This is a genomic window from Winogradskyella haliclonae (assembly GCF_014635865.1).
Classification (GTDB): domain Bacteria; phylum Bacteroidota; class Bacteroidia; order Flavobacteriales; family Flavobacteriaceae; genus Winogradskyella; species Winogradskyella haliclonae.
In genome coordinates, this window is sequence record NZ_BMDQ01000006.1 from 1 (window position 1) to 42,461 (window position 42,461).

The following is a 42,461-nucleotide window of genomic DNA, read 5'->3' on the forward strand; positions in this document are numbered from 1 at the left end:
TTAATGATGGTGCTAACTTAACTACAGAATACACCTATGATGCCAATGGTAATATGTTAACTGATGCCAATAAAGGCATTTCATCGAATATTCAATACAACCACCTGAACCTGCCGACCAGCGTTTCGATAAACGGTAATGGTAATAGCGGAACTATTTCTTACATTTACGATGCAACTGGTGTTAAATTAGAGAAAAAGGTGACTGAGGGCATTAGTAATACATATACTTACTACGCAGGGAATTATATTTATGACAATAATGGTCTTAAATTTTTCTCGCACCCAGAAGGTTACATAGAACCTGATGGGACCGGCTTTAATTACGTATACCAATACAAAGATCATTTAGGAAACATACGTTTAGCTTATAGTGATAGTGACCATAATGGAACTATAAACGCCAGCACGGAAATAATAGAAGAAAACAACTACTATCCTTTTGGCTTAAAACATAAAGGGTATAATAACGTAGTGAATGGTGCATCATATAAATACAAGACATATCAAGGTCAAGAGTTCCATGATGAGTTAGGATTAAATATCCATGAGTGGAAATATAGAATTAGTGACCCATCGATTGGAAGATTTTGGCAAATAGACCCATTAGCAGAAGATTATGTTTATAATGGAACTTATAACTTTGCTGAGAATCGAGTTATAGATGGTAATGAACTTGAAGGTTTAGAATGGGTTGATGCAAAAGGTAATAAAGTATATGACCCAAGCGTTGTTAATGAAGATGGGACAAGAGGAGCTTATACAGAACATGCTGGTAATAGCCATAGAAATTTAGGTAGATTTTTGTCGCAAACTAAAACTGGAAAATCTCAATTTAGTAAATTAGTTAATTCAGAAAAACCAATTCAAACTATTATGAATAATGGAAAAGATGTTGTCTTGGATAGTGACGGAGCTTTAGTATTAGGAAAAACGACTAATACATTTGATGAAAAAACAGAATACGATTTTGGAACTGGTAAATCAACTGTAACTGGGGCTGACGTTAAAAGCTCTATAATAACTTTCAATATGGCTTCTATTGATGAGGCTATTGAATTACTTAAATCTGACACTAATTCTGAGCATGCTTATTTTGGGTTGTCAGTATCAGAAATGTTAGGAGCCATCTTTGGACATGAGCTGGTTCATACAACTAGTGAAAATCAGACATTAAAAGTATTAGGTGAAGACCATGAAACCCCAGCTTATGAAGTAGGAGACCAAATAGCTAAAGAAGTAAAAGAAGAAAATAAAAAAGATGATGACTAATAATAAAATTATTTTATGTTTTTTAATTACATTAATTTTTTCTTGTACTCCTAAACAGGAGAAATTAAATATTAATAGTATCAAAAAACAATCTGCCGCTTTTTTAAAAGAAAAAGGACATCTTGATAATGTTAACATTGAAAATCATGATAGATTTTCACTAATAGAAATTAAGAACAACGGTACTTTAACCGAAAACGAAAAAGGTATTTATAGATTAGTGACTCATACAAGTCATGTCCCTATATATGCTGTTACTCTTAGTGAAAACGAAATAAAGTTTTACAACATCAATAATCTATCAAAGTCATTATCGGAAATTGTAGCGTTTTTAGATAAAATGGAGATTAGTGATGAGGATTATATAATCTACCTGGAAAAATTAATTAAAATGTACAAAAATAATAATGTTCTGAGGGCTAATTCTATTAAAGGTTAATACCATTTATACTGTATTCACTTCAGTGCTCTACTATGTGTCCAAAGCACTGTTAAAATAACGTGTCCCTTAAATGGGAATTGATATAGAAAACGCCTGTTGAATCAGGCGTTTTTTAATTACAACAGTTATGATTATCTTAGAAAGGTGCAGTGCAACGTCCAAAACACTTTTAAAATAACCTATCCCATAAATGGGAAAAGTCTGAAAAGCACCTTTAGATATAGGCATTGTTAAAATCAAAAGGTCTAGAATAGTATTCATTTTATATAAAAAAGCTGTAAAGAAATGATATTCTTCACAGCTAATAACTATCCTTTTCTGAGCCAAGTAAAAAATACTAGAAAAAAAAGAATCATACAAATTAATATCACTATGAAAACAATGCCAGTAGCATAATTAGGATATTCTCCAAGTTTTTCCAGTACTGAATCACTCACACATATTGAACTAAAAAGGTATAAGAAAAATAGGGTCATAGGATAGCGGAAATACCAAATAGCTTCTTTAACACATAGCATAGTCTCTTTTAGAGATAATAATGATTTTTTCATAGATAAAGTTTTTAGGAGTTGTCTAATTACCATAGTACAGTGATAAATTTATTTGTCAAGTCATCATCTTATAATTAATATTCAAACTTAAAAGCTTAGACCTTTCGTTAAATCAAATATTATTAGTTACAAATAGGTATAAGTAGATAAAATTTAAAGTAATAGAAAGTATAATTGCTAGTGCTATGGATTTAAATCAGTAGCCTTATTGAATAAGTAGAGTATAAAAAACACCTTTTAGAATAAGTGTTTTCATTTTTACTTAATTTAGTGATATGAAGAAATCTCTTTTTATATTGTTAATCATTTTTTTAGCTTATATAAGCTAAAAAAAAGAATATTTTAAATATATATGCTGAGAATAATAAAGGTGGGCATCTCCTAATTAAGACTAATAAAGAGGGGAAGGCATATTTTAAAATGCGAGGAGCCAACTATTCAAATCACTATTTTGGTAATTTAAATAATGATAATGGAGTAATTACTTTTATCGCAGAAAAAGCAATAAGGGTTAATAGTTGTAAAAGTGGGAAATACGGGAAAAGTATAATAGGAATTGATTTTGGTAAAGATGAAAAAGCTTTCAATGATTTAAAAACTTTTAATGTTACTTATAAAGACATTACAGGTGAAGTAAAAAGAGTTGAAGTTGATAGCTTAAGAAATTATATTAATATCCCAAACCAAGAAAGTGTTACTATACACTTAGATTCAAGCGAAGGAGAATTTTTTAAGTCTGAAAAGATTACACTTGACCCTAACACTACGATGTTATGTGTTAGTTCAAGAATTAGACTTGATGAATATAAATTTGAAATTAAAGATGATAAGAGTTTAGTGGCAATTAATTATTTTGGTACATCTCAGACTTATACTATTAAGTAATATAAATAAAGTACTGTAAAAAACGCTCATTCGAAAATGAGCGTTTTTTATTTTAATTCGCCTACACCAGACATTTTAAAGTAAGGGCAAGCTAAAGTAGACAAATCGAAATCGTCAAATCCAATTATCCACTTTCGCATATTCTCATTATGTATTGATAAAGTTCCATCTGGATTTATTTTTCCAATTTGGTTGGATTCGTGATTTAAACCAACTGTACACTTTATCAAACTACCATCACTACGAATTCCAATTGAATTTGGTTTTGAAGCGTAACATACGTACGGGAGTTTTTCTGACAACTCAAATAATCGCTCTTTAGCTTTTGTATTATGTCTTAAAATATCTTTGTAAGTATCTTTTTTATTAAAAGGGATAGTTTGAAGTTTATCATCATTTTCTCCTCCTAATTTGTCAATAGTTTTAAAATAAAAATTAAAACGGTCATCTTCTCCAAATTCTACATCCAATTGATCTATCAATTCTTCCAAATAATTAAAATTGGACATATCAAAATGTATCCTCAAAATTATATTAGCCTTCTTCGATGAATTTCTTATATCCAACAAATTTTTCCATATTGAATCAAAAGTTCCTTTCCCATTTATCATAACCCTAGATAAGTCATGAATCCTTTTGGGGCCATCTAAGGATATTTGAAAATCTACAATTCCATTTACTACCAAACTCTCGAAGAGTTCTCTGTTTAAATAGTATGCATTGGTAGTCATATTAGAACGATAGTCGAGGTCAGGATTGTACTTTTTTGCATTTTCTACAATGAATCTACTAATATCCAAAACAATATTCTTTGCTATCAGAGGTTCGCCTCCAAACCAACTTATTTCTAATCGTGTTAAATCATTTATACGATTAGAAATTAATTCTTTGATTGCATTTATAACCCAAGGCTTCATCTTACCTAATTTAAAATCCTCATAGCAATAAGTGCATCGGAAATTACACTTTTCCGTAGGGAACAATATCAGGTTAAGAAACCTTGGATTAAATGCCTGAGCTGTTAAGATATCTCTATCAGTCATCCTTAACAACCTAATCCACAAGTTCCATTACCCATAGCTCCAACTTCTTCAAATTTAAGTTTCATTTTTTCAAGGAAATCAGAATCTGAAATATTGATTCTACCAAAGGCATCTAAAGTGATTTTTGAAATATCAATATCACCAACTTCTTGTTTAAGAAACTCTAAAGCTTGATTTTGATTTTGAAGGATTTCATTTGCTAAATTATTATCATTGATAACAACTTTTCCATTTTGAGAAAAATCTACATTCTCGTTTGTTAAATTGACTGTTCTTGCCATTTTATATTGTGTTTTTGTCCTACTCATTTGGCTTTTCGGTTACGCCCCGTTTATGATTTGGTATCTGGTCTCCAATTTTGATGTAAAAATTAGGAGACTATTTTTCATAGGACAATACCCATTAAAGGGTATTTTTTATAAAAAAACACTCTAATAAACAGAGTGTTAGATTTATTTAATTTTTATTTCAACCATATCCTTTTGGCTTTATCAAAGCCAACCCATTGGGATTGGTTATCATACCCACGAGAGGCAAGGCTATAACGTATTAACTTTTCAAAAGGAATATTATACTCAAGAATAAAACGCAACAATTCGCCATTAGCCGTTTGAAACATTCCTTTCAGTTCTTCCCAAAACCATAATGGATTACAATCTGCAAAGATTTCAGCAATCCGATCATAGGAAAGGGAAGTGTAGCTTTCGGGAAGTATTTCAAATACTTCATTAACTATCGACGGATGACATTTAGGAACGACTAAATAATCGTGTTCTATACTTTGAACGACACCGAATTGTTTATCACAAGTGCGATGCTCAAAATTGAGCCACAAAGCATTATCAAGTGCTTTACTTTTGTTTTGGTGTCTTGTCATTCTTAGTAGTTTTTGTCGTTTCTTTTTTAGGAGCTTCTTTTTCTTTTTGCTCCTCCTCTTTCTGTATAGGTCTTCCGTTTAAGGAAATGATATCTTCACGAGAAGACTTAGGGTCGCCAACTTTAGTGCGGATTAACCGTTGCGTATTAAAAAGTGTTCTGCACTTAATATTAAAGAAGGTATAGCTTAAAGGTTCTTCTTTTTTATCAGTACAAATCTTTTTATAAGCCTCATACCATTCGCCATTTTCGATTTTGTAATCTTTGGCTTTTACAACAATATCAAAAGCTATAGAAGCAACCGTATTTATCGTATTATTATTATCGGAAGAATCAAAACCGAGGGCTTCAATTTTTTCTTTTTGATCATCAGTTGCGTATTTAGCAATGACAGCAATTTCTTTACGATAGTCTTTGAGACGATCTACGACTTCAGCTTTTTCTTCTTTAGCTTCTGTAATTTTTGCTTCGGCATCTTTTAACAATGCTTGGTCGGTAGTGATGTTCTCGATAAGAACATCGACAATACTTGGTGTTTGCATAATATTCAATTTTAAGCACCGAATCGGTGCGGATTAATATTTAGTTTTAGTTATTTGATTTTGTATAAGGAATAAACTGTGAGGTCACCTTCATTAAAAATTTTGTTTTGGACAAGACGAGCTATTTCAGTTTCAGCTTCTTCTTTAGTGTCATAAAACTTTTTGGGTAGGGAATCCATGATATATTTATCAGATTCCTTTACTTCAGAAGAATAGACGCCATAAGCCTTTATGGTAAATCCTGCTTTATTCAGTAACGAGATATAGTTACTTCTATCATAGCTGTCCCATAATTTGGTAGGCTTACTATAGAGATAGTGCATCTGATTATTCGTTCGAGTAAACAGAGCATCTATTTCCTCATCTGAAAAAGAGATGGATTCTGATAATCGTAATTGCCATTTATTAATGATATACAGCAGAACATTATAATCAGTAACCAATGCTTTGTGTAATTTGGCATCATCAAAGGTCTCCAGTTGATTTTTATGATATCGCTCTGGCGAAAGCCAAAGGGCTATATCAATACAATCATCTCTTGTAAGACAATCTTTTACAGACTGAGAAATAGGATGAGCGTCAGCATCACGGATGTTGGTTTCCAATACTTCAAAGAAGTATAGCAATAAGCGTTGTTGTTTTAGTGTCATATTCAATTGTTTGTTTGCATCAATTGATGCGGGTTACTATTCAGTTATTATTCAATAGGGTAATTGGCGGTAAGCACTTCAATTTTACGATCTCGCGGTTTTCCTGCTTTGGCTTTTTGAGCCGACAGGGGTTTTTCAAAACGAATGCTGTACCATCCATTTTTTTGGATGTACGCATCTAAGATTTCAGACGGATAGGATGACAAGAGAAACTTTCCTTTAGCCTCAGAGAGGCAGTCAAGTAATTTTTTATAATCTTCTTGGGTGTAGCCGTCATAGTGTCCTTGATTGGAATCGATATATGGCGGATCAACATAATGGAAGGCATCTTCAGCATCACGAGACGTAATGACTTTAAGAGCATCGTTATTTTCAATCTGCGTATGTTCTAATCGTTTGGCTAATGAAAGATCAAAACGTAGTTTCTTATTCTGAAAGGCTTTGACTCGTTTGGAATACTTGTCATAGCCCCAAGATTTAGCACTACAGGCAAAGCCCATATTGGTGGCGATATAGAATGCCCACGCTTGTTGTAGTTTATTAAACAAGTGGGGCATTCGGTAAATGGTTAAGGCTACGGTATAGGTAGCACGTGAGAATAAGGTGGCTTCTACTTTCGCTTTCAGCGAATCAAAATCGGTTTTAAGGACTTCGTAAAAGGTAATTGCTAAACTATTGGTATCATTTATGGTTTCAGATTCAACAGGGGACTTTGCAAAGAATACTGCACCGCCTCCAAAGAAACTTTCCGTATAGATACGATGTTCTGGTATACGAGGCAGGATTTCTTTTAGCATGTTTAATTTCCCACCATAGTAAGTAATACAAGTTTTGAGTTTGGACATATACAGGAATAGCATTAAATGGATAAACTTCTGTATAGGTCTTTATGGTTTTTTAGAGTAGCGTTATAAAATAGTGTCGGCACTAAATGGCTTTGACGGTTTACCGTCAATCATCAATCGTAAGTAAATAGAATAGTTGGCAAGTGATACAAAATCAATCGCTTTAAAGACAGGATAGAATTCCTTTTCCATAAGTTTGGCATCGGTAATTCCAAGTCGGAAACAGATAATGGTTCCAACGTTCCCAAGTACGGATGCCCGAACTTCGGGTTCTAACTGCGATAGGAACTGATTGGCTAAAATGAGGCCGACTTTAAACTTTCGGATTTGTGCCAAAAGCTCTGCAATGAGTTCGCTTCCCGATAAGGTCTGGAACTCATCGATATATAGGAAATAAGGTGTCCGCTGAGCTTCTGGAACATCAATTCGTGAGAAGGAAGCTGATGCCAAAGAGGTAAGTAAGAACCCACCTAAAATATTGGCAACATCTGCTCCGACTTGCCCTTTAGCCAAATTAAGCATCAAGATAGTGCCATCATCAATAATTGATCTTAAGGACAATTGCTTGGTGTTTTCAATTAGAATTTTCCGTACCATACGATGTGAGAGAAACGCTCCCACTTTATTCATAATCGGCAATATGTCATTAGGTTTGTATTTCGGAAATTCTTTAATCCAAAAGAGGCGAATGGCTTCGGAGGTAATGTGAGGAAGGCATTCTTCTCGATATGATTTCTCATGTAATAGTTTGAGGATGTCCGCAAGCTGTGCTTTTGGCTGATCCAGTAAGGTTAGCAAGATCATTCGTAGAATATGTTCCATTTTCATACCCCAAGCCGATTTCCAATTTCGCTGGAAAATTTCCAAAAGATTAGAAGCTACGAGTGAGCGTTTATGAATAGATACTTTTCGAAGAGGATTGTAGCCAATATCAAGATTGGGATTAGTGACATCAAAATAGATGACCTCTCTGTGAGGAAATCGATCTTTGAGAAACTGCATCATTTCTCGTGAAGCATCTCCGTGTACGTCGAGAAAACAGAATCCTCTGCGAGCTTCTGCATCTTGTTTCATTAAGGTCTTGAGAAGCGTTGTTTTACCACTTCCACTTTTGCCAAAAGCATAGAGATGAAACATCCTATCTGCTTGACGAATACCAAAGGTCAGATTCGAATTTCGGTGGTTTGTTGAACCAAAATAACAAATATCATAGAGGTGGCTAAAAGGGTACATTTATAAGGGTAAGAATAGGGTGTATAAAGTTGTTTTGTCGATTTTAAATGACAAGTGAAAGAACATTTGACATTTCTTAGAAATATGATACTTTTTGAAACCATTGAGTGAAAACTTTTTACGTTCAACTTACTACCATTATATCATATATGGGTAGAGGGAAGTAACACTCGGTACTTTAGGTAGGGAACGGGAGACTATTTCTTGCCATTATTTTGAAAATGAACTACACTATTATCAGCAACTTAAAATGTAAAACAACCCCGTTGGGCGAAAGCCTCGTCGGTATTTTATATACTGGCTAAAACGACAACGGCGGTGATCTTCATTTTTTCTAATACTATTTTTTGGTATTGGGAATATGAAAGACCCGCTAGATCGTTTTTGGCGGGTCTTTTATGTATAATGACTATTCAAGAATCAATACAGATTTATTTAAAATGGAAAGAATCAACCCGAATTATTGCTCATAAGCGTTACAAAATTCGTTTAGACCAATTTGCGAATTTTATAACTTCTCAAGGGAAGAGACAATTAGAAGAAATTAATGGCGATGACGTTATCGCATACCATACCGAAATGAAAAAAAGCTACAGTCTTACAACAGTGGCTTATTCGGCAAGTATATTAAAAAATTTCTTTTGGTTTTGGCATGGAAGAAACAAGATATCTTTTAGTCCAAAAGAGATTGAGGTTACTAAATTTAAAAGTCCCATTAAAGAATTGGTATCAAAAAAAGGCTTTGACGCCATTAATAAACTACTAAAAAATGATAATCGTTCTGATCTGCAACGTAAACTGGCAATCAACTTATTATGGGATACAGGAATGCGTGTTAGTGAACTAACTTCGTTAAAGCTTGCAGATATTAAAGAACCTTCGGCTAATGGATTGCGTACAGCAATAATAGGAACAAGAAAAACTCTTGATAACGATCAAGTGGTTTGGGGAGAGGAAACTAATGAAATACTGAATTGTTATTTGGGCATTCGCTTATGTATAGATACAGCTCATGATGAACTATTGATTAACCCTAAGACTGGAAAACCTTTTACGGATAGAAGCATACAACGGTGGGTCAAGGAACTAAAAAATAAGGTAGGCATTGAAAAAAATATCACACCTCACTCGTTCCGTCATTCAAAAGCACATAAAATACTTGATCACGGTGGCGATGTGACACACGTTGCCGCAATATTACGACATAGTTCTCCTGAGTCTTCGTTCAAATACTTACGATTAAATGAATCGAAGCACTTAAAAACAGCAGGTAAATATTTAGGAGAAGCCTTATTAGGTAATGAAAATGCTATAAATTCTGATAAACGTCTATTGGAACAAAACACCTTATTACTTCAACTACTTAAAATTCAGCAACTGAACAATAGTATCGTCTTAAATTAAAAAGCAATCCTATGATTGTTTTTTATTTTGAATCAGGTTATACTACCGATAGTACTTTTAACTATGAATACAGAATCGTATCGATATGCCTTTTAAAAATGTAATGTTTACATTTTAAGTTGCTATCGTTTTAGGATTCTATGGATCGATACAATGCCTCGAAAGGGGTATAAAAATATACTAGCTTAATGTCGTAAAATACCACTTGTACGACAGATGTCAACAGTTGTACGACATAGGATTTCAAAACAAGGTGTTTCGCCACGATTATGTATTGGGCAATTGCCCTAAGGTTAAAAGTACATAAACAACAATTTAAATGACTAAATTTTATAACGTCGTATCGTGCAAAACCATTACTAATAATGCCAATAAAAAAATCTACCATAAAGTAGGTGTTGTGAAAGTGACCGAAAACGGTGCTTGGTATTTACAACTGTATCATCAACCTAATACAGACTTTCAGATTTTCCCGACACATAATGATGCATTACCAGTAATTGATTTTGGAACCGATGCGATTGCATAATACAACACCCGTTCCCAATATGCTGTTTGATCAGCAGATAGGGAATTTGAGTGGTTCGGCGTTGCGAGTGTATCTTAAGATCATTCGTAATGTTTTGGGATGGCGTGATGAGCAAGGAAAGGTTAAAAATAGAGATTGGATTAGTCACAGCCAGTTCGAGAAAACGGGATTGTCCAACCGAAGTGTGACCAATGGTATCCAGGAACTACTGGATAAGAACTTAATCCAAGTTACAGACCACACAGGAAATAGTTTACAAGACCCTGTCAGGCGTAAAACAGCTAAAAGAGTCTACTATAGCCCAGTTCTGGAAAACGCTGAAAAAACTGCGTTCTACAACGCAAAAACAAAAGAAAACGACTGTAATAGTTACGGACTACAAAAGAAATTTAATACAAAAGCGTATACCGCAACATACGAACAAAAGGGAAAACTCACAGATAGGCAACGGTATGAGCAGATTAAACTGCAACAACAACGAAAGCAGTTACAAAGAGATAGCTGGAATTACTAACTGTGTTTTCAGCAAATACTAAAAGCTAACGCTTTTATAAACGACTATACGTCTACTAAATCAACTACAAATACTTCTTTCAAACACGTCCCCTTGTCTGAAGCTGGAGAAATACCGATTTTAGATACTACTGAATTTGAATGTTCAATTCGCATTTCATTAATCCTAACTTCTATTTCACCAGTAATCGTATCGATATATCCTAAAGTGATATGCGGAGATACTTTTGGCATACCATAGTAATCAAATCGCATATACTTTTTAATCTTATTAAAAAAAGCATATTTGATAGTTTTGATTCTATTTTTTGGTGCAACGTCCATAAATAGGAAGTTTCGTTTAGGAGTTACTATGTAAGGATTTGTAACTGTTATTTTTTGCCTTTTAGTTTCCGAAGCCACTTCGGAAACTCCTTTAAGAATCTGTGTATAGTTTTCTAATGAAGGGATGTTACCCATAAGCACCGTAAGATGTGGAATATGTTCTTTTGAAAAATCAATATCGGACCCTTGAGTTACGAGTACCTTATTTAATGCCTTTATTTCAGTAGATAGACATTCCTCCAAGCAAAAGTGAATATTGATTCGCATCGGGAAATCATCTTGGGTAAATACTTTATTCATTTTCAAAACTAAATGGTTCTAATCTAAAAGTTTAGACACCGTTTTTTGTATATGGATATTCACTTTTGAGGTTTTTTTATGATGAGCATTACGAATTTCAAGAGCAGTTGCCTTGGCTAAATCTTTAAGATTAGGATGCTCCAAAGCGACTTTAATATGATCACCATAATGAATAGGCTCATCTTTTCGAACGGGTTCTATCGGTATTTTAATTTCTGTCTTCCAATTATGTAATACTTTTTTACTTGCTTCTGTAGACTCGTTTGGAAATTCTCTATAACTCAAAAGGACATTGAGAATAAAACTCCTGTCTTTATTGTTCTGCCAGTTATTTAGTACATCTAAAGTTGCTTCTTTCCAAGCAGGAATATCATGAAAAGGAATACGCGTTATACGCTTAAAATCATACGAAAAACTATCTTTTGATTTTCCATAATGTTTATTTGTAACGATGCCTTCTATGTGTGATTTTATAAATTCTGGTGTTTTAGGTTCTTTGCTATAGCAACTAAATGCATGGAAACTTAGACTTGGGTGAAAATCGGTTCGGTTGTCCAAAATCCGTTTTGCCATACCAAGCTTGATTTCTGTGTCAGGACAGTCTTGCATAGCTCGTGAGGTAATTTTGTAATGAAGTTGATTCACATGAGGATCGTTAAGGATAGTTTTGCTGGCCGATAATTTATCAGTATCATTTTTGGACTTCCTAAAGGCCTCCATAACTAATCTAAAATGAAGTCTTGTAATCTCACTATGGTTCAAAATTCTACTAATGGCAGATTTGATATCATTATAATCATTAGCATACTTTAATATCGTATGTAAAAGTATTCTATCGATATCTAAAGGATCTTTATAAGCTTTGAGAATATTTTGAATAGCACATTTCTTTGCATGAGCATCATTAGATACTTTAAACGCTCTTCCTAATACAAGATTGCTATAATCCAATAGCTTTGAACTCTTTAAAATAGAGTTGACTGCTTTCTGGGTTTGTCTATAAGAACTTGAATTGTTAGTTGCTGTAAAAAAGATATTGGAGTGCTTAGGGTTAAAGCTTTCAATATTGTCGAGAACATAGTTGCAAATACCCTTATATTTCTTTATTTGCTTTTGTAAATACACATGAGGATAAATCTGATTTAACATCAGATTTTTAATCAATTCTAAGTGTTGTTCCTCTTCAATTTCAAGATCATCAAGATTGTTTAAAAAGACCAATTCTTTATTACCAGTCGCTATTAATCTTTTTACATAAGACAATTTATCTACATCATCTTCAAATAAATGGTGTTCGTTTTTTAAAAAATAAAACACCAAATTCGCGATGGATTTTTGGTGGGAGGTAAAATTAAAAAGTGCTTCTAACACCATAGATTTTACAATGTCATCAAATGGGATGACGTCTTTTATTAAATGTTCTATTTGAGACAGTCCTTCATCAGCAAAAATATCATGGTTGAAACGCAAATAGTCGGTATCTGAGGACGTCTTAATCGTTATATAATTTCGAAGTATATCATGATATTTGGAGCTATGATTCATCAAGTCTTTGAATAATAAACGTACCTGTTTTTTATCATCAAAATGTTCAGCTATTTCTAAAAATGTTTGGTAGCTAATATGGAATTTACTTTTCGAATATATATGTGCCCAGCATAATAACGCTTTAGCAAGACCAGAGTACTCTGATGCAAGTGTGCCAATATCAGAAGCTATAATATCTTGAAATGCTAATTCGGGATTCACAAGTGACGTATTAGAAACTGTGGCACCTGTTTCTGCACTTCGAATTAATGTATACAACATTAAAAACAAGGAAGTGTTATTAATGTTATTTTGATATTTAATCAATATATGATTATCAATATTCCACTCAGGATTTTTTGCTACAATGCCTTGAATGATATCCCAATTTTCAGAATTTTTTAGCTCAAAAATTGCATTATGGTCAATCAGATGTCTTCTGTAATGTGCTTTTGGAATTCTATCGCCAATTAAAACACGCACATGATTTGTATGGGTGCTTTGATTAAGAAATTTAATGGATTCTACCTCGAGGTAATTGGTAAGACGATACCAATCCTCTATAATGATCAAATAGTGTTGTGACGTATTTGCCTTAACATTTTCCCACCCAATATGAACGAAATCATCAAATTGATGCTCTTTTATCCATAACACCTTAAATGTTTGATGTCTTAACTCCAAAGCTACTCTTCTAAGCAAAGTAGATTTCCCAATGCCTCCACTACCACATACAATACCAATAACTTTATATTTATACTCTCGATCAAACGCAGATATACATAGTGACTTAATAGTATGTACTTCTTTACGTTCAATATCATAACTAAAGGCAACTCCTGACCACTGAGATTCATTATCTAACTTTGAAAGGTAAAACATCGTTTTGGAGATTGGATGTCCCTCTTTTAGGTTATTAAAAAACGAGGAGTCTATAATGTCAGTTCCATTAATATTGTTGTTGATTTGGTCATCTTGTTTTGTAATTATTGAGACCGTAGTTGAGTGTTTATCCTCTATTTTATTCTTAATGATCTCATCACAAAAGCCTTCAATCATAGTAATTGGCTTTGAAGAAAAACTCAGATAGCCATCTTCAAAAAGTAGACGCCAGAATGTATCAGAAGACAACCCCATCTTGTCACTTTCATCTTTCTTTTCGTTTTCAAAACGCTCGATAACAAGTACACTGAGTTTGTTTGTAAAGGGATTGATACTTGGACTACTGGTATCGTTCATTTTAGCTCGCTCCGCAGGGTCATCAGCATAAAGCAAGCAATAAGCCTCTTTAATCTTAGCTCTTACTTTATCTCTTCTTTCTAATGTAATTGCCATTTAAACTTCTGAAAGTCATAAATCTACAACTTTTTATCCGTTTTGCTCAATCCTGCAAAACCCTGCTTAATCCTGCCTTGGTTCCTTTGCTTTTGTAAGACGAAAACAGCTCACCTATTGGTCGTAGGTGAGCCTAAAATTCGCCGAGAAACAAAGAACCATTTTGAATCTCAACTTATTCAATTGTAAGAAACGACCTTCCAATCGAATCGATACATATGTATCATATACGGTAAGAAAGTCAAGAGTTTTCAAAGTGGTTTCAAACAAAGATTAACCCTTTAATGGAAACTACTATGACACATTCAAATTCCGAGTTTAAAACTCACAAGAAAAAGACCTATTCTAATCACTATCTCATTGGCTATTTTATTAAGTACAACTACTTGCCTGTAGATTCTAAAGATGAGGATTTTATCGTCTTCTTTAACCCAAGAAAAAATCAGTACTTAAAATTTCCAAGTACACAACAAAGATTTACAAAAGCAGATATCAAATCACTCTTCGAGAGTGAAGCGGTAGACTTATCTAAAAAAGCAGAATGGTTACGTTTTCGCTTTTTTAAATACAGTAAGTAATAACATTAAAGCACATCTCCAAACAGAGATGTGCTTTTCTATTTCAATTATTAATTCACTAAACCCTTTTATGATGAAACTATTTAAAAAGAAAACACCCAGAACACATGAGCGTCTCGTCTTTAAAGAACTTAAAAATGAAATTGACACTACAGATGCTTCCTTAATTATCAAGCACCAAAAGACCGCCCAGAAGATTGCAGCTATGAACTTCGATGAGCTTTTAAAAAACTCAAAGATCAGCAGTTTTTTAGGCTCAATGAAAGCAGACTATCAAAGACTTATTGATAAAATTGACCAGATTCTATCTGGTGCTTTAAACATTCTACAATCTGCACAAGATATTAGTAATGCCAAAGCAGTTATTGAAGACTACAATCGGAAAATTAAAGAAACTGAAGATAAGCTTACTCTTTTAAAAGGAAAGCTTAATGAAGCATCCGACAAACTTGTTGCCAAGGTCAAATCCTGGACCCATCAAAAGGTTTGGGTGCTGTACATCTTGGCTGGATTTGAACTCGTGGCAAATTTTGGCGTCTATCAGCTCTTAGGTGGAGGCGCTATATCGGCCATTGCCATTTCACTTATATCGGCCCTGGTTATTTTTTGGTGGGGTCACATTACACCGAAGTATGTCGTACAGTTGGGTAATGGTAAACCAAAAAGACAACTGCTCATCTTTATTGTTTTTGCTGTACCCATTTTTGTGATTTTCTATCTGTTTTCAAGTCTACGTATAAAGTCTCTTATTCTTATGAATCCTAAGATGGCAGATGTATTTGTGTCCAGCCCGATAGTGCCGACACTCATTAACTTTTTTGGTTACCTCATTGCATGTTATTTGGTATTTGTTTACCGCCCTCGCAAAGAGGAACTCAATGCCTACAAAAAGTATAAGCTCGACACCAAGGCTATTTCTGATTTGACAAAACTGCGAGAGACCCTAATCGCTGAAAGAAATAGTGAAGTGCCAGAGCTTCAAGATAAACTTAAAGACCACTACAACTTTCTACTCTTAGCTCAGCAATTGGAAACCGATGTCAATACAAGATATCAAGGCTGTTTTGAAGAGTTCCGTACTGAACTCTACCTGCGTACCAACTCCAAATGTGATGTGCTGTTTCAGGCAGAAAAGAAGCCTTTACCAGTACTTGAGCTTAAATACCAAAACATTGATAAAACCCAATTTGAATTATGCGACAATCTTATATAATTATGGCTCTTATGGTGCTATGTAGCTCTTGTGAGTATACAACACCTAAAAGGACTGCCATTAGTGTTTTGGCAGACCGAACGGATACCAATATTACTTCTCCTAAGACAGATGATGTACTCAACCTTTTGGATATAGATGCATCTCCAAATGATGGCGTGGATTTAAAGTTTCAAAATATAGGTCATGTTGATTTTAATCCCACCTATAGTGTCAGTCTTAAGCCATCGTCATTCTTAGGTAATGATTATGAGCGAAAATCAGAAATCAAAGGGTTTTTAAAGGCTGTTGATACCTTAATCACTATAGAGAATAACAAGCTCTACAACTTTAGGAATTCAAGTATCATAGTCCCTTTATTAAATAAACTCACTGCACTTTCTAACTCCAATGCTAATAGTAAGCATGTATTACTATACAGTGATTTATTTGAATACTCAGACATCTATAATGTTTATGACTATAAAAGTGAAATACAGCTACAAAAGCATACATCATCTGTGGCTGAGTTATTCTCTTCAAGACTAAACATACCTGATTTAAGTGGTATTACTCTACATATCGTGTATTACCCAAAAACCAAGTCTCAAAATAGACTATTCCAAAAAATGGTTAGAGTCTATCGTGAATTGTTTGAGGATTCTGGACTGACCATCAAAATAGGAATCGATAATCGTGTGCTATGAAACATTCAAAAACCACACGCATCATTAAAGCATTGCTTAGCCTTTGCTGGAGACTGTTTATTAATGGATTGTACCTGCTCGCACGTTTGTGTGAGTGGCTACTCTCCCTGTTCAATGACTTTTTACGTAAACACCTTTAAAACTTAATATTATGAATTTTATATATGACTTTTTGGACCGCTTAGAAGATGCCCTTAAAACTGGATTCGATGAGCTTATCAAAATAATAGATGCCAATGATGAGTATAATGCAGAATTTAGAAAAGCCTCTGAGCTAATTCGCAAATCAAACAAAGGCTGGAGTATAGATGGGCGTCGATTTACCGATATGGATACCGCAAGACGTAACCTACTTATTGTCGCCAATTCTGGCCTCGGCAAATCACAAACCCACGTATTACCAACGATATTAAATGCATCTTCATCCATGTTGATTAATGACAACTCGTCTGAACTTGCTACAAGTATTCCGTATTTACAATCCAAAAGCATAGATACATATATACTTAATCTTTTGAAAAAAGGAGAGGTATACATAAACGTCTTAGACGGACTTTTAGGAGATGTGGCTGGTATCCGTAGGGTTTCAAAATCTATTATTGGCAAACCCTCAGGAGGTGAGAATAATTTCTTTACTATGTATGCTGAAGATTGTTTATCACTCTTTATCCAGCATGTTTTAGAGGCGGAACCAAAGGTTCATGCCAATTTGGGGAATGTCTACCGACTTATCTTAGAATACCAAGCAAATCCAGAAGTCGTTGAACGCTATATGGCAGAAACGGCCTCTCCAGATGTCTGGCGAAAATTTCTTGCCCTATCCAAGAATTCTGAAAAGACGCTTAAATCTATTATTGCTACCTGCTTGTCGGAACTGTCATGGCTTGGTGAGAATCCCGTACTGTGCGACATTACATCTTGCACAACCATTTCTTACAAGCAATTTCGTGAAAAACAAACCGCACTGTTTATCCAGTCGCCACCAAACGATACGTTTTATGCCAAGATGATTGCACTTATATTTCAAAGTTTCTATCGATTTGCTTTTTCGTATTTACCAGATCCAAATAAGGAGCTTGATATTCTGATGATACAGGATGAATTTTCCAGCCTAATCCCTGGACTGCCTGACTATAGTCAAATCATATCAAATAGTAGGAAATTTCTTATACCTCAAGCTATTATACTGCAAGATATTTCTCAATTATCGCCGTTTGGTCAGCTTAAAGACAACATCATCAGCAATTGCTATGTGAAGTGTTTTTATGGAGGTATTGATTCTAAAAAGGCTTTGGAAATCGAACGTATGTTAGGGAACTACAGTTATGTAGATAAAAAGACCAAGCAGACGAAAAAAAGACCGCTTATCTATGCCTCAGAGATTCAGCAATTGGATGGTGAGATTTTAGTACTCAGTAGTAATAAAAAACCGATTAAAACTAAGATTACCCCAGCCTATAAACAGCCAAAGCTTCAGAAATGTTTAAAAATGGAATCTCCTGTAGCTGAACATCCACCTGTTGAGTACGGCATTCAGTATATCGATTTGGACCCGTACCGTGAACCAACAAATATTGATAATGATGAGCTATAATTCCATACACGAGTATTTAGACCATGTTTTTGCTGATAGTTCCAATCCAAGTACTGAGGAAATTATTGCTGCTAAAAAGCAGTATTGGAGACAGTATTTAAACCATTATCAGCAAAAGCGTCGGTCACGCATCAAAGAATATACTTTAGGTTTTGATGCGGAGAAGATGCAATGTATCCATAGGAAACGAGGTGGATTAAGCGTCTCTGAATTTCTATACCACTGTGTGTTCTCAGCATTGGAATCTGATAAGACTATAGATACTGGTCAGTTAAATACGATTTGTAATCAACAACAAGAAATCATAGGACTTTTAGAGGAGATTATTGACAATGATGCTACAGAAATGACAGCGTCTTTGTTGGATAAAATGGAAGTCTTAGAAGTACAACTTTTACAATTGAAATAGTCATGATTATTAAAGAAAAACCAATTAAGAATTATAAAGGATTGGAAGGTGTACTGCGGTATATTTTATCCAAAGAGGTAGATGATGGTTTTATCCATACACGTTTTATTGGTGGTGATAGAGCTTTTAAAAAACAAATGGAAGCAAGCGGAGATGATGCGCAAACCCATTCCATTATTGCAGAGCGTCGACTTCAGAATATGTTAGCTGTCTATAAACAAAATGATGCCAAGCGTATTCATAAACGTTCCAACGAGACCAAGTTCCACCATTCTATTATTAGCTTTCATAAGGCTGATAAATTGAGTGCTGAAGACTTACTTAAAACTTGCAAGCAATTTATTAAGGTTCGTTATCCAAAATCTATTGTTTGCGGTGTTTCTCATCACGACAAATCTCACTTACATATCCATGTAATAGGTAGTCATGTCCAGCTATCTGGTGTTACAAATTACTATACCAAGAAACAGTTCTCCGAAGTAAAAAACCGTATGGAACTCTGGCAGGATAAAGAATTGAATGTCTCTCATAGTAAGGTTTTACATGTAAAAAAAAAGAGCAAAGCCTACTTAAAGATGCGGAATACCAACTGAGCTTAAAAGGTCAATTAAGTGAAAAACAACAGCTCAAGCTGTATTTGGCAGAGGCGTTTAGTAAGGCTTCTTCTAAGGTGCAGTTTTACAAGCTTTTACAACAGCAAGGACTACAACTCTACTTTAGAGGAAAGGCTCCTGGAATTATTGGAACAAAAAGACGCTATAAACTCAAAACATTAGGCTATTCTTTACAGCGTATTGCACTTTTAGAATTAAGCCACAAAGAAAAACAACAACAGTTATCACGATTGGCTCAGTTAAAATCAAAAGCACCTGAGCAGGATTTAGATATCGATTATTAACCTTTAAAAACAAAATATTATGAGACCTAAAATTTCAAGAAGCAACATTAACTATGTATTAGCTCAGCAATATGGTTATGCCAGTATGAATCAATTTTTTAAACTCACTGAAGATCATCCAAAGCACAAGGAAGCAGTCGTAAAGCACATCATTAAAGAATTTACGGGGTATTACTTTAAAGACGCCAAACTGCAATGTTATAATCCCTACACAGGAAAACATGAGGCCTTACAAATTAAAAGTTTCAAACATGTACAGACACGTGAAGAACTATTAAAGGAACTTATGATGCTACATAAAACCCGACAGCAGATGCTGATTCAATCTCGAAAACGCATCCTAAAGCTCTCTAAACAAAAGACACTTGAGCGTGATGTGGATTTGAAAACAACTATTGATAAATCATCTTCTAAACGTTTACAACAGTTAGACAAGGATAGAGATATTGGAGATAAAGAGCCAGAGCAAGAACTCTGATATTTTTAGAAATACAAAAGAACAAGACAGGACAAATTCATTTGCTCCTGTCTTCTTTTTTTGTGGGGATACCTAAGGGGTTTACCCTTTAGGCAAGATGTGTTTTGAAGCGTTATTCTGAATAAACACAATCTTGCCTTTGGCAGTAGCCAAAGCCTTGATATGTCGAAAAAGCTTGCAAGCGACTTTCGTCTATATCAAGACTGATGTCCGAAAAGTCCGTAGACGACTTCGGACATCTGCTGTCTAAAGGACATTACTAATTTTATATATCTTCCATTTTCCACCCTGTATCATAGAAGGTAAAATTTGCTGTTGCTTCATTAATACCTTCTGGACACTTGGACTTTTTATCACGGATCAAATGAAAAACTGTTGGCTTGTTTTCATATGTAAATCGAACGGTTGCCGTCTTTGCTTCTTCATTTAAAGAGATACCTATAATCTCTAATACATTTGCTCTTGATACTAAATAAGCATAACCTGCCTTTTTGTATTCAGCTTCCGCTTTTGCTGTAGGTTTCCACCGAAATTCTGTGGTCGTATTAAAGTGACCACGAGCGACTCGCTTTTGTTCTATTTTGATAAGTCCCGATTGTTCCAACTCTTGAAAGCCGAACATAATCTCATCGTGATTTGTCCAATGCGAGAGGGTTCGTTGTTGTACGATAGTTACACAATCGTCTTTAAAATTATCTTTTAAGATAGCAAGTGCTTCATCATTGGATAAGTTTACTTGAGAGGAACAGCTTACCAATGATAGCAGTAAACTGAATGATATGAGTAGTTTTTTCATAGTTGTAGATTTATAATTAAATACCGTATTTATTTTTGAAGTTGCCAGCCTGTATCGTATAACACAAATGTTACCTCAGCTTCAAGATTTGATGTGGCATTACAACTTCCTTTTCTACCCAATACAATAGGTTTAAAAGGCGTCTCTACCATATTATAAGTGAATTTTACTTGAGCGGTTTTGGCTTCTTCGTTAATAGAGATGCCAATGATTTTCTGTACATCTGCTTCTGTTATCTTATACAATCGTTCGGCACTACCTCGGTAAAGCTCAATGGTTTTTTCATTGGGTTTGAATACATAATCTTTATACGTTTTCTTTCCTCTCCCATAATGTTGATTCTCTTTGATAACACCAAGATTTTGTTGCTCTAACTCACGGAGATATAAAAGAGTGGCATCGGGAGATGCATTGTTATACAAACTCGTATGAGCCTGTATTCTACTTTCGCAGAAGTTGCTATACTCTGATGTTAGTATTTTTAAGGCTTCATCATTGGAAAGATTCACTCCCGAAGAACAGCTTATCAGTAGAACTACAACACAAAATGATAATAGTATTTTCTTCATAGAATTAACGCTTTATAATTTCTGTATTGACGTAGCTACAAATTCAATAATCTCAATACCATTGATGATATATTTCTGTACTCGTGTACCGCCACGCAATTGGATTTTATCACCACGCTTTAAATCAAATATGATATCGCTTTTATCTTTAGGGATGAAGACATAATCGCCAAGTTGACCGCCACCGAAAGGTGCATCTTTTGGGGTTCCGCCAATAGGGATAACTTGAAAGACCACGTGACCTTTGGGTACTTTGGTGGCTTCGTTACGTGCTTTGCCAGCACTATAAAATTCAACTTCAGTAATGATATCTGCACCGATATAGTCTCGTGCATACGCTGGGTTTACGACTTTGGAATAAGCCACTTCAGTACCCGCAGGAACAGACGATGTCGCTTTAATGGTTTTAGTTGTAATGCAACTGGTTAAGGAAATAGCAATGAAGAGTGCTAAGGCTCTGGAAATGATTCTCATAATGATATTGTTTTAAAATTTAACAAAGACAAACATAGAAAAATAGTGTTAAAAAACACCTAATAAGGAACACTTATTTAGCGGTTGTTTAATAAATGGACTTAAAACAGTTTTGTGATATGGAAAATCACGAGACATTTAAAAAAGAGAATCTTAACAAGCTGAGTAAACGGCTCAAGGAGATACGCATTGCAAAGGGATATCATAACTACGAACAATTTGCTTTTCAGCATAATATTTCACGATCGCAGTATGGACGGTATGAAAATGGACAGGACATCCGCTTTAGTTCACTCTGTAGAGTTCTGAAAGCATTGGATATTACTTTGGAAGAGTTTTTTGAAGGGTTTGAAGATAAATAAAAAAGAACTATATCTCAAGTTCTAATTTATTAAACAAATTGTATGTAGCTTTTTCAAAAACAAACCAAACAAATGTGTTTTTAATAGTGTCTTGGGTAGTTGGATTTTGATTTGCCAATGCATTAAATTCTTTTCGTAAGAGTTCGATTTGATCTTTGTTTGTTTCAAATAATATTTCAACATCAAAATTATCGATGAAATAAATAGTCATTAAGCAAATGTTGTCTTGAAACAATTTATCAATGAGGGTACTTTGGATATTGTAATTGTTGAGTGCTTTCACAGCCAACTGTTTTTCAATCGTATTTTCTGTCTGATTAGCAATAGTTTCTAATTTGTTTTTAAGTTCATAGTTAGTCATAGTATTATATAAAGATTAACGAATAATACGCTGACATAGAAAAGCCCAGTGGCAAAGCTTTTTTGACAAGGAGGAATCCATTTAGGAGCATTCCTTGCGAAAAAGCTGTACTGGGCTAATGTCGAAGTAATTATTTGTTCTTTATATATGGATAGGAATAACTTTTAAAAACAAAGGGGCATTGTCATAAGCGAAAAGAATATTGTATGCAGAAATCATATTTTAACAAATAATTAAAATTCGTAATCAACGAATTTTTGTATATTTGTATGTGAACAAAATTAATAATCATTTAATAATCAAAAACCATGAAGAAATGTAGAAACATCAACACAAAATTGAAACGTAATGGAAAATATTTACGAGATTTCAGAAAAGTTCAAACAGCTTGGACAAACAATGAATGATTTTTTAATCAAAAATCGCAACAACTTTTCAGAAAAAGATTTTAATGACCTGGGAGACTTAACAACACAATGTTTCCAATTATCTGACAGAATTATTACTGACCATGCAGATGAAGGAATAGCAAAAACGTGTTTTGAGCACATTGTCAAAGAAATCAGAAGAATTTTAGACGGTAGATGAAGCAATACCTGTCTTTACACTTAAAATGTATTATATATAATCATGGTAAAGTAATTGCTTTAAACCATAATTTATGAATACAAAAAAATTAAATATAGCCGAGGCCTTAGAATCTATTAGATTAGAACGAGGTGTAAACAAAAAAGAGTTTTCCAGACAATGTGGAATCTCTAATACGTATTACTCTGATATCCTTAATAGAGGAACAAGTCTTAACGTAGAAACGTTAAATAAAATTTGCGAAAGTTTGGAGATCCCTTTAGACGTATTCTTTTTCAAAGCTTTAAATGAAGATACGATTAAGGATCCGACAAAGAAAAAGTTAATTAAAGAGATAAGACCTTTGATGAACGAAATTGCAGATTTATTGTATAATTAGTAGTCGACGTTTAGCTATTAACGATAACCGCTTACAGGTAGTAAGCGGCTTTTTTATTTTTAAACATTACCTTTTTTTGAAACTCGATAGATTAGGCAACACTTCCATATTTCCTATCCTACTTGAATTACTAAGCTATTTTTATACTTATTCGATGAAATACCCGATTACAGGTATTTGCTTAATCATTTAAAAATCATAGATTTACATATTAAATATCAACCATTACTACCAACTATGTCTATATTCAAATTCTATTTTAGTTTAGCTTTAATCACGATACTCTCATTACAATTAAGTTCACAAAATGTTAAAGTAATTGATTTATCTTCTGGTCAAGGAGATGTTATCTCTAAGACTATAGTGGCAAATAAAGTTTTTACAATCAAAATCAAGAATAAACTGATAAATGAAAATTACACTTATGAGATTGAAAAAAAGATAGCGGTTATTCCATCTCTCAATTTTCCTGATACACAATTTCAAACTGTTGGTCCTCAAAGTGAATGTGAAAAATTCAGAAATACGATTGAAGACTTCATAACTGGAGATTCTAATGATGAAACTCAGATGCCTGAGAAAATTAAAAAGTTTGAGGAGAAAATAGAAGCGTTTAAAAAACAAGAAATTAAGGATTGTGATAAAGATGAATTAGTGAAATCAGCAAATTATGCGATTCAATCCACTGTAAAAGAATTTTCAGAAGAATTCGTCTTAAAAAAAGGTGAAGAATTAGAAGTAACTATTACCAGAATTAAAGACTCAAAACCTTTAGTATGGAAGTATATTTTTAAGGCACCAAAAAAGGGAGAATGGCAGACTTCCTATGGCTTCTCATTTATTATGGATAGTTTTAATAAAAGAGAAAATTTCTTCTTGCAAACGACAACCAACATGACTACGGGTAATAGTGAATTTGTTGTTACAGAAAAAGTTGATCGCCAAAAACTTGAGTTTGTACCTTCTGTCTTTTTTAGTTGGCTCAAAAACACTAATGCAGACTTTCAAGTGAGTCTCTCTGGTGGTCTGAGCTTCGATTTTGAATCTCCAACAGCATTTTTGGGATGTTCAATTTTTTATAATCGAAACTTAAGTTTAACACTTGGCTTAGTTGCTCATAAACAACAATTTTTAAGAGGACAATATAATGCCGGAGATGTATTAACAGAATCTATATCTGAAGACCAATTGCACGAAAATGTATATACATTTAATCCGTTTCTGTCACTAAACTTCAACTTAAGTAAAAACCCATTTAAAAAAGTTGAGGAATCAGAAACAGAAAATAACTAAATATAATCTTTTGGGGGCTTTTAAGCCTCACGAGGTACCGCTGGACCTTTGACTGAAGAACCATTTTCTGGAAAATGAGTTTCAAGAAATCTCATTAAATCTTGATGAATATTTTTTGAATCAATACGATTGAATACATATCTGATGTTACGTTGTTTCTGAGAATACACCAATGCAAAAACTAAAATTGAACCAAACTTGTCTGAAGCCATATATTCTTCAATTGCACCATTTAAATTATCTAAAAGTACTTGCCAGTCATCTGTATCATCCAACGAAAACAAGAGGTTTGTTACATCCAAAAATAAGGCACATTCGAGGTTGGCATAGGGTTTAGCTTCTTTCTCTTTTATTTTTTCAATAACCTTTTTCTCAAAACGTTCTACAGTTTTTGTGCCTCCACGAGAGTGAAGACCGCTACACTCCACAGTAGTATTTCCAAAATCCGATATGTTGAAATCAGGACTTTCGCTTTTTTCAAAGATTACTTTATCACGCACAAATCTGCGAGCTATATAAATTTCAAATCGAAATCCATAGAATGATTTATCATCGTCTTTTGCTTGACGTAGGTCTTTAATGAGCATATCAGCTGTATCTGCATTAGAGCCACTCTTAATGACCTTTAAATTATGAAGAAGATACTGGAGCCTTAGCTGATGAAGGTTATCTCTAAGGTCAATTCCATTTTTCTTTATCTCGTTATGTATAACTTCAAATTGATATTCTAATACACTTGATGAATCCGTAATATCTAATTCGGTATAGAGATTGTTTTTTAATTCATCGATTTCGTCTAAATAATTTTGTTTAAAATCACTCATATCCAATAGTATTTGTAATTAAGCTTGAGGTTCTTTGTAGAATTTTTGACTATTTTAATGTGTCTATAATTAAATTGTCATTTATTAATTTTTTGACTTTATCATTTTGAAATAATTGATAATCTATAGTTTCTATGAATTCACTATAGTCTGTTATATTATTATCTTTTATCATTTTAATATTACTCCAATACTCTTTTCTATTCTTTTGGGGTATAGAATGCTTTTTTAATTTTAAAATATAATCATCTATTCTGACTGGAATAATACTTTTTTCCCAGGTTTTATCGTATTTGGCTCTGCAATTTGATAATTCAAATTGGCATGCTTCGCTTCTCAATGAATTTTTTGAAGCTATAAACACCAACATATCTCTCTCGGCAACTTCGTCAGCCATAACACGTTTTAAATTTTTATGAGGATCGTCTATCTCAAATAAGAAAACATCAATACCATTTAATCTTAAGAATGAATAAAGTAGCATAGCAAAAGAACTATCCTTAAAACTGTAAGAAATAAAAACAGATTTATATTTTTTTCTCAAAGGCTGTATATCAAGAAAATCAATCAGTTTAATAATTTCTTCGTAAGAATCTAAATATTTAGAATTAGTAATAATTGAATAAAAATTGGATTTAGATGGAATTACACCCTTACTCTTTAATGTTTTAAGGATTGCTACAGTACCTGTAAATCTGTATTGCTTAGCCAAAGCTACAGCTCTTGATAATGATTTCTCTCCAAATTGTACTAATTCTTCAAATAATCTATTTTCTGTTTTATCCAAAAACCTCAATCTCCTCTTTGGAGATTGAGCCCTTAGCACTCTCAGAGCTTGAATATTAATAAAGAGTTCTAATATTTTTTTGGGATTACCATCCTTATGAAATAACTCTTTCCCGCTTTGCTTAGAGTATTTAAAAAATTGATAAATCCCTTCTACAAGATAATCTTGCCTTAGCCTGTAAAACTGATATTCGTCATTAGACTTGGTTCTTATGACTGTCCTTGAAGGCTTGAGTGTTACATTTTTCCCTGTAGGAGCAATAATTAATCCATAGTTCTCTACATTAAGCTTAAGTCTCAAAATATTTTTTGACTTGAGATTTTCTATTGGGCTTAGTAAAAATCTATCGGTTAAAGTGGGCATACATTTAGATGTTGGCATTGATAAATTTTTTGAAATTTTTGCCAATTCAGATTTTGAAATAAATCGTTTAGAATAATAGACCAATTTATCTGTTAAATCATTTTTTGAAGTATAGTTATCAAAGATATTTTGAGGGTAATAACCAAAACTCAATACTTCAGAGTACATAATTACTTTATTAATAACCTCTTTATCTTCAGTATAGAATAAAACAGAATTAGAATTTTCAAAATACTCTTTTAGTACTTTTTCTTTTTTGGGTACCGATTGATTATCTCTGTATATATCTAACTTTAAAGTTTCTCCGCTACTGTACTCAAAAACAACCTTATCGACATCATTAAAATCACTCCATTCTTGTTTAGGTGTCTGTATAATTCCTAAAAATTTATGTTTGTATAACTCAGGAATTAACAGAGTAACACAATCTCTATTCAAACCTATATGTACATGTTTGCACCTTGAGCTTTTATCATTTACAATAAAAGGATATCCATCACCTATGATATTATAAGAGTCATAAAAATCATTCTGATGAAATTTTTTCATCTCTTCATTCAATGTGGCATGAATTAAAAAATATTTATACTCGGGTATTGGAGCTGCGGAGAGACTATACTGACCAACTGGAAGAAATTTTTGAGTCATTACACTCTGATGATTCAAATCTACATAACCAATCAAACCAAGCCTATAGAAGTAAGAAAATACGTTATCAAATGAATAATCTGACTTTATCTTATTGTATATCTTAGTAGCGTCTTCAAATGTTATAACATTCTTTTTACTCAGTTTACACAGTTCCCAAAAAACATCTTCTTCAAAATAAGGAACTATTTCATTTTTTAAGTAGGTAAAAAGTCGGTGCCCAACTTCATTAACTACTCTGTGAACATTTGCAGGCGTTCTTTCATCAGGCTCTAATTTGAGTATTTTAGTTCCCATCTCAACAATCTCTCTTGGCCTGCCATAAGTATGCCTGTAAATGAAAGAAAATAGATCTTCTTGTTTTCTATCTCCATTAACGTCTTCAATAAAACTATGTTCAATCATTCCAAATCCAGTAAGCCTATTGAACTGGATATCCGATTTACATAATCGCTCTGGAGGAGTGGCGTTTATGTTTAGTAAGAATATTTTTTTTAAATCACTTTTTGAGTAATTTAAAAATGTAGAATAGTCGTCTAATTGTAATCTTGTAGCATCTTTATTGTTTACATAAGCTTCACTTCTAATAGAAACAAATATTTTCAAATGCTGAAAGCTGTTACATAAGTTTCTGGCAATTTGGACAATACTGATCTGTGCATTTATCCAAACCTTATGCGACAATACAGATGATTTTAAATCAGGTATTCTTAAGGACTCTCCTGTATGTTGTTCAAAGCCCTCATCTATATTATCAATAAAAATAGCTATTTGATTTATGCCTTCATCTGGTAGATTTCTTACTTTAGGTCTTAAATCTGTATTAACATATTTATAAATTTTATCGATAGCACCTCTGTTTTGCAAAACAGCAGTTAAAATCTCCCCAAGCTCACCAGCATTTCCTATGTAAGAGTTTATCTCTTCAGGGAGTCCAATTTTAAATCTTCTTAGGATTAAACACAGAATACAAAATTCCCATATTTTATCCCATTGCTCTCGAGATTTGAACTTATTGAGATCCTCTTTGGTAATAGAAAAACCTACTTTAGACAACTTTTCAGTCAATTTATCATCAGGAATAAATTTATACCCAGATTTTTCTCTATACAATTGACTTTTAGCTTTTAAGACTAAAGTTTTACCTAATCCTTTAGGTGCTACTAAAAAGAGTTTTTTATTATCACTTGAGTTATCTAAAAATTCCTTAATCTCTTTAGTGACAAGAATGTATTTGTCTAAATACTTAACATCAATATCCCCTATATCGATGTTATTGGCATCGATGTTCCAATAAAATTTACTCATAAAAATTAAAATTAATTGATTGGCTATTTAATCAATCCTGTGGGGGGTATATTTTGAAAGCTACAAATTTTTAAATTAAAACCCTAAAAAAATCTTTATTGTAGAAAAAAAGCCACATAAAAGTGACATAAAATTGAAGCCCAGCAAGCTTAGACTTTTCGAATTGTAAAACTAATTGTGCTTTTATATCCGAGTATCTGTCTTTGGTAAAACTCCTTTACTAGGCTTCAATAAATAACTTATTTAAAAAGTATATTAGCATATATATAAATTAAGTATAGTCTTGTAGTAGTTGTCTCTTAAGTTACGTTTAAATTACTCGTTTTAGATTAAATTATTCTTAAAATTTATCTTACTAAGCAATTGAATCTATTTATTATTGCGAATAGCACTCAACTCTTCAAGCCTACTTTTCATCTTAGTTTCTTGTAATTTCTCTACACGGTCTTTTTCAATAATAGAATCTAACAGTATCGTGACAACATTTTGATTGTACTCGCTCAGTGTCTCGATTTTCTCTAATTTATCTAAAACACTTTGTTCCACATCTTCTGCTTCACGAAAAAAATCAGCCATAGGCACTCCCATAGCATCCGCTAACTTCTCTAAGGTTGATAAATTAGGAGAGACTAAGCATGACTCTACTCTTGAATAGGTGGATGTAATAACTCCCGAACGTTCTGATACTACAACTTGAGACAGCTTTTTTTCTTTTCGAATTCGCTTTAAGTTTTCTGAGAGCACGTTTTGATAATGTGTCATAATGCACAATTTATTAAAAATTTATTGATTGTAAATGTATTTATAATTATTTAAATTATCAAAATACACAAATTATTTTTCAAAAAAACGCTTTTTATTGTGCTTTATGCTTATATTTGAAAATGATTTTTGTGTAAAAGCATATACACCTTGAAGCACCTCACTATACATAATACCAATTTTATAACCTACAAGGACGATATGCTATGTATCGACCTACTTGGAGGGGTAGATATGTCACAGGTAGAACGTATGATATGTATGCTTCGAATTGCTTATGAAAATTATCCGTTTTACAGAACCACATTGGATTTGTATAGTGATAACCAAACTGAACGTCTTACACGATTGCTCTGCGATAAATGGGAACTGCCTATGAACCAAGTATCTCGTTCACTACATACGATGGTATTGGAATTGGAGACATACCGCTTAGAACAATTAAAATATAAAGGTTCTCAAGAACAACTCCAGCCGAGCCTAAGTGATGAAGATCGTGAGCAGGCACTACAACTTCTAAGCTCTGAAAACTTACTCAATGAGGTTTTAGATAGATTACATACCATAGGCATTATTGGAGAAGATACAAACGCCAGTATTCTATTTATGACGTTGGCATCACATAAGTACAGCCATCCATTTTCGGCAGTCTGCTTGGCGAAGTCTATTTGGGATAAAAGTGATGTTCTAAGAAAGCTATCAGATTGTATGCCTTATGGGTCTTACAGTTATCATAATCGTATCTCAAGTAACGCACTATATTATTTTGACAGTCATGCTATTCAAAATAAGGCTTTAATCATTGAGGATTTGGAATGGACACAAGAAATGCTCAAGCCCTTAGCAACATTACAAACCCAAGGACAACTCACTAATACACGAGCCACCAAAGATAAACACGGTATGCTACAATCCACCACATTTAAAGTGGTGGGAAAATTATGCTTACTGGCTTGTGCATCAATAGATAAAAACTATGAGCATTTAGGACTCCCATTTTTAATGCTTCACCTGAATAACAGTAGTGAGCAGGATTTAGCGATTATGGATTATCAGCAACTTATCGCTACAGGAGAGATTGCACCTACAGCTATTTTACAAGCACAGCACCAACTGGGTTGTCTTATCAGTGCATTGGATAATGTTACAGTTGTAAATCCCTATGCTACTTTAATCAAACTACCTGATACGATTTCCAATCCAAGAGTATCATTGATGCTTCTATTAAATTTCATTGAGGTTATTACCTATTTTCATCAGTACCAAAGAGAAAGCTATGTCGATAAGACTACTGGGGAAACAGTAGTCATAACACATCCCGATGATATTGCTTTAGCATTTAATTTACTTAAAAACACTTTACTTAGAAAAGCAGATGAACTTCATAAAGCAACACGCCAGTTTTACAATTGGCTTAGCACATATCTAAAAGATATGCATGACGCATCCAATGAAGAATCTACACCTCAGTTTACGGCTTTAGATATTAGAAAAGCAAAAACTATTCATCCACGAACATTGAACCGCTACTTACAGGAATTAAAGCTCTACCACTACATTGAAGTGATTGGTGGAAATAAACATCGTGGGGGCTACCGCTACCGACTTATTGATTTTGACAATCAAGACCAGGTAGATTCTCAAATACAAGCCAGCCTCAAAACAACACTTAATAACATTAAAAAGACAGACACGTCTCCAGTTGGACAGTTGGACAAAACCCTGCTGTCCAACTCTCAAACCCACACCAACTCTAAGAAAGGCAGTAGGACGACAGTAAAAGAAAAACCGTAGGTCATAATGAGTCTAAACGCCACATATCAATCCATTTTAGAAGAATTCAAACAGTATCTTCAAACACTTGGATTTGCTGATTCTACGGTTTACAACTATCAAGGTTATCTGACACAATTTTTTATCTATTTGCAACAGCGACAAATCAGTCATATCGGTCAGCTTAATGCTCAGTATTGCTATGACTATTTTGAATACTTACAAAAACGCCCAAACCTTAGACGAACACACCGCTCACTATCAAGCTCCCATTTAAATCGCACCTTTGATGCTATTGATAAGCTCTGTGAATTCTTACACCACATGGGTAATGTGTCAGCACCAACACCGCCAAAATATCGGGTCAATAGTGTAAAAACAACTCAAATAAAAGTTCTTACCAAAGACCAAGTAAAACTTCTTTACGATGCTGTTGGGCATACTTACGGCTACAGACGTTTTCAAATACGACAACCCTATCAAGCGGTACTACTTATGATACTTAATCTTTGTTATGGGTGCGGGCTGAGACGACGTGAAGTGGAAAGACTATCATTACTGGATATTGATTTTGATAAAAGTGTGTTACATATTCGCAGTTCAAAAAGCTACAAAGACAGATTTGTGCCTATGAGTACTTCTGTGAGGAAGCATCTGATGGATTTTGTATATAACCATCGTCGTTATTTTCATAAGCGTCCTACTATGTTATTTCCATTCTCACATGGATTTATTGCGAATGCTATTCATATTCTACAAGAGGCGTGTAATGATGATGAGATAAAAGCTCTGCATATACATCCACATTTACTGCGTCATTCCATCGCCACTCATCTATTACAAAATGGTATGCAGATAGAATATATCCGCCGTTTTCTTGGACATAGCTCCTTGGATACAACACAACTTTATACCCATATAGCAAATGACCTTTAAAGACTACTTGCAACAGAAAGACTTGATACCGCAAACCTTAAATCGCTATCTAAGGGAGATAAATAAGTATATCTCCTTTATAGAATCTAAAGGTATTTCTATATACGCTATTGAGAAAAAGCACCTATTGAGCTATCTAAAATATGTAAGAGAACAACGTAATGCTTCTAATGGCGTCATCTACAAAGTGTTTACCATCATAAGGCATTATCATGCTTTTCTAAATCTAAGCTATGGCTGTTTTGATATTACATTTTCGATTAAAATACGAGGTGCACATCCAAAACGCTTGCGTTATTTGTTTAATGAAGAACAACTGCAACAGCTTTGTGAAGATTACTTACATTATGTGAGATTATTTAAACCAACTAAAAATCATTTGGCCTATGATGCTGATTACAAAGGGTTATTACAGCGACGCTATATTGCTTTTAGTTTGGTAGTCTATCAAGGTCTAAAGCCTAAAGAGATTATTAAACTGGAAAAGCAGGATTTTGATTTTACTAAAGGTACAGTTCGTATTAAAAGTGCGTTAAAGTCAGCAGGGCGAACTTTGCCATTAAATGTGTCTCAGATTGGTGTCTTGTTACAACATTTTAGTACTGAGACTACGATTATTACCAATCATTTGAAACAGTTTGAATACATCAATAGTACGCTCAAATCTTTACATCCTAAATTTGAAAGTGTAACTCAGATTAGAGCTTCAGTCATAGGCAATTGGATCAAACAGCATGGGCTTAGAAAGGCACAATACTTAGCTGGGCATCGTAAAATACTCAATACAGAAGAGTATCTCGAAAATGATTTTGAAGGGCTTAAAAATCAATTGGATGCCTTTCATCCTTTAGGGTAATAGGTTTACTGTGGTCTTTTAAATATTGAAGTCATTAAGGTTAAAAAACCTTTTAAAAACAGTTTTTTGCCTGTTTAGCAAAACATACTGTAATGCTATATTTGATTTATGAGTTTACTAAGAAAGCCCTTGTATAAAGCGATCAAAGTGTAACGAAACCAGATAAATCACGTCTAATATTATGAATTTGGCATAGTATTAGTATGTTAGGATAATACGTTCTTTTACATTGTATATTGGCATAAATTTAAATATCTTGTGACGGTTATTTGATGTTAAAGTTTTCAAAAGCGATTCACTTTTAAGTGAATTTTTTTTGGAATTCACTTAAAAGTTAATATGTTTGTCCTCGAAAAGTTTTCTGATGAAGAAGAAAAAGTCGCTTTCTACACGGTAAGAAGTGATGAGGAATCAGAGTTTTCAGAGACAGAAGATTTTTTGATTAGGATGCGTCAAAGTGATTATGTGCAACAATTTCATGAATTAATGGAATTCACTTTTGAGATTATCGGAAACCAGACTGGTGCTCATGAGGATTGGTTTAATAGATTTGAAAGAGTTGCAGAAGCTTTACCTCCTAAGAAAGATTGGAAAACGAAACAACAAGCACATACCAATGAAATTAACTTCGACATCTTCAATAATAAAGTTAGGCTCTACTGCCTACGATTATCGGATTCAGTAGTCGTGCTGTTCAATGGTGGGGTAAAACTCACTACTGGCAGAGCTGAAGACGACCCAAATGTTAGCATTCACTTCAGACAAGCTAACACTTACGCACAACGTATTTATGATGCCATAAGCGATGGAACGATTGACATCCAGCACAAATGTGTGGTAGGATATGATGGAAACGATAATAACATTTACATTTGAATAATGAGAAATAAGATTTTACAAGAAGTTTTAAACGAAATTCCAAAAGAGACAAAAATATTTGTGAGATTATACACAGATATCGTAACAAGAATAAACCAATTATTGGAAATGAAAGGTTTGTCTCAAAAGGATCTTGCTGAAAAGTTAGATAAAAGACCTTCAGAAGTCAACAAATGGTTAAAAGGTGAACACAATTTAACCTTAAGGTCGATTGCTAAAATGCAGTCGGCACTGGAATCTGATATCATAAATGTACCTTACACAACGGCTTTCGTTTCTAAAGATGCTAAAGAGTATTCTTTCAAGACTTCTGTAACTGTTTATAGAAATCAAGACAAGAAAATTACATCTTTAGAAGACGAGGAAAAAGTCTATTCTGGTGAAGTGAAAATCTCAGCATAAACGAGGTCTATTATGTCAGGTAAGTTCGATGCATCCTTATTAGAGATAAGGGATTTAAAAATTATCAAAGGAGAAATAAACGCACCCTTTGAATTTGATACAGAGTCTATCAATAGTTATGCAACTGATTTGTCTTTTGATGCATTCATATCGAAAGAAAAGAAGATTGTTAAAACTGAAATAGGCTTTGATATTCAAACACAAAGTAGTGCTGACCAAGAAGAGGCAATTGCTAAATTCGTATTGGTCTATTTATTCCATGTGGAGAACTTGGACTTGATTTTAGATTTTGAAGCTACAGATGATAAGGTAAATATTAATGAGAGAAACCTTATGATGGCTATCGCCGCTATTTCATTTTCAACTTCAAGAGGAGTGTTAATGACAAGGCTTCAAGGAACAATTATGAAAGACTATATTTTACCTATCATTGACCCTAAAGAAATTAACAGGAAATGATATAAAATTTAAGACATAAATTAAACGAGCAACGATTTTTAATATCGTTGCTTTTTTTGTTTATTTGAAATCTTAGACGTTCTTTTAAAATACTGAAAATAAATTACTTAGGAGTTAACATCACTTAAATTTACCAACTCAAGTGACTTTAAATGGTGGAAATATTCAGTACATTTATGATGCGACTGGTGTTAAACAAAAAAAGATAGTGAGTAACGGTACCACGACATACTATGCAGGCAACTATATCTACGAAGGCAGTGCCCTTAAGTTCTTCTCGCACCCAGAAGGTTATATAGAGCCTAATGGCAGTAACTTTGATTATGTATACCAATACAAGGACCATTTAGGGAACATACGTCTAGCTTACTCAGACGCCAACAATAACGGTAGTGTTAATAGCTCAGAAATCAAAGAAGAAAACAACTACTATCCTTTTGGCTTAAAACATAAAGGGTATAATAATGTGGTGAATGGCACCGACCATCCGTATGGGTACAATGGTATTGAAGAAACGGAAGAACTTGGATTAAATGTCTTAGAGATGGATATGAGACAGTTTGACCCAGCAATTGCTCGTTGGACAGCAATAGACCCTATTACACATTTTGAGTATTCACCTTACCAAGCTTTTGATAATAATCCAGCATTTTGGGCAGACCCGAGTGGTGCAGATTCTGAGGGCATTCGCCTTCAAGACTCAGACGGGAATTGGCACACGATTAGTCAATCCGCTGGAGTAAGAGTATATACAGCATCAGATGAAGAAGAATGTCCAAGTTGTGAAACGGAGGAAGATTGGAAAGCTTACTATTCACAAGCTGAAAATACGGCAGCGATGCTTGGGGAAGATGCTTGGGGGTATGGTGAAAGATTAACAAGGTCGCGTGATGAAGACGGACATACTTTATTTTATTTAGATGGAGAATTACAAGATTTAAGAAAATACGATAACAAAGCTGAAGCAATTTTTTCTGTAGTTGACGTAAATTTATTCTTAATTAATACCTCTGTTAGTATATTAAAATATTTTTCTTTTTCAGATGATGTCGGTAGAAGCAGTAAAGTTTTAGGGTCATCTGTAGATGATTTTGTTAAAATGCTTAAGCCTTTAGATGATTTAGATTCTGCAAGAACTTTATATAGAGGGACGACAGGAAGCGAAAAAGGAGCTGCTACAATGTTTTTAACAGATAACTCGCAAGTAGCTGCTACATATGTGAAAAATGGAGGTAGTGTTATGTCATTTAGAATTTCTGACTTTGCTATCAAAAAATTAGAAATGTTAGGTAATTTAGCGCAGAAAACTGGTATGCATGGGCAAACAGGTGCTATAAATACAGAGTATATGTTCTCTGGAAAAAATCTGATAGAAGCATTAATGAAAATAGGTAAATAAATGAAAGATTATTGTTGTCAAAAATTTAAATTTTATTCAACAGGGAATTCAGAACTAGGCTTAAATATTAGAATAATTAAGCCTAGTGAAGAAATGAATAATGAATCCTTAAGAAGAGGATTCCCAATTGAAAATAACAAATTATTATTTATAATGACCGAAGGTTATAAAAATAGATTGGATAATAATGTAAAGCATATATTTATCAATAATTGCCCTTTTTGTGGTACAGATTTGAAAAGTTTCTATAATGATGGAGAATTTATAAATGAAGATAATCATGATTGGTAATAAGAGTAGTTCTTTATTAATTGTCTTCTTTATTTTGGCTATAAGTTGTGCCAATGATTCAAAAAAGAATATAGGACATGGGAATTTTAAACTTATTAGAAGTGACTCAACTTTTGATGTACTGACTAGAGACTCAAATTCTCAAATTAGAGTTTTTAATAATTCGAACATACCTAAACAATTTTATAGTATCAATTGGACTTCTTGGAGAACCTATAATCAAATTATGATAAATCCAAAAAATAAATATGATTCTATAAAATTTAAAGTTGAAATAGATAGCATTATTAGTGATACTTTTTATGAATCTATATATAATAATAAAAATAACTTACGAACAATTAGGAAATTAATAAAATTTGAAAACTAAATCTGATAGTGTACTGAACTGGCTTGCTACGTTCAAATCACTTTTAAAATAACCTATCCCTTAATGGGAATTAATATAGAAACGCTCGTAACTACGGGCGTTTTTGTTTTTACTTAATTTAGTGACATGAAGGAAGAGAACTATATATCAACTTACACTAAAAAAAAATACTTTTACTGTATTATTTATTCTTATGTTTATTTATGAATCTTTCAGAATCTGATTTAACTTTTCCATTAGTAATCCTCATTTTCGTTATTGCTATTATCATTGCTTATATCTTGTCCTACTTTAGAACTAATGATAATGATAGTGACGATATATCGGATTTATTTGATTGATTAATAACTGCGGTGCTAAGTCCAATGTACTTTTAAAATAAACTGTATCATTTAAGGAAATAGTAAATCTAGTAGTTGTAGGTTTTTAAAATTAAGATTTGAGAAATATGAAAAGAAAATCTTTAATCACAATATTCATAATTTTAACTTTAGCATTCTTTTGTTTCAAGGCAATCAAATTATTTGGTAGCCTAACAGATAAAAAAATAAATTATGAAGTTCCTGAGGACCATAAATCTTTATTTGTAGATAGTCTTGAGATTAAACATTATTCTTCTATTTCTGACAAAGAATTAAATACTATATCATCTCATTTATATGAAAACAACAGTTTTGGCATAATCGTTTTTAAAAGAGCTTTTATTCAAAACGATATTATTTCAAAAATAAGTATAATAAATGAACGTAAAAATGAAGATAAAGGGCGTGTCTACACAGGCTCAATATTCACTGATGGATTTGGGTATTCATTTGAAGATAGAGGGGATTTAAATAATATAAATATATACATTGAAAATTTCGATAAATCTTTTTTGATAGAACAAACAGATGAAAAACTGTATTTATCATTTATTTTGAATAAAAATTTGTCTATTGAATATAATAACAGCGGAGAAATTGATCTGAATACAAAAAAACAACTATTTAACTCTAATGGTTATAATGAATTAATGATTTTAAAACGAAATAACTACTTATATTTTATATACTTAAGACCTTTTAAAGAAGGCTTAAAAGGACATTTATTATTAGATAAGTTAGTAGGGTGATGTAGGTAATGCTCTTCTAAGTCCAAAGCACTTTTGAACTAACGTGTCCCAGATAAGGGAATTGATATTGAAACGCTTGTAATAACTACGGGCGTTTTTGTTGCAATTGCACTAACCAAAAATCAAAGAACAATTAGAAAATGCTATTTATCATCGGTATCTAATATTTTGAACTCATAAAGTGTCATAATTATACAGAATAATAATAATTAACTGAATTTCATATAATTGAAAAGATTTTGTAACTTTAAATTGCTATTCTAAATTACTACCTCCCCTTCATTATTTTTTAACTAAAAAGTTAAGCATATAAATCGTGCTTTATGATTATTATATGGAGAAACTAATATTTTAAATAATAAACTATGACAAAAGTAAGGTTAGAATTCGATGAGATTAAAATTTACAGACCAAAAAAAAGATGGAAATTATACTTTATTGTTTTAGCGGAACATCCTACAGAAAAAGACAAATGGATTGTAAGCACTATTCCGCAAAAACCATTTAAACTATCTAAGCGACACGAAAACTCATATCAATTTGACACTGATCAAGAAGGGTCTGAAGGTCTATTTGTTTTAAGTAGAAATTTACCAAAGGATAGAGAGCTTAATGTACATGTGTACTTAAGGCACACTAGAAAATCTTTAAGGGATTTTGGGGAAATCTTAAAAGATATTGAAAAAGGTGTCGGGAAGGATGCATTTGGTATTGTAGAAGACATAGTCGGAACCACTGCTACACCTTGGTTAAAAGTCGCAAAAAAGGCTGTGCCACTTATAGGAAAACTTATATCGAAAATACCCGATAGAGATTTTGGTTTTTTGAGTGCATTTGAAAGGTTTGGAGAAGAATTTGAGGACGAGTATGAGATTGACCGAGAGAAAGATTTTACGGGTGATGCTTCATTAGTATATAGTTGGTCCCTTGACGAATGAATTCTCCAATAAAATTACAGATGAAAAAAAATACTACCTTATTTATAGTATATTTTCTACTCATTTCTTTTTCCTATTCTCAAAATCTTGAATCAACTATAAAGGAAGAGTTTGAGAAGCTAAAGCTCGTATCAATACCTAATTTCGATGTTGACTTAGAAATATCCGATTATGGTAAAATGATTTCCTTAAGAGAGGAGCAAAAAATAATTTTTAGTAAGGAACAGTTTTCAAAATTTGCTGCTAATCTGAGTTATCAAAGTAGGGAATATTTAGTCCGCATCTTACTAGCTCACGAGTTAGCTCATCAATTTCAATTTAATTGGTATAAAGGTAAAATTGAACTACAGGACACTCCTATACTAAGAATGTTACTTGAAGAGCAAGCAGATATACTATCAGGTTATTGCTTTGGGTACTTATTGATTCTTGATAATATTGCGGAGAATAATTTTAGCTTAATAGGAGCAGGCGGTGAAGACTTTAATATTGATGACATTTATTCCTTATTTGAATTAATATTAGAGATTGGTGTAGAGGAAAATACAATCGGAACTCACCCATCAAGAAATGACCGTTTGATGGGGTTTAAATTGGGTATGGATATTGGCATGATTCAATATTTGAAACAATTTGCGAAATCCAAACCTCATTTATATACCAGAAATGATATAGAAAAATTTAACAGGAGTTTAAAAGAAGCATATGAGATACATGATTATGATTATCTAAAAGAAAATATTTTTAATTGGTCTTATAAAATCTCTAAAAAGATTATAAATGTCGATACTGAAGCCGTTAAGAGCATTGTTTTCATGAATGACCCTAAAAAACAAAGAATTAAATGGCATACAACAATTGATTATCCTTTTGTGGATTATGACTTTGATTATATTAATATTTCTGAAAAGCCTATATATGTTGAAATGGAGATATACACTTCGCATGTTGATAGAAAAGATAAAAAGCTTGAAAAATACCACTCTAAAAGAAATTCGGATATATTTAAGTTTGTTATTAATCCAAAAAAAATTAAAAACATCAAAGGACGATTAAGGTGGGATAAGATGAAAAATGATGATTTTGATTTAACTGCACTTCCAAATGAAAAAATGCCTAGAATAGTTTTCCCTTCTATTCAAACTAATAGTGCATGGATATCATGTTCTTTTATTGATGAAAAACCATCAACACAGACTAGTCAAGAAGTAATTGATTTTCTATCCTTTGGTAAAATAAAGGACAAATCAATTTCAAAATTTAAATTAGGTCGAAAAATATTAAGTATAATAAGCGACTTTAAATATAAGCCCAAGAAGCTTTCAGTTGGAACAGGACAATATAGAGAGACCAATAACCCTCATCCATTAATCACTTATAATTCTCCTGTTGTTTTCGATAATAGAACTCAAAATAAAATGAAATATATTTTTCATAAAAAAACTGAGCTCTATTCTGACTCGTTCGTTATAGAATATGATGACTTTAATAGTAAAAGCAATGCTGTAAATAAATTCAATACAATTATTGACGCATTTGATTTAGCTCTTAATAAATACACTAAAGAGGTTGATATTTTTAATGAAGATGAAAGAGTTATAACTTACATTAAAGATAATTTATATATTGAAGTGGCTGTTTATAAATTCAGATATAGGGATTCGAATGAATATTTTTGGAGATTAGAAATTGAAATAACATAACTTAATAATGATTAAAATGAGAAAGCATATATGTATTTACCTAATGATTATCCCAATCTGGTCTTTTTCTCAAACTGTAGTAAAAGATAATTTCTATGAGGTTGCATTTAAAACACAACAGACAATGACCTACTTAGCAGAATCAATATATAAAACCAATAGTGTTGAACTCAGAAATTCTTTTGTTGAGTTAGAAGAAACCCACAACCGTTTATTTAAAATTTTAGTGGATTACTCAGAATCAGATAATGTTATTAGTGAGGATTATTTACTTTCTCTTGAAAATTCGCAAAAAGTATTAGAAGAGTTATCCAATCCATTCGAAGATATAAAGGCCTCATTAAGACTATTTGAAGCAATCAAGTATGACTATAAAGCTAAATTACAGTCTATAGATTACGGAATTAGTATCAGTATAAATGAAAAAGTAAAAGTCACAGTCAAAACCACCAAGTCTAGTGGTTATTTTGCTTACATTAAGTACTCATCTGATGAAAATATTAATATTAAGCGATTACGATTTAATAACCCAACTAATAATGCTGAAAGATATTTGTCCCCAGGCTATTATATAATATGGGTAGAAAAGGATAATAATAAAAGTAAAGAAAGATTTATCGAGATTACTAGCACAAATGAAGACCAGAACACCATTTATTTTGAACTTTAAACAGTTATGATAGTTGAAAAATTTAAAAATGCTTGGAAAGAAATTACTCTTTTAAGTACATGGATAGCGACAGTAGTAGGCACATTTATTATCCCATTACCTTCATGGACCAACAGTCCAAACACATCTCAATTTTATATCAAGTTTATAATATTTTTTGCCACAATCATAGCGGGCTTTTTAATATTACACACGTTTAGAAAAAAAATAGCTAAGTATTGGTCAAAGTTATCTGTAATATTTTTTTTATTTCTGACTTTAACTACAATTTTCTATTACTATTTTAGAGAAACTGCAACATTACCTTACGAAGGTAAAGATATTATTATTGGTGATGTCAGAATTGCTAATGACCCACTTACCAAAATTGAAAATAATGGAAACTTTCCTGTTAGTAGGACAGATATCATGAAACATTTTCAAGGAGAAAGTGAAAGGGTTTGGACTAAAGAAAGTATAAATAAAAATAGGATAATTTTAATCTTATTATTAGCGATAACATATACAATAGCAGCCTGCTTTATTATTTCCTTTTGTAATCTATTTATTTTATACAAAGAAAATAATCAATCTAAGGTCTCTAAAAAGAAAAAACCGCAGACCTAAAATGTCTACTTTTTTAAAATAACTTATCCTTAAAAGAATTTGATGTTAAATAGATTGGGCTCAAATTTATCATATCTAAATACCGCTCTGCTACGTCCAAAGCACTTTTGAAATAACCTTTCCCATTTAAGGGAATTGATATAGAAACGCTCGTATTAACTACGGGCGTTTTTTATAACAAAGGAAAATCCACAAAATAACTAAGGGAAATCCACAATGTCATTATTCTACTGAAAACTAATTTTATAGAGATGCTATGAACCATAGTATTAAACACCAACTATAAGTTTTATTCGATGAGAACATTATTAAGTTCTCTATCATTAATCCAAAAATCATGAGATACATTAATAGTTTATTTTTAGAATTTATAAGAAAACAATTATGGGTTTTTATAATAATTGGTTTTAGTTTTGGATATAGTCAAA

General features: G+C 32.8%; 49 protein-coding genes. 33 read left to right on the top strand and 16 right to left on the bottom strand.

All coding sequences use genetic code 11. The annotated features are described in order from the left end of the window. The 3 genes from IEV10_RS13945 to IEV10_RS13955 form a co-directional block, all read left to right on the top strand. Positions 1–1,271: RHS repeat domain-containing protein (locus tag IEV10_RS13945; protein ID WP_371862954.1), on the top strand; the 1,271-nt coding region annotated here is incomplete at its 5' end. Then, positions 1,261–1,710 (top strand): hypothetical protein, encoded by a 450-nt coding sequence (locus IEV10_RS13950; RefSeq protein ID WP_229719725.1) that lies wholly within the window; start codon positions 1,261–1,263, stop codon positions 1,708–1,710. The genes IEV10_RS13945 and IEV10_RS13950, both read left to right, overlap by 11 nt. Before the next feature lie 974 nt (positions 1,711–2,684). Then, complete coding sequence (locus IEV10_RS13955; protein ID WP_188375355.1) at positions 2,685–3,149, top strand: hypothetical protein; 465 nt, start codon at positions 2,685–2,687, stop codon at positions 3,147–3,149. 47 nt (positions 3,150–3,196) lie between these two features. On the opposite strand, the gene IEV10_RS13960 is transcribed toward IEV10_RS13955, so the two are convergent. The 7 genes from IEV10_RS13960 to IEV10_RS13990 all read right to left on the bottom strand — a co-directional run bounded on the left by IEV10_RS13960 (position 3,197) and on the right by IEV10_RS13990 (position 8,338). Beyond that, complete coding sequence (locus tag IEV10_RS13960; protein ID WP_188375356.1) at positions 3,197–4,192, bottom strand: radical SAM protein; 996 nt, start codon at positions 4,190–4,192, stop codon at positions 3,197–3,199. 2 nt (positions 4,193–4,194) lie between these two features. Continuing rightward, positions 4,195–4,473 (bottom strand): hypothetical protein, encoded by a 279-nt coding sequence (locus IEV10_RS13965; protein ID WP_188375357.1) that lies wholly within the window; start codon positions 4,471–4,473, stop codon positions 4,195–4,197. Between the two features lie 182 nt (positions 4,474–4,655). Beyond that, on the bottom strand, positions 4,656–5,069 hold the full coding sequence (locus tag IEV10_RS13970) for a hypothetical protein (RefSeq protein WP_188375358.1): 414 nt from the start codon (positions 5,067–5,069) through the stop codon (positions 4,656–4,658). After that, positions 5,044–5,610: a hypothetical protein gene (locus IEV10_RS13975; protein WP_188375359.1), complete on the bottom strand. Its 567-nt coding sequence runs from the start codon at positions 5,608–5,610 to the stop codon at positions 5,044–5,046. Before IEV10_RS13975 ends, IEV10_RS13970 begins: the two co-directional genes overlap by 26 nt. A gap of 50 nt (positions 5,611–5,660) precedes the next feature. Next, entirely contained in the window at positions 5,661–6,260 is a 600-nt protein-coding gene (locus IEV10_RS13980; RefSeq protein WP_188375360.1) for a hypothetical protein, read from the bottom strand. A 47-nt stretch (positions 6,261–6,307) separates the two neighbouring features. Then, a complete protein-coding gene (locus IEV10_RS13985) occupies positions 6,308–7,120 on the bottom strand; it encodes a DNA adenine methylase (RefSeq protein WP_308694228.1) in 813 nt (270 codons plus the stop codon). 48 nt (positions 7,121–7,168) lie between these two features. Next, positions 7,169–8,338, bottom strand: a complete 1,170-nt coding sequence (locus IEV10_RS13990; RefSeq protein ID WP_188375362.1) for a type IV secretory system conjugative DNA transfer family protein — start codon at positions 8,336–8,338, stop codon at positions 7,169–7,171. A gap of 405 nt (positions 8,339–8,743) precedes the next feature. Between IEV10_RS13990 and IEV10_RS13995 the strand changes: the two genes are divergently transcribed. From IEV10_RS13995 to IEV10_RS14005, 3 genes are all read left to right on the top strand, one after another. Then, positions 8,744–9,742: a tyrosine-type recombinase/integrase gene (locus IEV10_RS13995; protein ID WP_188375363.1), complete on the top strand. Its 999-nt coding sequence runs from the start codon at positions 8,744–8,746 to the stop codon at positions 9,740–9,742. A 319-nt stretch (positions 9,743–10,061) separates the two neighbouring features. After that, a complete protein-coding gene (locus tag IEV10_RS14000) occupies positions 10,062–10,271 on the top strand; it encodes a hypothetical protein (RefSeq protein ID WP_188375364.1) in 210 nt (69 codons plus the stop codon). Between the two features lie 46 nt (positions 10,272–10,317). Then, positions 10,318–10,785 carry a hypothetical protein gene (locus tag IEV10_RS14005; protein WP_188375365.1) on the top strand — a complete coding sequence of 156 codons (468 nt, stop codon included), beginning with the start codon at positions 10,318–10,320 and terminating at the stop codon, positions 10,783–10,785. Positions 10,786–10,829: 44 nt separating this feature from the next. Here IEV10_RS14005 and IEV10_RS14010 read toward each other — a convergent pair whose 3' ends face one another. Further along, a complete protein-coding gene (locus tag IEV10_RS14010) occupies positions 10,830–11,351 on the bottom strand; it encodes a 2'-5' RNA ligase family protein (RefSeq protein ID WP_229719730.1) in 522 nt (173 codons plus the stop codon). 75 nt (positions 11,352–11,426) lie between these two features. Next, entirely contained in the window at positions 11,427–14,270 is a 2,844-nt protein-coding gene (locus IEV10_RS14015) for a P-loop NTPase (RefSeq protein WP_188375367.1), read from the bottom strand. Positions 14,271–14,554: 284 nt separating this feature from the next. Between IEV10_RS14015 and IEV10_RS14020 the strand changes: the two genes are divergently transcribed. The 8 genes from IEV10_RS14020 (at position 14,555) to IEV10_RS14055 (ending at position 20,126) form a co-directional block, all read left to right on the top strand. Further along, the gene (locus tag IEV10_RS14020) at positions 14,555–14,848 is read left to right on the top strand and encodes a hypothetical protein (protein ID WP_229719732.1); all 294 of its coding nucleotides are present in this window, start codon (positions 14,555–14,557) and stop codon (positions 14,846–14,848) included. Between the two features lie 73 nt (positions 14,849–14,921). Next, on the top strand, positions 14,922–16,061 hold the full coding sequence (locus IEV10_RS14025) for a hypothetical protein (RefSeq protein ID WP_188375369.1): 1,140 nt from the start codon (positions 14,922–14,924) through the stop codon (positions 16,059–16,061). After that, a complete protein-coding gene (locus IEV10_RS14030) occupies positions 16,043–16,747 on the top strand; it encodes a hypothetical protein (RefSeq protein WP_188375370.1) in 705 nt (234 codons plus the stop codon). Before IEV10_RS14025 ends, IEV10_RS14030 begins: the two co-directional genes overlap by 19 nt. A gap of 151 nt (positions 16,748–16,898) precedes the next feature. Further along, entirely contained in the window at positions 16,899–18,341 is a 1,443-nt protein-coding gene (locus IEV10_RS14035) for a type IV secretory system conjugative DNA transfer family protein (protein WP_188375371.1), read from the top strand. Continuing rightward, complete coding sequence (locus IEV10_RS14040; protein WP_188375372.1) at positions 18,331–18,750, top strand: hypothetical protein; 420 nt, start codon at positions 18,331–18,333, stop codon at positions 18,748–18,750. Before IEV10_RS14035 ends, IEV10_RS14040 begins: the two co-directional genes overlap by 11 nt. Before the next feature lie 2 nt (positions 18,751–18,752). Then, a complete protein-coding gene (locus tag IEV10_RS14045) occupies positions 18,753–19,343 on the top strand; it encodes a relaxase/mobilization nuclease domain-containing protein (RefSeq protein ID WP_188375373.1) in 591 nt (196 codons plus the stop codon). A 44-nt stretch (positions 19,344–19,387) separates the two neighbouring features. Next, positions 19,388–19,648: a hypothetical protein gene (locus IEV10_RS14050; RefSeq protein WP_188375374.1), complete on the top strand. Its 261-nt coding sequence runs from the start codon at positions 19,388–19,390 to the stop codon at positions 19,646–19,648. A gap of 19 nt (positions 19,649–19,667) precedes the next feature. After that, entirely contained in the window at positions 19,668–20,126 is a 459-nt protein-coding gene (locus IEV10_RS14055) for a hypothetical protein (RefSeq protein ID WP_188375375.1), read from the top strand. Between the two features lie 265 nt (positions 20,127–20,391). Here the strand turns inward: IEV10_RS14055 and IEV10_RS14060 are convergent, their stop codons facing one another. The 3 genes from IEV10_RS14060 to IEV10_RS14070 are packed head-to-tail and all read right to left on the bottom strand — an operon-like array spanning position 20,392 to position 21,965. Further along, positions 20,392–20,922 (bottom strand): hypothetical protein, encoded by a 531-nt coding sequence (locus tag IEV10_RS14060; protein ID WP_188375376.1) that lies wholly within the window; start codon positions 20,920–20,922, stop codon positions 20,392–20,394. A gap of 29 nt (positions 20,923–20,951) precedes the next feature. Next, the gene (locus tag IEV10_RS14065) at positions 20,952–21,491 is read right to left on the bottom strand and encodes a hypothetical protein (protein WP_188375377.1); all 540 of its coding nucleotides are present in this window, start codon (positions 21,489–21,491) and stop codon (positions 20,952–20,954) included. Between the two features lie 12 nt (positions 21,492–21,503). Continuing rightward, on the bottom strand, positions 21,504–21,965 hold the full coding sequence (locus IEV10_RS14070) for a hypothetical protein (protein WP_188375378.1): 462 nt from the start codon (positions 21,963–21,965) through the stop codon (positions 21,504–21,506). A gap of 119 nt (positions 21,966–22,084) precedes the next feature. On the opposite strand from IEV10_RS14070, the gene IEV10_RS14075 reads away from it, so the two are divergent. Continuing rightward, positions 22,085–22,327 (top strand): helix-turn-helix domain-containing protein, encoded by a 243-nt coding sequence (locus IEV10_RS14075; RefSeq protein WP_188375379.1) that lies wholly within the window; start codon positions 22,085–22,087, stop codon positions 22,325–22,327. Between the two features lie 7 nt (positions 22,328–22,334). Here the strand turns inward: IEV10_RS14075 and IEV10_RS14080 are convergent, their stop codons facing one another. Next, complete coding sequence (locus IEV10_RS14080) at positions 22,335–22,688, bottom strand: hypothetical protein (RefSeq protein ID WP_188375380.1); 354 nt, start codon at positions 22,686–22,688, stop codon at positions 22,335–22,337. 348 nt (positions 22,689–23,036) lie between these two features. Here IEV10_RS14080 and IEV10_RS14085 point away from each other — a divergent pair, with 348 nt between their 5' ends. From IEV10_RS14085 to IEV10_RS14095, 3 genes are all read left to right on the top strand, one after another. Continuing rightward, entirely contained in the window at positions 23,037–23,276 is a 240-nt protein-coding gene (locus tag IEV10_RS14085) for a hypothetical protein (RefSeq protein ID WP_188375381.1), read from the top strand. Positions 23,277–23,349: 73 nt separating this feature from the next. After that, positions 23,350–23,655 (top strand): helix-turn-helix domain-containing protein, encoded by a 306-nt coding sequence (locus tag IEV10_RS14090; protein WP_188375382.1) that lies wholly within the window; start codon positions 23,350–23,352, stop codon positions 23,653–23,655. Positions 23,656–23,892: 237 nt separating this feature from the next. After that, the gene (locus tag IEV10_RS14095) at positions 23,893–24,948 is read left to right on the top strand and encodes a hypothetical protein (protein WP_188375383.1); all 1,056 of its coding nucleotides are present in this window, start codon (positions 23,893–23,895) and stop codon (positions 24,946–24,948) included. Positions 24,949–24,968: 20 nt separating this feature from the next. On the opposite strand, the gene IEV10_RS14100 is transcribed toward IEV10_RS14095, so the two are convergent. The 3 genes from IEV10_RS14100 to IEV10_RS14110 form a co-directional block, all read right to left on the bottom strand. After that, positions 24,969–25,772, bottom strand: coding sequence for a hypothetical protein (locus IEV10_RS14100; RefSeq protein WP_188375384.1), 804 nt, complete (start codon positions 25,770–25,772; stop codon positions 24,969–24,971). Between the two features lie 49 nt (positions 25,773–25,821). Then, a complete protein-coding gene (locus IEV10_RS14105; RefSeq protein WP_188375385.1) occupies positions 25,822–28,878 on the bottom strand; it encodes a toll/interleukin-1 receptor domain-containing protein in 3,057 nt (1,018 codons plus the stop codon). Positions 28,879–29,247: 369 nt separating this feature from the next. Next, positions 29,248–29,640: a helix-turn-helix domain-containing protein gene (locus IEV10_RS14110; RefSeq protein WP_188375386.1), complete on the bottom strand. Its 393-nt coding sequence runs from the start codon at positions 29,638–29,640 to the stop codon at positions 29,248–29,250. A gap of 150 nt (positions 29,641–29,790) precedes the next feature. Between IEV10_RS14110 and IEV10_RS14115 the strand changes: the two genes are divergently transcribed. The 15 genes from IEV10_RS14115 to IEV10_RS14185 all read left to right on the top strand — a co-directional run bounded on the left by IEV10_RS14115 (position 29,791) and on the right by IEV10_RS14185 (position 42,033). Then, entirely contained in the window at positions 29,791–31,434 is a 1,644-nt protein-coding gene (locus tag IEV10_RS14115; RefSeq protein ID WP_188375387.1) for a hypothetical protein, read from the top strand. 6 nt (positions 31,435–31,440) lie between these two features. Continuing rightward, positions 31,441–32,349 (top strand): tyrosine-type recombinase/integrase, encoded by a 909-nt coding sequence (locus IEV10_RS14120; RefSeq protein WP_188375388.1) that lies wholly within the window; start codon positions 31,441–31,443, stop codon positions 32,347–32,349. After that, a complete protein-coding gene (locus IEV10_RS14125) occupies positions 32,339–33,205 on the top strand; it encodes a phage integrase N-terminal SAM-like domain-containing protein (protein ID WP_188375389.1) in 867 nt (288 codons plus the stop codon). Before IEV10_RS14120 ends, IEV10_RS14125 begins: the two co-directional genes overlap by 11 nt. A gap of 339 nt (positions 33,206–33,544) precedes the next feature. Further along, positions 33,545–34,081, top strand: coding sequence for a hypothetical protein (locus IEV10_RS14130; RefSeq protein WP_188375390.1), 537 nt, complete (start codon positions 33,545–33,547; stop codon positions 34,079–34,081). A gap of 3 nt (positions 34,082–34,084) precedes the next feature. After that, positions 34,085–34,486, top strand: a complete 402-nt coding sequence (locus IEV10_RS14135) for a helix-turn-helix domain-containing protein (protein ID WP_188375391.1) — start codon at positions 34,085–34,087, stop codon at positions 34,484–34,486. A gap of 12 nt (positions 34,487–34,498) precedes the next feature. Beyond that, entirely contained in the window at positions 34,499–34,945 is a 447-nt protein-coding gene (locus IEV10_RS14140) for a hypothetical protein (protein WP_188375392.1), read from the top strand. 208 nt (positions 34,946–35,153) lie between these two features. Continuing rightward, positions 35,154–36,344 (top strand): RHS repeat domain-containing protein, encoded by a 1,191-nt coding sequence (locus IEV10_RS14145; protein ID WP_188375393.1) that lies wholly within the window; start codon positions 35,154–35,156, stop codon positions 36,342–36,344. Positions 36,345–36,437: 93 nt separating this feature from the next. Further along, a complete protein-coding gene (locus IEV10_RS14150; protein WP_188375394.1) occupies positions 36,438–36,635 on the top strand; it encodes a hypothetical protein in 198 nt (65 codons plus the stop codon). Further along, positions 36,625–37,005, top strand: a complete 381-nt coding sequence (locus IEV10_RS14155) for a hypothetical protein (protein WP_188375395.1) — start codon at positions 36,625–36,627, stop codon at positions 37,003–37,005. The genes IEV10_RS14150 and IEV10_RS14155 overlap by 11 nt, the downstream gene beginning before the upstream one ends. A 203-nt stretch (positions 37,006–37,208) precedes the next feature. Beyond that, positions 37,209–37,346 carry a hypothetical protein gene (locus IEV10_RS14160; protein WP_188375396.1) on the top strand — a complete coding sequence of 46 codons (138 nt, stop codon included), beginning with the start codon at positions 37,209–37,211 and terminating at the stop codon, positions 37,344–37,346. 107 nt (positions 37,347–37,453) lie between these two features. Next, complete coding sequence (locus IEV10_RS14165) at positions 37,454–38,116, top strand: hypothetical protein (protein ID WP_188375397.1); 663 nt, start codon at positions 37,454–37,456, stop codon at positions 38,114–38,116. A gap of 365 nt (positions 38,117–38,481) precedes the next feature. Then, a complete protein-coding gene (locus tag IEV10_RS14170) occupies positions 38,482–39,054 on the top strand; it encodes a hypothetical protein (RefSeq protein WP_188375398.1) in 573 nt (190 codons plus the stop codon). 20 nt (positions 39,055–39,074) lie between these two features. After that, positions 39,075–40,757: a hypothetical protein gene (locus tag IEV10_RS14175; RefSeq protein ID WP_188375399.1), complete on the top strand. Its 1,683-nt coding sequence runs from the start codon at positions 39,075–39,077 to the stop codon at positions 40,755–40,757. 16 nt (positions 40,758–40,773) lie between these two features. Then, positions 40,774–41,427 (top strand): hypothetical protein, encoded by a 654-nt coding sequence (locus IEV10_RS14180; RefSeq protein WP_188375400.1) that lies wholly within the window; start codon positions 40,774–40,776, stop codon positions 41,425–41,427. Positions 41,428–41,433: 6 nt separating this feature from the next. Continuing rightward, positions 41,434–42,033 (top strand): hypothetical protein, encoded by a 600-nt coding sequence (locus tag IEV10_RS14185; protein ID WP_188375401.1) that lies wholly within the window; start codon positions 41,434–41,436, stop codon positions 42,031–42,033. Positions 42,034–42,461 lie beyond the last annotated feature (428 nt).

Coding starts and splice junctions, on each gene's coding strand:
- IEV10_RS14045 (WP_188375373.1), top strand. CDS start 18,753: ATGATTATTAAAGAAAAACCAATTAAGAATTATAAAGGATTGGAAGGT.
- IEV10_RS13980 (WP_188375360.1), bottom strand. CDS start 6,260: ATGACACTAAAACAACAACGCTTATTGCTATACTTCTTTGAAGTATTG.
- IEV10_RS14055 (WP_188375375.1), top strand. CDS start 19,668: ATGAGACCTAAAATTTCAAGAAGCAACATTAACTATGTATTAGCTCAG.
- IEV10_RS14170 (WP_188375398.1), top strand. CDS start 38,482: ATGACAAAAGTAAGGTTAGAATTCGATGAGATTAAAATTTACAGACCA.
- IEV10_RS14155 (WP_188375395.1), top strand. CDS start 36,625: ATGATTGGTAATAAGAGTAGTTCTTTATTAATTGTCTTCTTTATTTTG.
- IEV10_RS14030 (WP_188375370.1), top strand. CDS start 16,043: ATGCGACAATCTTATATAATTATGGCTCTTATGGTGCTATGTAGCTCT.
- IEV10_RS14035 (WP_188375371.1), top strand. CDS start 16,899: ATGAATTTTATATATGACTTTTTGGACCGCTTAGAAGATGCCCTTAAA.
- IEV10_RS14085 (WP_188375381.1), top strand. CDS start 23,037: ATGGAAAATATTTACGAGATTTCAGAAAAGTTCAAACAGCTTGGACAA.
- IEV10_RS14075 (WP_188375379.1), top strand. CDS start 22,085: ATGGAAAATCACGAGACATTTAAAAAAGAGAATCTTAACAAGCTGAGT.
- IEV10_RS14110 (WP_188375386.1), bottom strand. CDS start 29,640: ATGACACATTATCAAAACGTGCTCTCAGAAAACTTAAAGCGAATTCGA.
- IEV10_RS14135 (WP_188375391.1), top strand. CDS start 34,085: ATGAGAAATAAGATTTTACAAGAAGTTTTAAACGAAATTCCAAAAGAG.
- IEV10_RS14095 (WP_188375383.1), top strand. CDS start 23,893: ATGTCTATATTCAAATTCTATTTTAGTTTAGCTTTAATCACGATACTC.
- IEV10_RS14020 (WP_229719732.1), top strand. CDS start 14,555: ATGGAAACTACTATGACACATTCAAATTCCGAGTTTAAAACTCACAAG.
- IEV10_RS13970 (WP_188375358.1), bottom strand. CDS start 5,069: ATGACAAGACACCAAAACAAAAGTAAAGCACTTGATAATGCTTTGTGG.
- IEV10_RS14025 (WP_188375369.1), top strand. CDS start 14,922: ATGAAACTATTTAAAAAGAAAACACCCAGAACACATGAGCGTCTCGTC.
- IEV10_RS14090 (WP_188375382.1), top strand. CDS start 23,350: ATGAATACAAAAAAATTAAATATAGCCGAGGCCTTAGAATCTATTAGA.
- IEV10_RS13975 (WP_188375359.1), bottom strand. CDS start 5,610: ATGCAAACACCAAGTATTGTCGATGTTCTTATCGAGAACATCACTACC.
- IEV10_RS13955 (WP_188375355.1), top strand. CDS start 2,685: ATGCGAGGAGCCAACTATTCAAATCACTATTTTGGTAATTTAAATAAT.
- IEV10_RS14120 (WP_188375388.1), top strand. CDS start 31,441: ATGAGTCTAAACGCCACATATCAATCCATTTTAGAAGAATTCAAACAG.
- IEV10_RS14165 (WP_188375397.1), top strand. CDS start 37,454: ATGAAAAGAAAATCTTTAATCACAATATTCATAATTTTAACTTTAGCA.
- IEV10_RS14160 (WP_188375396.1), top strand. CDS start 37,209: ATGAATCTTTCAGAATCTGATTTAACTTTTCCATTAGTAATCCTCATT.
- IEV10_RS14065 (WP_188375377.1), bottom strand. CDS start 21,491: ATGAAGAAAATACTATTATCATTTTGTGTTGTAGTTCTACTGATAAGC.
- IEV10_RS13960 (WP_188375356.1), bottom strand. CDS start 4,192: ATGACTGATAGAGATATCTTAACAGCTCAGGCATTTAATCCAAGGTTT.
- IEV10_RS14060 (WP_188375376.1), bottom strand. CDS start 20,922: ATGAAAAAACTACTCATATCATTCAGTTTACTGCTATCATTGGTAAGC.
- IEV10_RS14180 (WP_188375400.1), top strand. CDS start 40,774: ATGAGAAAGCATATATGTATTTACCTAATGATTATCCCAATCTGGTCT.
- IEV10_RS14185 (WP_188375401.1), top strand. CDS start 41,434: ATGATAGTTGAAAAATTTAAAAATGCTTGGAAAGAAATTACTCTTTTA.
- IEV10_RS13950 (WP_229719725.1), top strand. CDS start 1,261: ATGATGACTAATAATAAAATTATTTTATGTTTTTTAATTACATTAATT.
- IEV10_RS14100 (WP_188375384.1), bottom strand. CDS start 25,772: ATGAGTGATTTTAAACAAAATTATTTAGACGAAATCGATGAATTAAAA.
- IEV10_RS14175 (WP_188375399.1), top strand. CDS start 39,075: ATGAAAAAAAATACTACCTTATTTATAGTATATTTTCTACTCATTTCT.
- IEV10_RS14125 (WP_188375389.1), top strand. CDS start 32,339: ATGACCTTTAAAGACTACTTGCAACAGAAAGACTTGATACCGCAAACC.
- IEV10_RS13990 (WP_188375362.1), bottom strand. CDS start 8,338: ATGTACCCTTTTAGCCACCTCTATGATATTTGTTATTTTGGTTCAACA.
- IEV10_RS14080 (WP_188375380.1), bottom strand. CDS start 22,688: ATGACTAACTATGAACTTAAAAACAAATTAGAAACTATTGCTAATCAG.
- IEV10_RS14000 (WP_188375364.1), top strand. CDS start 10,062: ATGACTAAATTTTATAACGTCGTATCGTGCAAAACCATTACTAATAAT.
- IEV10_RS14150 (WP_188375394.1), top strand. CDS start 36,438: ATGAATAATGAATCCTTAAGAAGAGGATTCCCAATTGAAAATAACAAA.
- IEV10_RS14070 (WP_188375378.1), bottom strand. CDS start 21,965: ATGAGAATCATTTCCAGAGCCTTAGCACTCTTCATTGCTATTTCCTTA.
- IEV10_RS14140 (WP_188375392.1), top strand. CDS start 34,499: ATGTCAGGTAAGTTCGATGCATCCTTATTAGAGATAAGGGATTTAAAA.
- IEV10_RS13995 (WP_188375363.1), top strand. CDS start 8,744: ATGACTATTCAAGAATCAATACAGATTTATTTAAAATGGAAAGAATCA.
- IEV10_RS14130 (WP_188375390.1), top strand. CDS start 33,545: ATGTTTGTCCTCGAAAAGTTTTCTGATGAAGAAGAAAAAGTCGCTTTC.
- IEV10_RS14015 (WP_188375367.1), bottom strand. CDS start 14,270: ATGGCAATTACATTAGAAAGAAGAGATAAAGTAAGAGCTAAGATTAAA.
- IEV10_RS14040 (WP_188375372.1), top strand. CDS start 18,331: ATGAGCTATAATTCCATACACGAGTATTTAGACCATGTTTTTGCTGAT.
- IEV10_RS13985 (WP_308694228.1), bottom strand. CDS start 7,120: ATGCTATTCCTGTATATGTCCAAACTCAAAACTTGTATTACTTACTAT.
- IEV10_RS13965 (WP_188375357.1), bottom strand. CDS start 4,473: ATGGCAAGAACAGTCAATTTAACAAACGAGAATGTAGATTTTTCTCAA.
- IEV10_RS14105 (WP_188375385.1), bottom strand. CDS start 28,878: ATGAGTAAATTTTATTGGAACATCGATGCCAATAACATCGATATAGGG.